Origin of the sequence: Jiella sp. M17.18 (assembly GCF_041027365.1) — a bacterium.
Classification (GTDB): domain Bacteria; phylum Pseudomonadota; class Alphaproteobacteria; order Rhizobiales; family Rhizobiaceae; genus VKMB-3413.
Genome location: NZ_JBFTEH010000003.1, coordinates 229526 through 287196, shown reverse-complemented (window position 1 = coordinate 287196; position 57671 = coordinate 229526). Strand labels below are relative to the sequence as shown.

Sequence of the window (57671 nt, the reverse complement as noted above, 5' to 3'; positions counted from 1 at the left end):
AGTGGTGGGCCTATCCCGACAAGAAGGTGGGCGACTGCGAGGACTTCGCCCTGTTGAAGCGGCGCATGCTGCACGAGATCGGGATCGACCTGTCGGATCTGCTGATGACCGTGGTGCGCAAGCGCGACGGCGAAGGCCATGCCGTGCTGACGCTGCGCACGACGAACGGCGACTTCATCCTCGACAACTTGAACTGGAAGGTGATCCCCTGGAACGAGGCGCCCTACACCTTCCTCAAGCGCCAGGATCCGCGCAATCCCGGCGCTTGGCAGCAGATCAACGACGGCACCGAAGTGCTGGTCGGGGCGGTCGCGAAGTAGCGGCTGCTGCAGCCGTCTCGGCGCCACGCCATGCCGGCGCGATGCCGAGGGCAGCACTCGGGCGAAGACAGCGCGGACATCCGGCGGGTGGAGCTGACGGCTTCCCCGCCGCGTGCGTCGCGGCAACGGCCGGTTGCCGCAGGCGGGCGAAAATCCGCCCTTCCTTAAAACAGTTGATAGACCGAGACAGTTTCGTTCCCATACGATTGAGGGGCATCCTGACTCGGGAAGGCAGACGATGCCCACGGAAGACGACATCCAACTCGCCGAAGAAGTCGAGTCTGCCCTGCGAGCCCTCGGTATCGCCGATGTGCGCACCCGCAAGGACCCGCGTCTCGGGCCGCATGTGATGGCGCTGCGCAGCGGCCAGGAAGAAAGCCTTTCGGACGGCGAGCGCGCCGCCGCCCCCGAGGCCGGCCAGAACGACTGACAGCCATCTGCGCCAGCGCCCGAACCGCCGGCCGCCACAGGGTCCCCCTCCATCGCCGAACCGAGCCTGATCCCGGTCACATCCCCGGCTCGCGCCCTCGCCTGTTTCGTCTCAATGCGCGTCCAGCGGCGGGTCCGTTCTCGGCCACGCATCGCACCGTCGCGCCACAGTCAGACAGATTGACAGCGAACATCTTCGCCGGCGCCGCGGCGCAACGATCCCTCCGCCACTCGGGTTAGGTCCGGGATAGTGGGATCGGCGACGGATCGACGCAGGTCGATCGGGCCGGGGACCGCCTGGCTCGAGGATTTCCGTGACGGACACACATGATTCTATGACCGCCGAAGTCATTGCGGCTGGCGAAAAGCGGGCCGAAGAGACGGTGGGCGGTCCCGCACGTCTGCGCGTCGTGCTCATCCTGGCCGCAATTCTCGCGCTCGACACCGCCGACAAGGCCACCGTGTCCGCCGTCGCCGGCAGCCTCAAGGACGCCTTCGACATCGGCAACGCCCAGATCGGCATCCTGATCGCCGCCGTCTCCTTCATCGGTGCGGTCTTCACCCTGCCCTTCGGCGTCCTCGTCGACCGCATCCGTCGCACGCGCATCCTGGTCGTCGCCATCGCCGTCTGGGGCATCGCCATGCTGGTGAGCGGCCTCGCGAACTCGTTCGCCTTCATGCTGTGCGCCCGGATCTTCCTCGGGGCCGTCACGGCGACGGCGGCGCCCGCCGTCGCCTCGCTGACCGGCGACTTCTTCCCCGCCCGCGAACGCGCCAGCATGTACGGCATCATCCTCGCCGGCGAGATGGCCGGCGCCGGCGTCGGCTTCTTCGTCTCCGGCGAAGTCTCCTCCTTTCTCGACTGGCGCTGGCCGTTCTTCGTCATGGCGCTGCCCGCCTTCGCGCTCGCCTTCGTGATCTGGCGCTACCTGCCGGAGCCGGCGCGCGGCGGCCAGAGCTGGATCATGCCGGGCGAGCGCGAGGTGCGCTCGCAGGAAGACGTCGAAGAGGGCGCCGAGCCGCCCCCGGAAGCGGAGCAGGACACCGCCGAAGCGGGCGCGTCGGCGCATGTGCAGGAGGAGATCATGGATGCCGGCGTGAAGCCGCATCCGGACCTCGTCCTGACGCAGGATCCGAGCAAGCGGAGCCTGTGGTGGGTGCTGCGATACGTCCTGAAGATCCCGACCTATGTGCTGCTCGTCATCGCCTCGGCGCTCGGCTACTACTTCTTCGCCGGGATTCGCGCCTTCGGCTTCATCTATCTAACCGAGCACTGGGACGTCTCGCGCGCGCTCCTCAGCGGCCTGCTCATCGTCATCGGCATCGGCGGACTCGCCGGCGTGACGCTCGGCGGGCGGCTGTCGGAATATTTCCTTTCGCGCAAATACCACGACATCCGGATCACCCTGCCGGGCATCGCGATGGTCCTCGCCGTCTGCTGCTTCGCCCCCGCCATCTGGACGACCAGCCTCATCCTCGGCGTCGCCCTCCTCACCCTCGGCGCGCTGTTTCTCGCGGCGGCGAACCCGTCGATCGACGCGGCCCGCCTCGACATCATCGTCCCCACCCTCTGGGGCCGTGCGGAAGCCGGCCGGATGGCCTTGCGCGCGCTTCTGGAAGGGGCCGCGCCGATGCTCTTCGGCTTTGCGTCGGGCTGGCTCGGCGGCGGCGAGAGCGGGTTGAAATGGACCTTCCTGATCATGCTGATACCGCTGATCATCGCGGCATCGCTCGCGATCCCCGGCCACAGGACTTATCTCCGCGACGTCGCCACGGCCGGCAAGTCGGCCGAGCGGCTGGCCCGGAAGAAGGACAGCTGAGGCACTCGCGTCAGGGCGCGCCGACGATCCGGAGCCGCGGCGCGGCCGCGCCTGTTGCGTCTCGCGGCCGAGCTGCGTCGACGGCCTCCGCCACCGCGTCCGGATCGACATGGTGGACCATGTGGCCGACGCCCGGCAGAAGGACGAGGCGGCTGCCGGCGACCGCCTCGTGCAGGCGCTCCGACTGCTGCGAGGTCGCCACCATCCGGTCGGCCTTTCCCGCGACGATCGTCAGCGGCGGGCGCAACGTCCCGTAGCGATCTTGCGCCCGGCGGGCGGCAGGGATCATCGCCGCCGTCTCCTCCGCCGAAGCCCGCAGCGCCCGAGGCGTCAGCGCCATCTCCCGCGGAAACCCCTCGCGCCAGTGCTCCGGAACCGGGTTAGGCCCGAAGATCCGGCCGAGCAGTGCTCCCCATGTCAGCCGGCCGAGCGGCGGAAGCACGGTGCGCCTGGCGAGGCTGCCGAGCACCGGAGCCGCGGGCGCCGAGGCGAAGAGGACGTCGGCGCGCGGCACCGGAAAGAAGAAGCCTGCGACGAGGGTCAGGCCACTCACCGTCTCGGGATGCCGAAGGCCCCATTCCGCGGCAACCAGCGCGCCCCATGAATGGCCGAGCACATGGGCCGGCTCGGCGCCGAGACGCCGGACGGCCTCGGCAAAGAGGTCGGCCTGAGCCACCGGGGTGAAGGCGCGGCCACGCGGACGGCTGGAGTGCCCGTAGCCGGGCCGGTCGAACACGATCACGCGGCGGCTTGCCGCGAGCTTGTCCACCAGTCCGCTGCTGACGAAATCGGCGATCATGCTGCCATTGCCGTGGAGGAGCACCACCGGCGGCCCGCTGCCGCGCTCGACAAAGTGCAGGCTGACGCCGTCGACGTCGAGGAAGCGCCCGGTGGGCGGATGGTGACGCCGTGCGCGCTCGGCGCTCACGGCGGTTGCTCCGATGCCGACGGCAAGCGTCGCGCCGGCCTTCCAGAGGATGTCCCGTTTGCGCATGTGCCTGACCTCCCTGGCGCCGGCGGGATCGCTCGCCCCTCGAACCGGCGGAACCCGCCGCAAGGGTTGCCGCAGGTACGGGCCCGACCGTCCTGCCCGGACCGGTCTTCCACCACCGCCTTGCCGGGCCGGTCCGCCGCAGCATCTACGTCTTGCGGTGACCGCAACAAGCGTCCGCGTGACGCGGCGGCGCGCGACGAGCTTACGGTTAGATGGTCGGCTCGCGAAAAACGCCGCAGCCCGACTCGACCTGGGCGCCGCCGCGCTTAGCTCACACAACTGTGACCTTCCGACCCGACTTCACGACCCCGATTCTTCACGACCAGCGAGCAGGACCATCCGCGGCGGTGACGGCGAGCCCGAAACAGTCATGAGCTTCGACGCCCCCCATCACGTGCGCCACCCTGGCGATCCGGCCGACCGGGACTTCGGCGAAGCACCGCTGCAGGCCCGCGAGGGCCCGGCCCCCTCGCCCGGCCCGGTGCTGATTTCCGGGGCCAGCGGCTTCCTCGGCTCGGCGCTCGTGCGCAGCTTCACAGGGGCGGGCTTTGCGGTGCGGGCGCTGGTCCGCCGGGAAAGCCCGCGGCAGAACCTCTCCGGCACAGGCGCCGAGGTCGTTGAGGGCGACCTCAACGACGCCGCCTCGCTGCGGGCGGCGGTCTCCGGCATGCGCTACCTCGTCCACGCCGCCGCGGACTACCGCCTGTGGACGCGCGAGCCGGCCGCGCTTCTGCGCACCAATGTCGAGGGCACGCGGGCGATCATGCGTGCGGCTGCCGAAGGCGGCGTCGAGCGGATCGTCTATACCAGCAGCGTCGCGGTCCTGAAGCCGTCGCAAGCCGAGCCTTCCGACGAGACCGCGACGGTGGAGGCGCATGCGGCCGTCGGCATCTACAAGCGCAGCAAGGTGCTCGCGGAAGAGGCCGTGCGCGCGCTTGCCGACGACGGGCTTCCCGTGGTCATCGCCAATCCCTCTACGCCGATCGGCCCGCGCGACATCCGCCCAACGCCGACCGGGCGGATCATCGTCGAGGCGGCCGCCGGCCGCATGCCGGCCTATGTCGACACCGGGCTCAACCTCGTCCATGTCGACGACGTCGCCGAGGGCCATCTCCTGGCGCTGCGCCACGGCAGAATCGGCGAGCGCTACATCCTCGGCGGCGAGAACGTCGCCCTGTCGGACATGCTCGCCGAGATCGCCCGCCAACTCGGCCGCCGTCCCCCGCGGGTGAAGCTGCCGGTCGGCGCCGTCATGCCGCTCGCAGCCGCCGCCGAAGCGATGTCGCGCTTCACGGGGAAGGAGCCCTTCGTCTCCTTCGACGCGCTGCGGATGGCGCGCCAGCGCATGTTCTTCGACGACACCAAGGCGCGCCGCGACCTCGGCTACCGGAGCCGGCCCTGGCAGGAAGCCGTCGGCGACGCCCTCGCCTGGTTTCGCGCAGCGGGGATGATAGCGTGACCGCCCTCGCCCTCCTCTCGCTCGCGATCTGGCTCTATCTCCTCGCGCTGCGCGGCGGCTTCTGGCGCGTCGCGCCGGACCTGCTGCCGGCGGCGGACGAGCGGCCGCAAGGCGCCGCCACTCTGCCGTCGGTGCTCGCCATCGTCCCGGCCCGGAACGAGGCGGAGGTCATCGCCGAAAGCCTGTCCTCGCTCCTGTCGCAGGACTATGCCGGCAGCCTGCACGTGCTGCTCGTCGACGATCACAGCGACGACGGCACGGCCGAGGCCGCGCAGGCGGCGGCGCAGGCCGCGGGACGCGCCGAGCGCCTGACGGTGATCCGCAGCCGGCCGCTGCCGCAGGGTTGGACGGGCAAGCTCTTCGCCATGCAGGAGGGGCTCGACTGGGCGGCCGGCCGCCAAGCGCCCCCCGACTTCGTGCTCTTCGCCGATGCCGACATCCGCTTCCGGAAGGATATCCTCGGCCGTCTCGCGGCGCTGGCGATTCGCCGCAGGACGGTGCTCACCTCGCTGATGGTCAAGCTCAAAACCGTCAGCCTGGCCAAGATTCTGCTTGTGCCGGCCTTCGTTTTCTTCTTCAAGATGCTCTATCCTTTCGCGTGGGTGAGGAACCCTGACAGACGCGTCGCCGCGGCCGCAGGAGGGACCATGCTGGTGCATCGCGAGACGTTGATGGAGGCCGGAGGCCTCGGCGCCATTCGCGGTGCCCTGATCGACGACTGCGCGCTGGGCGCCCTGATGAAGCGGCGCGGCCCGATCTGGCTCGGCCTCACCGACGAAGCCTTCAGCATCCGCGCCTATCCCGCCTTCGCCGACATCCGCCGCATGGTCTCGCGCTCGGCCTATGCCGAATTGCGCTATTCGCCGCTTCGTCTTTGCGTCGCGCTGCTCGGCCTGGCGCTGGTGTTCCTGGTTCCGCCGATCGCGCTCGTCTTCGCCCACGGCTGGGGCCGCCTTGCAGGTCTTGCGGGCTGGATCCTGATGTCCGCCGCCTTCGTTCCGATGCTGCGCTTCTACCGTGTTCCCGCGATCGCCGCCGTGCTTCTGCCGGCGATCGCGGCGCTCTACGCCGAGTTCACGATCAATTCGGCCGTCGAGCACAGCCTCGGGCGCGGCGGCGCATGGAAGGGCCGCTTCCAGGCGCAGGCCGGGAGCGGCGGGAAGCCATGAGCGACAATCGCTGGAGTTCCGGGAAGGGCCATCGCGACGAAAACTTTCCCGTCGCGTCAAGGTTGATCGCGCCGAAATACCGGCCGGCGATCCTCGCCTTCTACCGCTTCGCCCGGTCCGCCGACGACATCGCCGACCATCCGACCCTGGAGGCGGCCGAGAAGCTGCGGCTTCTCGACGAGATGGAGGCGACGCTGTTCGGCCAGGCCGAGATGGCCGACGCCGTGCCGCTGCGCCAGGCGATTTCCCAACACCGGCTGTCGGCGCGCCATCCGACGGACCTTTTGCAGGCGTTCCGGCTGGACGTCGAAAAGTCCCGCTATGCCAGCTGGGACGAGCTGATGGACTACTGTTCCCTCTCGGCCATGCCGGTCGGGCGGCTGGTGCTCGACATCCACCGGGAATCGCCGGGAACCTGGGCTGCCTCCGATGCGCTGTGCGCGGCGCTGCAGGTGATCAACCACCTGCAGGACTGCGGCAAGGACTATCGCGCCCTCGGCCGGGTCTACCTGCCGCAGGACACGCTCGCCGAGCACGGCGCCGACATCGCCGACCTCGGCAAGGACCGCGCGTCGCCGGAACTGCTCGCGACGATCCGGGCGCTCACGCAGAAGGCGGACGCGCTCCTTGCAGCGAGCGAGCCGCTGCCGGGACTGATCCGCGATCGCCGGCTTCGGCTCGAAATCGATGTCATCCGACGCCTGGCAGCGGTGCTGATCGCCCGGCTGCGGCAGTTCGATCCGCTGAGCGAGCCGGTGCATCTCAGCAAGCGGGCGATGATCGGTCTGACGATCGTCGCCGTCACGAAAGGAGCGACACGATGGCTAGAACGGCCGGCAGCGAGGCGCAGCCGGGTCGAGGCACGCCGGTGAGCGCGCTGTTGTCCCGATGGAGCCTCATGCAGGCGCGCGACGACGCCCCCAGCGCGGAGGCGGCGGCATCCGGCAGTTCCTTCTACCTGGCGCTGCGCATCCTGCCGCGCGAGCAGCGCCTCGCCATGTTTGCGATCTACGACTTCTGCCGGGCGGTCGACGACATCGCCGACGGCGATCAGCCGCGGCCGCAGCGGCACGCCGCGCTGGAGGCCTGGCGCAGCGAGATCGATGCGCTCTACGACGGGGCGCCGCCGCCGCATCTGTCGACGCTGGCCGAGGCCGTGCGGCGGTTCGGCCTGGAGCGGGCGGACTTCCACGCGGTGATCGACGGCATGATGATGGACGTCGAGGCGGACTTGCGGGCGCCGGACTGGGCGACGCTCGATCTCTACTGCGACCGGGTGGCGAGCGCGGCCGGCCGGCTCTCCGTCCGCGTCTTCGGGATGCCGCAGGGCGACGGGCTGGAACTCGCCTATCATCTCGGCCGGGCGCTGCAGCTCTCCAACATCCTGCGCGATATCGACGAAGACGCCGGGATGGGGCGGCTCTACCTGCCGCGCGAGGAACTTGCGCGCGCCGGCCTTCTCGACAGGCCGATCGCCGCGATCCTCGCCGATCCGCGTCTTGCTGGCGTCTGCGAGACGGTCGCGGAGCGTGCCCGGGCGCATTTCGCCGAAGCCGAGCGCATCATGGATGCGAGCCCCCGCGCCGCGGTCCGCACGCCGCGCCTGATGGCGGCCGCCTATCAGCCGCTGCTGGAACAGCTCGCCGAGCGCGGCTGGACGGCGCCGCGCAACCGCATCTCGCGCCCGAAGCTGCCTTTGGCCAGAGCCGTATTGTTCTACGGCATCCTCTGATGGACGGCACCGTGCATGTGGTGGGGGCGGGGCTCGCCGGGCTTGCGGCCGCCCATTCGGCGGCGGAAGCCGGCGCCCGCGTCGTGCTGTACGAAGCCTCGCGGCAGGCCGGCGGGCGCTGCCGGTCCTATGACGATCCGCAGCTCGGCACCCGGATCGACAACGGCAACCACCTCATCCTGTCCGGCAACCATGCGACCCTCGACTATATCAGCGAGATCGGCGGCGAGACCGCGCTGACGATCGCGGAGGACTGCGTGTTTCCGTTCGCGGACATCAAGCGGGGCGAGCGATGGGTGCTGCAGCCCAATCCGGGGCGGCTGCCGCACTGGATCTTCGACCCCGAGCGCCGCGTGCCCGGCAGCCGGCCGACCGACTATTTTTCGCCGCTGAAGCTGTTCCTGCCGCAGCGCGACCGGCCGCTCGGCGCGGTCATGCGCACCGACGATCCGCTCTACGAACGGCTCTGGCGGCCGCTCCTGCTCGCCGGCCTCAACACCGAGCCCGCCGAGGCCTCCAGCCGGCTCGCGGCGGCGCTGATCCGCGAGACGGTGGCGGCGGGCGGCAAGGCCTGCCGGCCGATCATCGCGCATGACGGGCTGTCGGCCGCGCTGGTCGATCCGGCGCTGGCCAAGCTCGACCGCTGCCGCGCCGAAATCCGCTTCGGCGCCGCCCTGAAGTCGGTCAGCCGCGACGATGGCGGCATCCGGGCGCTGCAGTTCGCCGGCAGGGAGGTCGCGCTCGACCCGAACGACAGCGTCATCCTGGCGGTGCCGCCGCCGGTTGCGACGGCGCTTCTTCCGGGCACCCTCGCCCCGGACCGCTTCAGCGCCATCGTCAATGCGCATTTCCTGATCGACTCGCCCCGCCGCCTGCCGCCGATCACCGGCATTCTGAACGGCCTCAGCGAGTGGCTGTTTGCCTTCCCCGGCCGGGTGTCGGTGACGATCAGCGCCGCCGACAGGCTGCTGGAGATGCCGCGCGAGGAACTCGCGGCCGAGATCTGGCGCGAGATCTCGCTCGTCGCCTATCTGCCGCCGGCCCTGCCGCGCTGGCAGATCGTCAAGGAGCGCCGCGCCACCTTCCTCGCCACCCCCGAACAGGCGGAAAAGCGCCCCGCCACCGCCACGACCACGCCGAACCTCTTCCTCGCCGGCGACTGGACCCGCACCGGCCTCCCCGCGACGATCGAGGGAGCGATCCGGTCCGGACGCAAGGCCGCCGCCCTGGCGCTGAAGAAGAGCCTCCAGACTCCACAGAAACGAGCCGCCGCATGAGACAAGACCTTCACGACCAGATCGTCAGCGAAGGCACCGTCGTGTCGTCCTTCCCCCTGGACGAGCTCGGCCCGGACGGGACCGTGCCCGGGCCGACCGGCGAGGCAGGCGATCTCGACGCCGGGATCGAACGCGCCGTCGAAGGCCTCCTCGCGCATCAGAAGACCGACGGCCACTTCTGCTTCGAACTCGAAGCCGATGCGACGATCCCCTCGGAATACGTCCTGCTGCTGCATTATCTCGGGGAGGAGGACCGGGAGATCGAGGCGAAGATCGGCAACTATCTCCGCCGCATCCAGGCCGATCACGGCGGCTGGCCGCTGTTCACCGACGGCGCCTTCGACATGAGCGCCAGCGTCAAGGCCTATTTCGCGCTGAAGATGATCGGCGATGACCCGGACGCCGCGCACATGCGCCGGGCGCGCGAGGCGATCCTCGCCCATGGCGGTGCCGCGAGGAGCAACGTCTTCACCCGCATTCTCCTCGCGCTCTACGGCGCGATCCCCTGGCGCGGCGTCCCGGTGATGCCGGTGGAGATCATGCTCCTGCCGCGCTGGTTCCCGATCCACCTCTCCAAGATCTCCTACTGGGCGCGCACCGTCATCGTGCCGCTGCTCGTCCTGCAGACACTCAAGCCGCGAGCGCGCAATCTCCGCGGCATCGGCATCGGCGAGCTGTTCACGACGCCGCCGGAAGAGGTGCGCGACTGGCCGAAGGGGCCGCACCAGGTGGCGCCCTGGTCGCAGATCTTCGGCGGCATCGACAAGGTGCTGCAGCGGATCGAAGGCGGCTTTCCCAAGGGGAGCCGGGAGCGGGCGATCCGCAAGGCGGTCGAGTTCGTCGACAAGCGGCTCAACGGCGAGGACGGCCTCGGCGCGATCTATCCGGCCATGGCGAACGCGGTGATGATGTACGACGTCCTCGGCCTACCGGCGGACGATCCGCGCGTCGTCACCGCGCGCAAGGCGATCGAAGGACTCCTCGTCGTCCGCGAGGACGAAGCCTACTGTCAGCCCTGCGTCTCGCCGGTCTGGGACACCGCATTGTCGAGCCACGCCCTGCTCGAGGCCGGGGGGGCGGCGGAAAGCCGCGCCAAGGCCGGGCTCGACTGGCTGAAGCCGCGCCAGGAACTCGACCACAAGGGCGACTGGGCCGACATCAAGCCGGACGTGCGGCCCGGCGGCTGGGCGTTCCAATACGCCAATCCGGACTATCCCGACCTCGACGACACCGCCGTCGTCGCCATGGCGATGGACCGCGTCGCCGCAAAGGGCGAAGACGGCGGCGCCTATGCCGAGCCGGTCGCCCGCGCCGCCGAATGGGTCGGCGGGCTGCAGAGCAAGAATGGCGGCTGGGCCGCCTTCGACGCCGACAACACCTACGAATACCTCAACAACATCCCGTTCGCGGACCACGGCGCACTGCTCGACCCTCCCACGGCCGACGTCACCGCGCGCTGCATCTCCATGTTCGCCCAGCTCGGCGAGACGCGGGAGACGAGCCCCCGCCTCGCCAGGGCAATCGATCATCTCCTCTCCGGGCAGGAGCAGGACGGCAGCTGGTACGGCCGCTGGGGCATGAACTACATCTACGGCACCTGGTCGGCCCTCTCGGCGCTCAACGCCGCCGGCATCGAGCCCGAGCATCCCGCAATGCGGAAGGCGAGCGGCTGGCTGAAGGCGATCCAGAACGAGGACGGCGGCTGGGGCGAAGGCGGCGAGAGCTATGCGATGGACTATGCCGGCTACCGGCCCGCGCCCTCGACGGCCTCGCAGACCGGCTGGGCGCTGATCGCCCTGATGGCGGCGGGCCAGGTGGACGATCCGGCGGTGGCGCGCGGCATCGCCTACCTCCAGGCGACGCAGGGCGAGGACGGGCTTTGGGAGGAGCGGCGCTACACCGCCGTCGGCTTCCCCCGCGTCTTCTACCTGCGCTACCACGGCTATCCGAAGTTCTTCCCGCTCTGGGCGATGGCCCGCTACCGCAACCTGAAGCGCGGCAACAGCCGCCATGTGAGCTACGGAATGTGAGCCGCGTCCTGTCCGCGGTGTGCAGCCTCAAGAGGTGCGGCATCGGGGAACGGAACTTTGCCGGGGGCTGAGACGTCTCCCCGGCAGACAATCATTGCCGGCAAAGGAGCCCATCGTGGCCAAGAACGACGTCGAACAGGTCTTTGATCTCGTGGAGAAGATCGGCTTCTGCATGTTAGCTACGCATGAGGGCCAGGACATCCGCTCGCGGCCGATGGCGGCCCAGGTCGATCGCGACACCGGAACCGTCTACTTCCTCACCGACGTCGCGAGCCACAAGGACGCCGACATCGCCGCCAATCCGAACGTGAACCTGGCTTTCGCCGATACGAGCGGCCAGACCTACGTCTCGATCTCCGGCACGGCGGAGATCAGCAACGACCGCGCGAAGATCAAGGAGCTCTGGGGAACGCCGGCCAAGGCCTGGTGGGAGAGCCCGGACGATCCCTCGATCCGCGTCCTGAAGATCGATCCGAAGGACGCCCACTATTGGAACAGCCCCGGCACCGCGGTGTCCTACGTTAAGATGCTCGCGGCGGCGGTCTCGAACAGCCGCCCCGACATGGGCGACAACGGCACGGTGAAGCTCTGAGGCATCCGGGCGCCGGCCGCCGCATCCTCGTCGTCAGCGGACTGGCCGCCGAGGCGAGGATTGCGGCCGGCGACGGCATCCTGACATGCGCGGCGCCGCCGGCTGCCCTGGCGGCAAGGCTGCAGGCGATCGATCCGGCGGACCTGCACGGCGTCGTGAGCTTCGGCCTGTGCGGCGGACTGGTCCCGGCCATGCGGGCCGGCGACCTGGTCCTCGCATCGGCGGTGCTGGATCGGGGAGTGACCTATCCCTGCGACCAAGCCGCGGCGGACCGGCTGGGCGTGCGGTGGGCGGGATCTGCGATGGGCGGCGCGCCGCTTCACCGGGGCGCCATGGCCACGGCCGGCGAACCGGTTCTGACAGTCGCGAACAAGCGCCGGCTTTCCGAGGCATTGGGGGCGGTCGCCGTCGACACGGAATCGCATCTCGCCGCCCGCTTCGCCGCCGAGCACGGCCTGCCGTTCGTGGTCCTGCGGGCGGTTTCGGATACCGCCGACCGGCCGCTGCCGCCGCTGGCGATCCGCGCCATCTCACCGGACGGCCGGCTCGACCTGCGCGCGATCGCTGAAGAACTGACCCGGCGGCCGCGCCAGCTTGCGCTGCTGCCGGGACTCGCCCGGGACACCGCCCGGGCGATGGCGACGCTACGCCGCGTTCGCGGCCTGCTCGGCCCGGGCCTTGGCCTTCTTGTCTGACACCTTGGCGGCGTTCGCCTCGTTCTGCGCCCGCATCTCGGACAGCTTCATCTGGACGTTCTGCGCGAAGACGTACTGGGCGGGGCGCTGGTTGGCGAGCGGGATGTCCGGCGCCATCGGCCCTTCCGTCCTCACCCCCTTCATCGCGACGCGCATCGCCTTCCAGGGCCGGCGAACGGCATCCTCGACGGCACTCGCCTCGAAGCCCGAATGGACCATGCAGTCGGCGCACTTCTCGTAATTGCCGGTGCCGTAGCTGTCCCAGTCTGTCTCCTCCATCAGCTCCTTGAAGGTCTTGGCGTAGCCTTCGCCGAGGAGGTAGCAGGGCCGCTGCCAGCCGAACACCGTGCGGGTCGGATTGCCCCAGGGCGTGCAGTGATAGGTCTGGTTGCCGGCGAGGAAGTCGAGGAACAGCGAGGACTGGTTGAACTTCCAGCGCTTGCCGCCCTCGCCGCGGCGGAACACCTCGCGGAAGATCTCCTTGGTCTTCGACCGGTTGAGAAAGTGCTGCTGGTCGGGCGCCCGCTCATAGGCGTAGCCCGGCGACACGGTGATGCCGTCGAGCCCGAGCGCCGTCACCTCGTCGAAGAAGTTCGCGACCTTCTCCGGCTCGGCATTGTTGAAGAAGGTCGCGTTGATGGTGACGCGGAAGCCCTTCTCCTTGGCGAGGCGGATCGCCGCGACGGCCTTGTCGTAGATCCCTTCCCGGCACACCGAGGCGTCGTGCATCTGGCGGTCGCCGTCGAGATGGACCGACCAGGTGAAATACGGACTCGGCTCGTAGTCCGCGATCTTCTTCTCCATCAGGATCGCGTTGGTGCAGACGATCGTCGTCTTCTTGCGCCGGACGAGTTCCCGGACGGTCTCCGGCAGCTCCTTGTGGATCAGGGGCTCGCCGCCGGCGATCACCACCACCGGCGCGCCGCATTCCTCGGCGGCGCCGATCATCTCGTCCTTCGACAGCCGCCTGTTCAGGATCTCGTCGGGATAGTCGATCTTGCCGCAGCCGGCGCAGGCGAGATTGCAGCGGAACAGCGGCTCCAGCATCAGCACCAGCGGGTAGCGCTTGCGGCGGGCGAGATGCTGGCGGACGATATAGGTGCCGACGGCCGCGGCCTGGCGAAGCGGGATGGACAAGGGCAAGTCTCCGTGAGCTGGAGGACGCAACATCACCGGCTCCCCGCACATCGCGATCGCTCGGCTGGCGAGCCCGCATGCACGTGAGAGGCCGGAAAAACTCTTCTATGCAAATGTCAGTCTAGCATGCGGGTTCCCCTTCCGTCGCGGGCGCTTCGTTGCGCGGCGAAACAATCGCGCGGTCTTCGGTTGCAAATGTCGTCCGGCGACCGGCGCGCGATCCACCCCGGACGCGGATCATCGGGCGGCCGCGACCGGATCCGCGCCCCGGTCGAGGAAGCCGCCGGGCGCAGCGCCCATCGCGGCCAGCGCCTGCGCGCAGGCCGGATCGCAGAGCGCCGCCAGCTCCTCGCGGTAGCGATAGCCGGGCGCCGCGCCGTCGAAGCGGTCGGCGGTCGCAGGATGGGTGTAGATCTCGACGCGGCCGTCCGGGCAGTGCCGCAGGAGCCCTTCGAGGCGCGCCGGCGTCATCGCCCCCGACCATGCGAGGCCGAAGACCGCGTCCGGCACGATCAGCCCGGCCTCCGAGGCCTGCCGGCGCAGACGCCGCCCCATCAGCGCCTCGATCCGGCCGCCCTTGCCGGCACCGGGCTCGACCCGCTCCAGCACGCCCTTCAGCTCCACCGGCACGCGCAGCGCGCGCATGCCGAAGTCGCGGCCGATCGCCAGCACGAGCCGGGAGATCAGCGGGTGCAGGTGGAAATGCTTGTGCGCGTTGACGTGGTCGAGCCGCAGGCCGGTCTGCCGGAACGCGTCGAACTGCGCCGCGATCTCGGCTTCGACCTGCCGCCGGACCCTTGCCGACGCGCCCATCTCGAAGCTCATCCGCACCATGTCGTCACGAAACCGGCCATCCGTTCCGACGAGGTCCGGAATCTCCCCCGGCGGCGACACCGGCCGGCCCTCGACCAGCACCAGATGCAGGCCGACGGCGAGACCCGGCAGGCGCCGCGCGCGCTGCAAGGCGTCCGCCACCGCCGCGCCGCCCACCATGAGGCTCGCTGCGGAAAGGATGCCGTCGCTGTGCGCGGTCTCGACGGCCGCGTTCACCTCCGGCGCGAGGCCGAAATCGTCGGCGGTGACGACCAGCTTGCGCACCGTCGCCGTGCGCCTCAGGCCACTTCCTTGCGCTCGCGCAGGAAGCGGAAGAATTCGACGCCCTCGCGCAGGCGGCGCTTCAGCATTTCCGGGCTGCGGGCCATCTCGCCGCAGATCGCCGCGATCTTCGGCGCGCGGAAATAGAAGGCGCGATAGAAGTCCTCGACCGAGTGGAAGATCTCGGAATGGCTGAGTTCGGGATAGTGCAGCGGCGCGATCTGGACGCCGCGCTCGTCGACGAGTTCGGCATTCTCTGCGTCGAGCCAGCCGTTCTTCAGCGCCTGATCATACAGGAAGGTGCCGGGATAGGGCGCGGCGAGCGAGACCTGGATGGTGTGCGGGTTCACCTCCTTGGCGAAGCGGATGGTCTCCTGGATCGTCTCCTTCGTCTCTCCCGGCAGGCCGAGGATGAAGGTGCCGTGGATGGTGATGCCGAGCTCCGCGCAGTCCCTGGAGAAGCGCTTGGCGACGTCGATCAGCATGCCCTTCTTGATGTTGTGCAGGATCTGCTGGTTGCCGGACTCGTAGCCGACGAGGAGCAGGCGCAGCCCGTTGTCGCGCATCACCTTCAGCGTCTCGCGCGGCACGTTGGCCTTGGCATTGCAGGACCAGGTGACGCCGAGCTTGCCGAGCTCGCGGGCGATCTCCTCGGCGCGCTGGGTGTCGTCGGTGAAGGTGTCGTCGTCGAAGAAGAACTCCTTCACCTCGGGGAAGGCCGCCTTCGCCCAGCGGATCTCGTCGATCACGTGGCCGACCGAGCGGGTGCGGTAGCGATGGCCGCCGACCGTCTGCGGCCAGAGGCAGAAGGTGCAGCGCGACTTGCAGCCGCGGCCGGTATAGAACGAGATGTAGGGGTGCTTCAGATAGCCGATGAAGTAGTTCTTGATGTCGAGGTCGCGCTTGTAGACCGGCGTGACGAAGGGCAGCTGGTCCATGTCGTGCAGGACCGGCCGTTCCTGGTTGTGGACGATCTGCCCGTCCTTGTTGCGGTAGGAGATGCCGTCCACGGCCGTGAAGTCGCGGCCCTCCGAGATTTCCTTGATCGCGAAGTCGAACTCGTTGCGCGCGACGAAGTCGATCAGCGGCGAGCCCTCCAGGCTCTCCTGCGGCTGCACCGCCACCTTCGCGCCGACGAGGCCGACCTTCAGATGGGGCTTGGCCGCCTTCATCGCCTCGATGGTCTTCACGTCCGAGGCGAAGGAGGGCGTCGAGGTATGGAGGACCACGAGATCGCTGTCCTTCGCCGCCTCGACGACTTCCCCGATGCCGGTCTTGTGCGGCGGCGCGTCGATCAGCCGGGAGTTCTCGACGAGGGCGGCCGGCTGGGCGAGCCAGGTCGGGTACCAGAAGGACTGGATCTCGCGCTTCGCCTGGTAGCGCGAGCCGGCGCCGCCATCGAACCCGTCGAAGGAGGGGGCCTGCAGGAAAAGCGTCTTCATCGTATGCCTCATTCTTGTTGCAGCGTCAGGCGGCCGTCGGCCGCGACGCTGTAGGCGAGATTGTTCCAGGTGACGCCGCGCCCGAAGAAGCTGGCGACCAGGATTGCGGGGGACAATATTTCCCGGATCGGCAGGAGCCACCCGTTCGTTCTTTCGCCGGCAAAGCGTCTTTCGACCGTGCGGCACAGCATCAGCCGCAGGACGAGCGCCAGAGCAGCCAGAGCGAGGCAGGTCCAGCTGCCGGCCGCGGCGCCGATCAGCGCCAGCGGAAACGGGTGCGTGACGATCGAGCCGGCAGCGCCGGCCGGGTCGAGCAGGCGCACCGTCCGGGCCCAGCGCAGTTCGTGCCGCATCAGCTCGGCGAAGCTCCCTTCGGAAAAGACGTGGCCGATCGCCGCCGGCGGAACGGCGACGGTCAGCCCTCTGGCACGCACGAGATCACCGATCGCGTAGTCGTCGGCGAGCCGGTCGGCGACCGCGGGAAAGCCGCCGATGGCTTCCAGCGTCTCGCGCGTCAGAACAATGGTGGAGCCGAAGCACGGCCGGGCAAGCCCGGTCGCCAGGCCGACGAGCACGCTCGGCAGGAAATGCGCCGAGATCGCCAGCGAGCCGAGCCGGCTCCAGACGCCGGCGGCGGCAATGCCGGTATAGAGGAAGGTGACCGCGCCGACGCCGGGACGGGAAAGTTCGGCGACCGCGGTGGCGAGGTAGTCGGGCCCGACGACCATGTCCGCGTCCGACAGGACCAGGACATGGTGGCGGGCGTGGCGCATCATGTTCGCAAGGTTCGAGACCTTGCGGTTGGCGCCGTGCAGGCGCCGGTCGACCACCAGCGCAATGTCGACCGCGTCCGCCTCGGCCCGCAGCCGTTCGACGACGGCGATCGCCGGATCGGCGGCGTCCTGCACGCCGAAGACGATTTGCACCGGCGCGGCATAGGTCTGGCGGCAGAAGCCGCGCAGCCGGTCGGCGAGGCCGGGATCTGTCCCGTGCAGCGGCTTCAGCAGGGTGACCGGCGGCAGCGGCTCCGGTGCGACGGCACGCGCTGTCGGCCAACGGCGCGCGAGGCCGGTCGCGACCGCCAGATAGAGGCAGCCGACGCCGGCGAGCCCGCCGAAGACGATCTGGACGAGGTCCGCGATCACGCCCCGTGCGCCTCCTGCGGTCGTTCCGCCGGCTCCTGCCCGTCCGGCACCGTTCCTGCGGCCGCCTGCGCGCCCTGCGGATAGCGCCGCTCCAGCTCGGCGCGTGTCAGCACCACCTCCGTCCGGCTGCGCAGCAGGCTGTCGAGGCGGAAGGCGCCGGAATTGCGCCCGATGATCATCAGGCCGATCAGGATGTTCTCGCCGAAGATGTGCAGCCGCTCAGCCCGTGACGGGACCTTGACGTTCTTCACCGCCGTGAACCCGTAGCGGCCGCAGATGCGCAGCGACTGGGCGGCTTCGGCGGGCGTCGCGAAGGCCATGTTGGCGCGCACGGCGACGACGTCGTCGAAGCGGCGCTCGCGCGCGAGAAAGCCGGCGAGTTCCTGCAGCGAGCCGTCAAGGGCCGCCGCCATCTGCCGCGCCCAGGAGAGCTTGGCGCCGCCGGGCGGAAAAACCGGCACCTGCTCGCTCCACAGATGCAGCTCGAGGATCGGCGCGCCTTGCTCGACGACGGTGCCGTCCACGAGTTCGAGCCGGCGCTCGAGCCGCGACGGCTGGATGCGGAAGATGCAGTCCGGCCGGTCGGTGTATTCGATGACGTTGTTGGCCTTCCTGAGGTATCGGTCTAGCCCGAACACCGCCCGGGCGAGCCAGGGATGGCTGTCGCGGGCCTCGGCCTCGGGAACGGTTGCGGCATTCGACATCGAAACCTTCCGATCCATCAGAATTCGGACCAGTCGAGCCCTGTCGCGAGCTGCTCGGGCCCTTCGGCATACTGGTAGTCGCGCGACCAGGGCCGCGTCGCCCATCGGTCGTCCGCCTGCGGCTTGTAGGCGAGCACCTGGCCGACCGAGAGCCAGCCCTTGTCGAAGGCGACGGCCATGCCGGGCATGTAGATCCGCCAGATCCGGTAGCGCTCCGGACCGGCCTCGGCGATCGCCTCCGCCTCATGCGCTTCCAGCCGCCGCACCCAATGCTGCAGCGTGCGGGCATAATGCGGCCTCAGATCCTCCATGTCGACCGGTTCGAGGCCGGCAGACGCCATCTCCGTCAAGACCTTCGAGACATGCGGCAGCTCGCCGCCGGGAAAGACGTAGCGGTCGATGAAGTCGCCGCCGGCCGGCCCCTGCGCCTTGCCGCCGGGATCGGTGACCGTGATGCCGTGGTTGAGCAGCGCGCCGCCGGGCTTCAGCAGACGCGCGATCGTGCCGAAATAGACGGGATAGTTGGCGAGCCCGACATGCTCGATCATGCCGACCGAGGAGATCTTGTCGAAGACGCCCTCGCCCGGCACGTCGCGATAGTCCTGGAGCCGGATCTCGATCTTGTCCGACAGGCCCGCCGCTTCCACGCGCTCCAGGGCCAGCGTCTGCTGCGACGGCGACAGCGTCACCCCGACAACGTTCGCCCCGTAGTGCTTCGCGGCGTGGATCGCGAGCGCCCCCCAGCCGCAGCCGATGTCGAGCAGGCGCTCGCCTTTGCGGAGCCTCAGCTTGCGGCAGATGTGATCGAGCTTCTGCGCCTGCGCCTGGTCGATCGTCTCGTCGCCGGTGCGGAAATAGGCGCAGGAATAGACCATGCGCTCGTCCAGCCAGAGCCGGTAGAAGTCGTTGGAGACGTCGTAGTGGCTGACGATGTCGGCGGCGTCCTTCTTCCGGCTGTGCGGCCGCGGCACCTTCGACACGACGGCGCCGATCCGCTGGACCAGCGGCGAGCGGCCGATGCGGTCGGCGAGTTCCATGCCGACGCCGAGGATGTCCTCGACCTTGCCCTCCACGGTCAGGCGCCCGTCGACATAGGCGTCGCCGAGCCGGCTGATATTGCCGGTCAGCATCAGCCGCAGGAGCCGCCGGTCGGTGAGGTTGATGGTCAGCTTCGGCTCGGGTCCGAAGTCGAAGCTCTCGCCGTCCCAGAAGCCGATGCGCAGCGGCAGCGGCGGATCGCCGAGCCGGCTCTTCAAGAGCGTGAGCAGTCGCTCGCGGCCGGAGAGCCGCACTTTCTCGCCGCCGCTGAATGCTTCGGGTCTCATTCGCTCTCCTTTCCGCTGTCATGCGCGTCGGAATCGTGGTCGTCGTTCTCCGTCATCGGGGTCTCGTTTTCCTCGCCGTAGAGCGTCGCGGCGACGACCCGGATGGTCAGCGCCGCCGGAACGGCGAGGATCACGCCGGGGATCGAGAACAAGAGGCCGCCGGCGAGGAAGCAGAAGATCACCAGCACCGGCGGGATGCGCGCGGCGCGCCCGAGGACGATCGGACCGACGAACTGGTCGATCGAGATCCGCAGTGCGGCGGCATAGATGATGTAGGCGCCGATGGCCCAGAAGCTGGTCGCATGCTGGAGCGCCACGAGCCCGGCGAGGACCGCCGAGGCGCCCGGCCCGACCACCGGGATGAGTTCGAGGAAGCCCGTCAGGATCGACAGGAGCACGGCATGCGGCAGCCCCAGCCCGATGCCGAGGCCGAGATAGGCCGCGACGCTCGCATAGGCGACGACGATGCCGAGCCCCATGAAGTAGCGGCTGAGGACCGGATGGATCTCCGACCAGACATAGGCGACCGTCGGGCGCTGGGCGGGCGGCACCATCTTCAAGAGGCCGCGGCCGACGCTCGGCAGGCCGATCAGGAAATAGGCGAGCAGCACCAGCGTCAGGAAGAAGCCGAAGATGGCGCTGACGCCGATCGTGGCGATCGACATGACGCGGCCGATCTGCGTCGCCCAGTCGCGCACGGCCTGGGCGGCCTGCACGGAAAGCTGGTGGGCGTTCATGTCGAGCCCGAGCAGCTCGATCTTGCCGTTGCCGACGAACCCCGAAATGGCCCGCTCGATCGTGCCCTGGACGTCGGTGAGGAAAGCCTGCCCCTCGGAAATTAGGCCGGGCGCCCCCAGCCAGCCGACGAGGGCCATCAGCCCGACGATCAGAAAGAACACGATCATCGCCGGCGCGGCGCGTGGCCAGCCGGTCCGGGCGGTCATCCAGTCGACGCCCGGGGTCGCGGCATAGGCCACGGCGATCGAGATGACGAACGGCAGCAGGACCAGCTGCACGGCGTAGAGGAACAGGCCGATGATGACGACGACGGCGAGCGCGCCGCCGGGGGGGATGCGTCGGACGTGCTTGAGCGGTGGGTGACCCTTGGCCCTCATTCGCCGAGGCTCGCCCGCTGCTGCGGCAGGCGATAGGTCCGACCCTTCCAGCTGACTTCGCCGGCGAGCCGGCGCCGGACGCTGTCGAGCGCCAGGATCGAGCCGACCGTATAGCCGAGGGGATAGAGCAGCCCGTACCAGAACGGGACGCGGAAGTGCCGGGCGCCGGCGATGTGAAAGCCGAGAACCGCGAGGAAGGCGGCGACAGAGAGGCCGAGCGCGATCTGTGCGTCGAGGCCGACGCCGCCGGCAAGCCTCAGACCGTCGAGGATCGGCAGGCCGATGCTGGCCCAGATGATGACGTTGGCGGCGATCACCGTCGCCACCGTCTGGAGCGGCCCGCCGAGCATGTCGACGAGGTTCTTGCCGACGCCCTCCCAGATGCTGGCGAGGCCGTCATACATGCGCGTCTCGAGCAGCGTGTCGCCGCCCCACATCGCCACGCGGCCGCCGCTCGCCTTCACCCGCCGCGCGAGTTCGACGTCCTCGCAGACCGCCGCGCGCACCCCGGCATGGCCGCCCGCGGCCTCGTAGGCGCTCCGGCGGACGAGGATGAAGAGTCCGGCGGCAGTGGCGTCCGGATTGGCGGGGTCCTGCAGCTTGACGAGGTCCTGGCGGAAGCTGAGGAGGTAGAAGCCCATCGGCATGATCAGCCGCTCGGCGAAGCTGCCCAGCACCTGGCGTGGCGCCAGCGAGAGAAGGTCGAGCTGTTCGCGCTCGGCCGCGGCGAGTGCGCTCGCAAGAAGCTGCGGCTCGATCCGCACGTCCGCGTCGATGAAGCACAGCCAGTCGCTCGCCTTGCCGGCAGCGCTGTAACCGGCCCAGCAGGCATGCGGCTTGCCGAGCCAGTCCGGCGGCAGCGCGGCAGCGCTGACCGGGGTCAGGCGCGGGTCGCGCGCAGCGAACCCTTCCAGAATGGCGGCCGTGGCGTCGGTGGAATGATCGTCGACGGCGATCAGGTCGATGCGCCGGCCGAGGCCCTCCTGCGCGAGGATCCGGGAGACGCAGGGGCCGATATTTTCGGCCTCGTCGCGGGCCGGCACGATCACCGTCACCGACGGCGCCGCCTCCTGCGGAGAACCGCCTTCCGCGTGGAGCTGTCTGAGCGCCTTTGCCTGCCGGATTGCGTGGATGACGAGAAGGGCGATGGTCAGGACCAACAGGAACGAGGCAAGGCTGAGCAAGGCGAATCTCCACGCGGCGCCATCCGGATACGCGAGGACGGCCCCATGGCTGGAGAATTGGCGCCTGGCTCCCATAGTTCCAATCCGCAACCGCGCATTTGATTGGCAGGCTCACCATTCCCCGCCAGGCGCCGAGAAGGAGCGGGCATCGATGAAACACAGAAACCGAAGCTTCGCCGTGATCGGCCTCGGTTCCTTCGGCTCGACCGTCGCGACGGCCTTGGCGGCGAGCGGCGACGACGTCGTCGGGATCGACATCGACGAGAATCAGGTGCGCCGGCATGCCGACGAGCTGACGCATGCGCTGATCCTCGACGGGCGGGACGAGGACGCGCTGCAGGAGGCCGGCCTCGGCGACCACGACGTGGTCCTCGTCGCGATCGGCGAGGATCTCGAGGCGAGCGTCATCTGCACGATGAACCTGAAGCTGATCGGCGCCAAATGCATCTGGGTGAAGGCATTTTCCAAGACCCACCACCGCATCCTGTCGCGGCTCGGGGCCGACCGGGTCATCGAGCCGGAGCGCGACACCGGCCTCCACATCGCCGAGACGCTGCACTCGCCCTTCGTCTCGGACTTCATGTCCCTCGGCAACGGCTTTCATGTCGTCAACATAGTCGTGGACGAGGAGATCGCCGGCAAGCGCATCGCCGATCTCGGCAGGCTGGACTGCGAAAGCCTGCGCATCCTCGGCACGATGCGCGGCGGGCGCTACTTCGACTGTTCGGAGAACATCGAGCTCGAGGAGAACGACCGCATCCTCCTGCTCGGCCGCCGGGGCGATCTGCGCAGCTTCACCGGACAGTTCTGACGTGCCGCCGCTTCTTCTCCTGCGCAAGCGGCGGGCGCCGATCCTGGAACTGTCGCCGCCGGCCGTCCTCGTCCTCAGCTACGCGGCCCTAGTCCTCGTCGGAACGCTGCTTCTTCGCCTGCCGCTCGCCTATCACGGCGGCGCGGAGTGGATGACGGCGCTGTTCACCGCCGCCTCGGCCGTCACCGTCACGGGACTTTCCGTCGCCGACACCGGCACGCACTTCACCCTGTTCGGCCAGATCGTGATCCTGATCCTGATCCAGCTCGGCGGCCTCGGATTCATGACGGTCGCGGCCTTCCTCCTGTCGCTTCTCGGCATGCGCATGCCGGTCCGCCAGCAGATCGTGCTCGGCGAGGACCTGAACCGGACCGATCTCGGCGGACTTCTCGGGCTCGTCGGGATGATCTTCCGGGTGGTGGCGCTGTTCGAACTCGCCGGCGCCGCCTGTCTCGCCGTCAGCTTCGTGCCGCGGGAAGGCTGGGCCGCCGGCCTCTGGAGCAGCCTCTTCCACGCGGTCTCGGCCTTCAACAATGCCGGGTTCTCGCTCTATCCCGACAGCCTCGCGCGCTTTGCCGGCGATCCGGTGGTCAACGTCACCGTCCCGGCGCTGCTGATCATCGGCGGCCTCGGCTTCTCCGTCCTCGCCGATCTGTGGGAGGAGCGGCGGTGGCGGACGCTCACCATCCACTCCAAGCTCATGCTGACGGGAACGGCCGGGCTGATCGTCGCCTCCGTGGCACTCTTCGCGCTGCTCGAATGGACCAACCCGGACACGCTCGGGCAGCTCGCGCCGGGCGCCCGCATCTGGGCATCCTGGTTCCAGGGCGTGACGACGCGCACCGCCGGCTTTTCGACCGTCGACATCGCCAGGCTTCGCGATCCGACCGCCCTGACGATGATCGTCGAGATGCTCATCGGCGCCGGCTCGACCTCGACCGGCGGCGGCGTCAAGGTGACCACCTTCATGGTGCTGGCGCTGGCGACCATCGCCTTTCTCAAGGGCCGCGAGACCATCGTCATCTTCGGCCGCAGCCTCGGGCCGGAGGAGGTGCTGAAGGCACTGGCGCTGGCGATGCTCTTCGTCGCCGTCTTCACCGGGGCGCTGTTCGTCCTGCTCGTCGCCGACAAGATCCCCTTCCTCGACCTCGCCTTCGAGACGGCGTCGGCGCTCGGCACGGTCGGCCTGTCCCGCGGCGCGACCGGCGACTTCCACATGACCGGCCGCATCGTCATCATCCTGGTGATGTTCATCGGCCGCGTCGGTCCGCTGTCGCTCGGCTTCTTCCTCGGCCGGCGCGTCGTCCCGCGCATCGGCTATCCATCCGCCAAGGTCTATCTCGGCTAGACTTCGATCGTTACCGCGGAACCGAAGTCAAAGATCCGCCGTTGTTGGGCATCCAAACAATCGGAGTGACTTCGATGAAGCTTTTGCGCACAGCCATGGCTGCGGCAGCAGTCGCGAGCCTGTCCGTTCCCTTCGTCGCCGGCAGCCTGACCGCCGCCTCGGCCCAGACGTCGACGACGACGATCGTCACCCAGCCGGCCGAGCCCGCGCCGCCCCCGCCGCCCCCGGTCGACGATTCGACCTCGTCGGTCACCGTAACCACCGATCCGGCGAGCCCGCCGCCCGTCACCGACTGCACCACCACGACCAAGACGAAGTCCGACCTTCTGTCGACGGAAAAGACGACCAAGACCACCTGCAACTGACCGCTCGCCCCTCGACGGAACCCGGCCTGACAGACGCCGCTCCGTCGGCGGCGGGATCAGAGCGCCGCTTCGGCCGCGGCGAGGCACCATTCGAGGAGGCTTCGCGCCGTCTCCGGGTCGGAGGCCTCCACATAGCAGCGCAGTTCCGGCGCATTGCCGGATGCCCGATAGTGGATGACCGCGCCGGTCTGAAGCACCGTGCGCACGCCGTCGATCCGGTCGACCTCCACCGGACGACCGACCGGCGCGAAAAACGCCGTCCGGAACGCCGCGTCCTCGGCGAGGCGCGACAGGAAGGGGCCGCTGCGATCCGCCGTCACCTCGGGCAGGCGATGGGCGGCGGTATGGCCGGCATCGAGCCCGGCGACGAGATCCGCCAGCGGCTTGCCCGTTCCCGCCATCTCGGCCAGCACCGACAGGATCGGCAGGATCGAATCCCGCGTCGGCAGGGCGGTCAGGCGGCCCCCGTTCCGATCGATGTCCGAGCCGAGAAGAAAGCCGCCATTCGCCTCGAAGCCGGCAATTCTTCCCTGCCCGGCCTTTGCCGCCTCCTCCATGCCGGCGATGACGAACGGGCTGCCGACCCTGGTGCGCACCACTGTCCGGGCAATGCCCGAGCGTTCGATCGCCGAACTGGAGGTCACCGGCGTGACGATCGTCGAGAGGCCGAGATGGCGGGCGGTCATCAGGCCGATGACGTCGCCGCGAAGGACCGCTCCATCCCGATCCGCGACGAGGGGACGGTCGGCATCGCCGTCGGTGGAGACGAAGGCGTCGCAGCGCCCCTCCCCGGCCCAGCCCTTCAGAAGTTCGAGATCCTCCGACCGGTGCGCTTCGGTGTCGACCGGGATGAAGGCCTCGGCGCGCCCATAGGCGGTCGCCGTCGCGCCGAGATCCTGCAGCACCGCCACCAGCATGTCCCGGGCGACCGAGGAATGCTGATAGACGCCGACGGTGAGGCCGGAGAGGGCGCCGGAGCCGAAGAATTCGGCATAGCGCCGGCAGAAAGGCGTCGCGACGTCGAGCGTTTCGGCCGCTTCGCTCCGCTCGGGCGGCTGGCGCTCCGCCTCCGACAGCGCCTCGAAGGCCGACAGGATGCCGGTCTCGTCCGCCTTGGTGATCTCCCCGTCCGGCCGATAAAACTTCAGGCCGTTGCGATCGTCGGGGATGTGGCTGCCGGTCACCATGATCGCCGGCGCCTGCCGGGCGAAAGACGCAAAGGCGAGCGCCGGCGTCGGCACCGCGCCGCAGTCGAGCGGGCGGAACCCCGCGTCGCGGGCCGCGGCGCTGCAGAGCGCGGCGATGTCGGGGCTGCTGGAGCGCAGGTCGCGGCCGATCAGCACACACCGTTCCGCGTCCTGCGGCATCGCGCGATCGACATAGGCGAGGAACGCTTTGGCGTAGGCGTAGCTCGGCTGCCCGAGGAGATCTGTGACGAGGCCGCGCAGGCCGCTCGTGCCGAACTTCAGCGAGGTCATGATCGAGAGGTCTCCGGTTGGCTTTGGCAGTGTCTGCGGCGAATGTCAGCTGCGCGCGTAGACGTCCTCGATGCGCACGATGTCGTCCTCGCCGGTATAACTGCCGACCTGGACCTCGATGAGCTTCAGGTCGATCTTGCCCGGGTTGTGCAGACGATGGACGCAGCCGATCGGGAGGTATGCGGCCTCGTTCTCGTGGTAGAACTTCACCGTGTCGTCGATCGTCACCTCGGCGGTGCCGTGGACGACCACCCAATGCTCGGCGCGGTGATGGTGGCGCTGCAGGCTGAGCCGGCCGCCCGGCTTGACGCAGATGTGCTTCACCTGCCACCGGTCGCCGATGTCGATGCGCTGGTACCAGCCCCAGGGCCGATAGATCCGCAGATGCTCGCCGGCCTCGCGCCGCCCCTGTCGCTTCAGCTCGGCGACGAGCGTCTTCACGTTCGGCGCCTCGGCCATGGAGGTGACCAGCACCGCGTCATGGGTGGTGACGACGACGACGCCGTCGAGGCCGACGACGGTCGTCAGCGCCTCTTCCGAGCGCAGGAAGCTGTTGGTGGTGTTGAGCGCGACGACATCGCCTTCGAGCACGTTTCCCTCGGCGTCCTTGTCCTTGACCTGATGCAGGGAATCCCAGGAGCCGATGTCCGACCAGCCGAAATCGGCTGCGAGGACGCCGCCCCGCTTGGTCTTCTCCATCACCGCATAGTCGATCGAGATGGTCGGTGAGAGGGAGAAGGCCGCAGCGTCCAGCCGGACGAAGTCGAGGTCGGGTGTGGCCTTGTCGACGGCGGCCCGCGCAGCCTTCAGAACCTGCGGCGCATGCGCTTCCAATTCGCCGAGCATCACCGAGGAGGAGAAGGCGAAATTGCCGCTGTTCCAGACATAGCCTTCGGCGATGTAGCCCTCCGCCGTCGCGCGGTCCGGCTTTTCGACGAAGCGGTCGAGGACATGGGCGCCCGGCCCCAGCGGCTGCTGGCCGGGACGGATATAGCCATAGGCTGTGGACGGATGGTCCGGCCGGATGCCGAGCGTCATGATCCGGCCCTCGGCGGCAAGCGTGGCGGCGGCGCGGATCGCCTCGAGGAAGCCGGCCTCGTCGCCGATGACGTGGTCGGAGGCGAGCACGAGGCAGACGGTGTCCGCCATCCGCTGCTCGGCCATGACCGCACCGACCGCGACCGCCGCTGCACTGTCCCTGCGCTCGGGCTCGAGGACGATGTCGGCCTGGATGCCGAGGCGCGACAGCTGGTCGGCGCAGGTGAAGCGGAACTCGTTGTTGGTGACGACGATCGGGCGGTCGAAGCCGTCGCCGACGACCCGCTTCACCGCCGCCTGGAAGGCCGAGAGGCCGCCGCCCAGAAGCGCGATGAACTGCTTGGGCATGGTGTCGCGCGACACCGGCCATAGCCGCGTGCCGGCCCCGCCGGCCATGATGATCGGAACGATCTGCGGGGAAGACGCCATGAAGCTCGCTCCTTGCTGGTCGTCGCCGGCCGCGGGTCAACAGGCCGACGCAGGTGCCATAGTTCTGCCGCCGAGGCGATCGCGCAAGCGATGCCGCCGGTTTATCTTCATCCGGCGCCGCCCGAAAGCCGTGAAGCCGTCACCGATGCTCCTGCCCCGGGGAGTGTTTCTGATCCTTCGCGTTGGTCTTCGCCGCCGTTCCGAGATCGAGGGCACCGCCGGCGTGCCGTGTGCACCAACTTTATCCTCCCCTGCCGCGCCGCAGCTACCATCGGCTCGTGTTCGAACACGATCTCACCCGGACGAAGGGCAACAGCCCCGCGCCGAGCGTGACCCGAGGCATGAGACGCCGCGAAGGGCGGCGGGGAGACAGAGGCAATGACGAGCGAGACCAGCGCCAATCTGACGCTACCCTTCATCCAGGCGGCGCAGGCGCAGAAGCATGTGACCCACAACGAGGCGATCCGCATGCTGGACACGCTGGTGCATCTCGCCGTGGCCAGCCGATCCCAGGCACAGCCACCGGCAGCGCCGGCAGAGGGAGCACGCTTCATCGTGCCGGCCGGGGCGGCATCGGCATGGGGCGTCGGCGACGGATGCATCGCCGCCTTCGAGGATGGCGCCTTCACCGGATATGCGCCGCAGGCCGGATGGCGCGCCTTTGTCGCCGACGAGGAAAGGCTGCTGGTGTTCGACGGCACGGCCTGGACGACTTCCCTCGACACGGCCGGCCTCGCCGACGGGACGATCCGGAAGCTCGGCGTCAACACCGCAGCGGACGACTTCAACCGCCTGGCGGTGAAGACCTCGGCGGTGCTGATCAGCCATGACGACGTCTCAGGGACCGGCAACGGCAGCGTGCTCGGCACGTTCAACAAGCAGGCGGCGGGCAAGGACGCCGGCTTCAACTTCCAGACCGGCTATTCGACCCGCGCGCTGATGGGGCTCTATGGCGACGACGACTTCCGCCTGAAGGTCTCGCCGGACGGCTCGGCCTTCTTCGACGCGCTGTCCGTCGATCGCGCCAGCGGGCGCGTGACCTTTGCGCAGGCCGGCGCGGTGAAGGACATGGTCACCGGCCTGTTCCGCAAGGCCGATGCCGGCAGCGTCGCCTTCATCCGGACCGGCAGCGCCAGCCTGCAGCTGAAGGCCGGGACGCTGATCGAGGTAGCGGGACTGATCCATTCCTTCACGGCGGCGACGTCCATCACGATGCCGGCGCTCGCGGCCGGAACCGATTATGCGGTCTATGCCTGTTCGGACGGGTCGCTGCGGGCCGACGCGAACTTTTCCGCCCCGTCCGGCTATACCACCGCCAACAGCCGGCAGATCGGCGGTTTCCACTATGCGCCGGGCGGCAACGCGACGGGCTACAACACCGGCGGCGATGCGGTGCCGCAGATCAATCCTTACAGCCTGTGGGACCTGAAGTGGCGGCCGGCCTGCGCCGATCCGCGCGGCATGGCCCTCGTCGCCGGGCGGTTCTGGTGTGACATCTATCTGACCGGCGTCAATGTCGATGCGGACGGGTCGTCGCGCTCCGGCGTCACGATCGCGGATGGGTCGAACCCGCCGAAGGTTCCGGCAATGTTCGGTGGCGACGGGACGACGACTTATGGCAGCTTCACATGGTACGAGGCCGTTGAATTGCTTGGCTCGACCGGAAAGTGCCCGCTCGACTATGCTGATTTCGCTGCTGCGGCGTTCGGAACCAAGGAAGCCGTATCGCGCGGCAATGATCCGGTCACCACGGGGCTCGGCACGACCAATGCCGGCTCGTCGAATGCCGATCAATCCTTCACGTCGAAATGGGGCATCTGCCAATCGTCCGGATGCCTTTGGATATGGGGGAACGAATTTGGCGGGCCAAACGCCGGAGCCGCGTGGGCCGATACCGTCGAAGGGCGTGGCCAAGTCTACAATCAGCCCAATGTCGTGCTCCTGGGGGCGGACTGGACCAACGGCGTGATCGCGGGTTCGCGCGCGTCGGGCTGGGCCACCGCCCCCTCGGACTCGATCTTTAGCGTCGGGGCGCGCGGCCGCTGCGACCATCTTCATCTGCCGTAGGGAGGCACATCATGCCGATCATCAACACGCGGGTGGACCTGGATGCGCTGAAGGGCACGCCGGCCCAAGCCGAAGCGATGCGCGCGCTCGCGGGGACGCTGGTGCAACGCGTCGACGTCGCCGCCTATCCCGCTGGCTACGGCATGCCGGACTATGCCGGTCCGGCGATCGCGCCGCAGTGGCAGGACGTCGAAAGCCTGGCGACGATCCTGCGGATGGGCTTCGCGGATCGGGCGGCGTTCGAGGCGGAGCAGGCCAGCGGGACCGGCGTCGTCGCAGGCAGTTGACGCCGGCGGAGGAATCGGTCGATCTCCTCATCGGCTGCAAAGGCCCGAAGGGCCGGGTCACCCGGAGAATCAGCGATGGACGGTCGCGATCTGACGCGCGATCATCCCCGGTGCCGAGGGACCACGGTCCATCCGCTGGTGGAGTCCCTCGGCGTCCGGGAAGCCGCCCGGTGAACCGACACATTCGGCAGCAACCCCGCCTCTTCGAAGGATCCCGACCATGACCGCTCCGCTTGTCTTCGACGGCCACAATGATTCGCTCCTGCGCCTCTACATGGACGGCACGCAGGAAGCCGTCGACGCGTTCCTCGCCGGCACGGCCCCCGGCCACATCGACCTGAAGAAGGCCGAGGCGGGGGGCCTGCGCGGCGGGCTGTTCGCGATCTTCCCGCCCTCGCCGCGCGACAAGCTCGACCTCGACCGCATGCCGAAGGGCGGGTACCAGTATCCGCTGCCCGTGCCGCTGGAGACCGCCGTCGCGGAGGCCGCGACGATCGGCATGGCGGCGATCCTGTTCCGGCTGGAGCGCGGCTCGGGCGGCCGCTTCAGGGTCTGCCGCTCCGTCGCCGACATCCGCTCGGCCTGGGACGCGGGCGCAATGGCGGCGGTGATGCACATCGAGGGCGCCGAGGCGATCGACGCCGACCTTCGGATGCTCGACGTGCTGCATGCCGCGGGCCTGCGCTCCATCGGCATGGTCTGGAGTCGCAACAACATCTTCGCCCACGGCGTGCCGATGTGCTTCCCCTCCTCGCCGGACATCGGCGACGGCCTGACCGAGGCGGGAACCCGGCTGGTGAAGCGCTGCAACGAGCTCGGCATCCTGCTCGACCTGTCGCATCTGAACGAGAAGGGCTTCTGGGACGTCGCGCGGCTCTCCGCCGCGCCGCTGGTGGCGACGCACTCCAACGTCCACGCGCTCTGCCCTGTCAGCCGCAACCTCACCGACCGCCAGCTCGCCGCGATCGCGGAATCGAAGGGCGTCGTCGGGCTGAACTTCGCCACCGCCTTCCTGCGCGAGGACGGCGCGATGAACGCCGACACGGAGATCGCGGTGATGGTGCGCCATCTCGACGGGCTGGTGGAGCGCCTCGGCGAGGACGGCGTCGCGCTCGGCTCCGACTTCGACGGAGCGGTGGTCCCGAAGCCGATCGGCGATGCCGCCGGCCTGCCGAGACTGTTCGAGGCGCTGGAGCGGCACGGCTACGGTCAGGCGCTGATCCAGAAGATCGCCCACGAGAACTGGCTGAGCGTGCTGGAACGCACCTGGAAGGCGTAAGGGCAGGTCCCCGCTGAGGGACGAGAGGATCCCGGAGCCCTCGCACCGGATTCCGCCGCAACGCCTCCGCTGCTTCTTCTCCCCCGTGGGGAAAAGTCCCGGCAGGGGATGAGGGGCGTCGCGCAGCAAGGACGATGGAGCGCCGGTGGCTCTTCGTCATCCCGCAGCCCTCGGCGCAGGCCCCCTCACCCGGCTGCTTCGCAGCCACCCTCTCCCCATGGGGGAGAGGAAGGGCGGTGCCTCCTTCGCCGCCGCGCCCTGCGCCTCGTCGGCCCGCCTTCCGAACCGACGTCGATGCCGGCGTCAGTCGATCCGCTTGCCCGTCTCGCTGTCGAAGCGGTGGAAGGCGTCCAGCGGCGCCGCCGCGCGCACCTGCGTTCCCGGCTCCAGATGGCTGTAGCCGGGCACCCGCACCGCGATCTCGACCCGCTCCTCGCCGAGCGCGCCGTAGACATAGCTCTCCGCCCCGACCACCTCGACGCCGGTGACGGTCAGGTCGAAGGCGGTTTCTGCCGCCGACGCCGCTTCGCCCTCGCCGAGGAGCCGCACGCTCTCCGGCCGCACGCCGAGCGTGACGCGTCGCGACGAAGGCGAGGCGACGCTCGCAAAGAGCGGCGCGACGCTCTCCGACAGCGGGATCAGGTTCATCGGCGGCGAGCCGATGAAGGTCGCGACGAAGAGGCTCGCCGGCTCCGCATAGACCTCCATGGGCGTGCCGACCTGCTCGATCTGGCCGCCGTTCAGCACGACCAGCGTGTCGGCGAGCGTCATCGCCTCCAGCTGGTCGTGGGTGACGTAGAGGCTGGTGGTCTTCAGCCGCCGCTGCAGCTGGCGGATCTCGGCGCGCATCTGCACGCGCAGCTTGGCGTCGAGGTTCGACAGCGGCTCGTCGAAGAGGAAGGCCGCCGGGTCGCGCACGATGGCCCGGCCCATGGCGACGCGCTGGCGCTGGCCGCCGGAGAGCTCGCGCGGCTTGCGGTCGAGCAGCGTCTCGACCTCCAGGATGCGCGCCGCCTCGGCGATCCGCCGCTGCCGCTCGGCCTTGTCCATCTTGCGGTTCTTCAGGCCGTATTCGAGGTTCTGGCGCACCGACATATGCGGGTAGAGCGCGTAGTTCTGGAACACCATCGCGATGTCGCGTTCGGCGGGCTCCAGCGCATTGACGACGCGCTCGCCGATGGTGACCGTGCCCGACGAGATCGTCTCGAGGCCCGCGACCATCCTGAGGAGGGTCGACTTGCCGCAGCCCGACGGGCCGACGAGGACGACGAAATGGCCGTCGGGGATCGACAGCGAGACGCCCTTCACCGCTTCGACGCGGCCCGGATAGACCTTCCTGACGTCGGTCAGTTCGATGCCGGCCATGATGTCACTTCTCCGTTTCGACGAGGCCGCGCACGAACAGCTTCTGCATGGCGATGACGACGATCACCGGCGGCAAGAGCGCCAGGATCGCCACCGCCATGATCAGGTTCCACAGGGGTTCCTGGTCGGCGGCCTGCGCCACCCGGCGGATGCCCATCACCACCGTGTAGTAGTTCGGATCGGTGGTCACCAGCAGCGGCCACAGATACTGGTTCCAGCCGTAGATGAAGAGGATCACGAACAGCGCCTCGGTCGAGGTGCGCGACAGCGGGATCGCGATGTCCTTGAGAAACTTGAACGGGCCGGCGCCGTCGATGCGGGCGGCCTCGGCGAGTTCGTCCGGGATCGTCAGGAAGAACTGGCGGTAGAGGAAGGTCGCCGTCGCCGAGGCGATCAGCGGGACGGTGAGGCCGGCATAGGAGTTCAGCATGTGGAGGTCGGCGATCACCTGATAGGTCGGCACGATGCGCACCTCGACCGGCAGCATCAGCGTCAGGAAGATGATCCAGAACGCCGCCATGCGGAACGGAAACCGGAAATAGACGATGGCGAAGGCGGACAGCAGCGAGATGATGATCTTGCCGATGGCGATGCCGAGCGCCATCACCAGGCTGTTGAGGAGCATCGGCCCGACCGGCGGCAGGCCGTTCTGCTGCGCGCCGGCCGACAGCACCATGCGATAGTTGTCGATGAGGCTGGAGCCCGGCAGGAGCGGGATGACGCCGGTGACGAAGCGGTCGGCCGGGTGCGTCGAGGCGACGAAGGCGACCCAGACGGGGAACAGCACGATGGCGAGGCCGAGGATCAGGACGACATGCGTCATGACGGTGAGCCAGGGACGGTTTTCGACCATTCTGACGACGATCCTCAGTAGTGGACGCGCCGCTCGACGAAGCGGAACTGGATGACGGTGAGCACCACGACGATGGCCGTCAGGATCACCGACTGGGCGGCGGAGGAGCCGAAGTTCTGGCTGAGGAAGCCGTCGGCGAAGGTCTTGTAGACCAGCGTCGTCGTCGCCTGGCCGGGCCCACCCTGCGTCGTCGCGTCGATGACGGCGAAGGTCTCGAAGAAGGCGTAGACGATGTCGATGACGATCAGGAAGAACATGGTCGGCGAGAGCAGCGGCAGGACGATGGTGAAGAAGCGCTTCACCGGGCTCGCGCCGTCGATCGCCGCCGCTTCGTGCAGCGAGCGCGGAATCGACTGCAGGCCCGCGAGGAAGAAGATGAAGTTGTAGGGGATCTGCCGCCAGGCCGAGGCGATGACGACGAGGATCATCGCGTCGGTGCCGTCGAGGAGGTTGTTCCAGGGAATGCCGGCGACGCGCAGCCAGTATGCGAGGATCCCGATCGAGGGATCGAACATGAACCACCACAGGACGCCCGCGACGGCCGGCGCGATCGCATAGGGCCAGACCAGCATGGCGGTATAGACGCCGCCCGAGCGGATCAGCCGGTCGACGGCCGCGGCGAAGGCCAGCGAGACGACGAGCGTCAGGGCGGTCACGCCGAGCGAGAAGACGACGGTCGTCTCGATCGATGCGAGGTAGTTCGCGGAGGTGAACAGGCTCGCATAGTTGCCGAGGCCGACGAAGTGCTCGCCGAACCCGAAGGCGTCGGCGCGATAGAAGGACTGCCGCACCGCCTGGGCCGCCGGCCAGACGAAGAAGATGAAGGTGATCGCCAACTGCGGCAGGAGGAGCAGGCCGGGGAACCACCAGCCGCGAAAGACGACGCGCTTTTCCGCCATCGAGACCGTTCGTCAGGAGGGAAAGGAAACGGTCCCGCGCGAAGGCGCGCGGGACCGGATGAATCGAAGCCGGGGCGGCTTACTGCTGCTGCGCCTGGAACTCGCGCAGCATCTTGTTGCCGGTCTCCTGGGCGTCCTTGGCCGCCTGTTCGGCCGACTTCTTGCCGCCGAGCGCGGCTTCCAGCTGCTCCTCGAACATCTGGCGGATCTGCACGAAATTGCCGAAGCGCAGGCCCTTCGTGTAGTCCTTCGGCGCGTTCAGGTTGATCTCCTTGATGGCGATCTCCGCGCCCGGGTTCTTCTCGTAATAGCCCTGCTTCTTCGACAGCTCGTAGGCCGCCTTGGTGATCGGCAGGTAGCCGGTGAACTGGTGCCACTCGGCCTGGATCTCGGGCTTCGAGAGGAAGGAGAAGAACTTGGCGATGCCCTTGTAGTGGTCGTCCGGCTTGCCGCGCAGCACCCACAGCGAGGCGCCGCCGATAATCGAGTTCTGCGGCGCGCCCTGAACGTCCTTGTAGTAGGGCATCATGCCGAAGCCGACGTCGAACTTCGACGTCTGGAGGATCGCGGCGCGGCCGGCGGAGGATTCCAGCTCCATGGCGCAGTCGCCGGAGGTGAAGCTCGGCCCGGCATCGGAGGCGCGGCCGCGATACTGGTAGACGCCGGACTTCTGCCACTTCACGAGATTCGCCCAGTGGCGCGGGATCAGGCCCTTGTCGGCAAAGACGAACTTGGCGTCCACGCCGGCCATGCCGTTCTGCTCGGTGGCGAGCGGCGTGTTGTTCCAGGCCGAAAGGTTCTCGACATTGATCCAGGACGGCCAGGTGGTGGTGAGGCCGCACTTGGCGGCGCCGGACGTGACGATCTTCTGCGCGTCGTCGGCGAGCTCGCTCCAGGTCTTCGGCGGCTGCGACGGATCGAGGCCGGCCTTCTTGAAGGCGTCCTTGTTGTAGTAGAGGATCGGCGTCGAGGAGTTGAACGGGAACGACAGGAGTTCGCCGCCGCCGGTCTGGTAGTAGCCGGTCACGGTCGGCAGGTAGTCGCTGGGATCGAACTTCTCGCCCTCGTCCTTCATCAGCTGCTGGACCGGATAGATGGCCTGCTTGGCGGCCATGAAGGTGCCGGTGCCGACCTCGAAGACCTGCAGGATGTCCGGCTGCTGGCCGGCGCGGAAGGCGGCGATCGCCGCGGTCATCGATTCGGAATAGGTGCCCTTGTTGATCGGGACGACCTTGTAGTCGCTCTGCGACTTGTTGAACTTGTCGACGATCTCTTCCAGCTTCTTGCCGTTGGCGCCGCCCATCGAGTGCCACCAGGTGATCTGGGTCTGCGCCTGCGCGGCGGTCGAGAATGCTGCGGCGACAGCGAATGCTGCAGCCAAGCCGAGTTTCGTATGGATCATCAATTTCCTCACCGTTGGAGCGACCCTCTGGCCCTGTTGCCGAGCTGTCCAAGCCGCCTGCTTAAGTCTGCTCCAAAACGGGCAGGTAACACAATCATGAAGGTTCGGTGACAGCCTAAAAAAGCGGCGGACAGCGCAACGCTTGCGCATCCGCCCCCGGAAAAGCACAATCCCGCGGGCGTGCTTCCGGGCAAATCCGACACGCGGAGAGTGACCTCCCACACATGCTATCTCCCCTCCTCGACCTTGCCGGCTTCATCGCGCTCCTCCTCTGGGGGACGCACATGGTGAAGACCGGGATCCAGCGGACCTTCGGCGCCGGCCTGCGCACGGCGCTGGCGCATGCGCTGCGGGACCGGGTGCGGGCGTTCCTGGTGGGTCTCGGCGTCACCGCGGTCCTGCAGAGCAGCACGGCGACCGGCCTGATGACCGCGAGCCTGGCAGCCGGGGAGGTTGTGGCGCTCGTTCCCGCGCTCGCGGTGATGCTCGGCGCCAATGTCGGCACGACCCTCATCGTGCAGGCCTTCTCCTTCGACGCTTCGGCGGCCTCGCCGGCGCTGATCCTCATCGGCGTGATGATGTTCCGGCGCGAATCGAGCCCCGGGGTCCATGATCTCGGCCGGGTCTTCATAGGGCTCGGGCTGATGCTCCTCGCGCTCCACCAGCTGCTCGAACTGATGAAGGGTTTCGAACACGCCCCGTCCCTGCAGCTCCTGCTCGGAGCGGTGTCGACCAAGCCCCTGCTCGACGTCTTCCTGGCGGCGGGCCTCACCTGGGCGGCGCATTCCAGCGTCGCCGTGGTGCTCCTGGTGATGTCGCTCGCGGCGAACGGCGTCGTGCCGCCGGAAGCGGCCTTCGCGCTCGTCCTCGGCGCCAATCTCGGCACGGCGGTCAATCCTGTTTTGGAAGGTCCGTCCGGCGACGATCCGGCGGCCCGGCGGCTGCCGCTCGGCAATCTCGTCACCCGCGGCGTCGGCATCGCCCTGGCGCTCGTCGCCCTCGATCCGCTGAGCCGCCTCGTCCTGCAGCTCGACCCGGATCCCGCCCGTGCGGTGGCGAACTTCCACATGCTGTTCAACGTCGCCGTCGCAGCCCTCTTCCTGCCGCTCCTGACGCCCTATGCGGCGATCCTGCGCCGTCTCCTGCCGCACCGGATCGATCCGGCCGATCCGTCGACGCCGCTCTATCTCGATCCGGCTGCGAAGGAGTCGCCGATCGTCGCGCTCGGCGGCGCCGCCCGCGAGGCCCTGCGGCTCGCCGACGTCCTCGAGGCGATGCTGATCGACGTGCGCGACGCGTTGCTCAAGGGAGACCGCGGCATCATCTCGGAAGCCAAGCGGCGCGACGACGTGCTCGACAGGCTGAACACCGCCATCAAGACCTATCTGACGTCGATCGACCCCGACGATCTCGGGCCGGCCGACCACCGCCGGCTGAACGAGATCCTGACCTTCACCATGCATCTCGAATATGCCGGCGATGTCGTGGATCGCAATCTGCTGGCGCATGCCTCCAAGCGGCTGAAGCGCGGGCTCTCCTTCTCGAAGGGGGAGGAGGCGCGGCTGGGCGCGCTGATCGACCGGCTGATCGTCAACCTCAGGACCGCCGCCTCGCTGTTCATGACGGACGATCCGCGCGCCGCACGGCTTCTCGCCGACGAGAAGGTCGCCTTCCGCGAGGCCGAGACGTCAGCGACGCTCTCGCATTTCGAGCGGCTGCGATCCGGCCGCACGGAAGCCGCACGCACCAGCGCGCTGACGCTGGAACTGCTGCGCGACTTCAAGCTGGTCAACTCGCACATCGTGGCCGCCGCGGCCTATCCCGTGCTGGAGCGAACCGGCGAATTGCTGCAGAGCCGGATCGCGCTCTGACCCGCGCGCGGAAGCCGCGATCGCCGCAAAGGCGCCTGCCTCCGCCGACGCCTCGGGGAGCGCCGCGTCGATCGCGGGGAACATCAGCGCCGCCAAGGGATTAGCCGATGAATGCCCGAACGAAGGAGTGACGCCATGTCGAACATCGACCCAGGCATCATCGATCCCGGCAAGGGCGGGCCGCCGCCGAGGGACATCGTCCCGGAGATCGATCCGGACGACACCGACGACCTCACCGAGCCGGACGACATCAAGGAGCCGGGGACGGGCGGGCCGGCGATCGAGCCGGACCCGGAGGAGCGGCGAAAGGACCTGCCGAACATCCACGAGGCGTAAGCCCGCCTCGTGGCCCGCAGGTCGATGCCGGCCTGTCCGACGACCGACCTCTCCGGCGCCTCAGGCGCCGGGGCGCGATTGCGTCGCCTGCGCGATCAGCTCGCGGATCGGCGGCCATCGAACGGCGCTTGGCCAGTCCAACAGCAGCGCCAGCAGATGCTCCAGGCCGTACCAGGCGCGATCGTCGTGCTGGAGATGATGGGTCAGGAGGCCGAGCGGCTCCGGCTCGCCATCCGACGCCGGCAGCAAGCGACGCTCCAGCTCGGCCGCAAGGCGCGCATCGAGCGCATCCAGCGACAGGCCGCGCATCGCGCTCCAGTTCATGATGTCGAGATGGGTGTTGAGCTTCGCCGGGCTGCCTGCGGCAGCCGGTCCGTAGACGGAGAGCACCGGGAGGCCGAGACCCGACAGGAGACCCTTCGCGTCGCCGCCGATTCGGTTCCAGGGCGGGACGAAGACCGGCAGGAAGCGCTCGCCGAACAGGCTCGCCAGACGGTCCCGGCCGGCCGCGATCTCGTCGGCCATGGCCGACGCGGGCCGATGATCCCCGTATTCGGCCCGCTTCTCCCCTTCCGGCGCGTGGTTGGCGTGGCGCCAGCCGTGCAGCAGCACCGCGATGTCCGGCGCCCCCGCCAGCGCCTCGGCAAGGCTCGGCTCCGCCCCTTCCGGAACGACAGCCAGCGCCAGCGGCAGACCGGTCTCTGCCTGCAACGACAGGAGCCGTGACAGGGGGCGCGTCGGCCAGCGGGCGTCGTCGTCGCGCCACCAGACCCGCACGGAGCGCCCCGAATCCGCCATCGCGGCCAGACGCTCGCGGGAGCGGGAAAAGGCGTTCACGCGGCCTTCGCCCGCGCCGCGCTTCGCAGGAGCGCCGCAACGTGGTCGATCCCCGGTTCCGGCGAAAAGGTCTGTCGGACGCGGCGCTCGCCGGCATCGCCGAGCCGCCGCGCCAGCGCCGGGTCGTCCATCAGCCGGGCGATCGCCGCGGCGAGCGCCTTCGGGTCGCGCTCCTCGACCAGGAGACCGGTCGTCCCGTCCTCGACGAGTTCCGGAATCGCCGAGACGCGGGTCGAGACCACCGGCAGGCGGTGCGCCTGCGCCTCCATCAGGACGTTCGGCAGGCCGTCGCGATCGCCGCTGCGGGCGATCCGCGCCGGCAGGACGAAGAGGTCGCTTTCGGCGAGCAGGCCGAAGATCCCGCGGCGGTCGAGCGTGCCGTGCCAGGTGATGCGGTCGGATATGCCGGCCTTCTCCGCCTGCAGCTTCAGCTGGCCGGTGAGCGGCCCGCCGCCGACATGGTCGAAGCGCCAGTCGCGGTCCTTCAGCCGGGCGAGCGCGCGGACGAGATCGGCAAACCCCTTCTTCTCGACCGTCCGGCCGACCGAGACGATGCGGAAGGGGCTGGCCGCCTCCACCGGCCGTTCGCGCGGCCGCACTTCGGAAAGGTCGAGCCCGTGATAGACCAGCTCGACCTTGCGCGGCTCGTCGCTGAGGGAGCGCAGATAGTCGAGGTTGGACCGCGTGCAGGTGACGCCGAAGGCGGCATCCGCCAGCTTCTCCTCCAGCTCCCATTCCGGGCTCGTCCAGATGTCCTTGGCATGCGCGGAGAACGACCAGGAGAGGCCGAGGATGGTCGCGGCGTAGCGGGCGACCGAGGCCGGGGTGTGCAGATAGTGCGTGTGCAGCCAGGAAATGTCGGCAGGGAGCTCGTGCGCGAGCACGCAGGCCTGGCCGAAGCGGCGGTGCCGGTTGGCCGTCGGGTCGCGCTTCAGATCCGCTTCGAACAGCGCCCGCGCTTTGGCATAGCCCGGCTGGCGCTCGGCGAAGGCGCGTCCGGCGGCGACGCGCTTCGGATCGTCCTTCAGATATTCCGGCAGGTAGAGCACGTCGGCGGTGATCTTGCGGTGCACGGGGTGCACCTTGCCCTCGGTCGGATGGCGCAGCGAGACGATCAGCTGGTCGATGCCGCGATCCTCCAGCCCCGCGATCTCCTGCGCGATGAAGGTCTCCGAGAGCCGCGGATAGCCCTTGACGAGGATGGCGATGCGTCCGGTCACGCGGGTTTCGGCCTCTTCTCTGTCGTCTGCCGCAGGTCTGCGGCCGATCGTCTCTCCCCGGACGTGCACCCCATGTAGGCGCGCCCCCGCCCCTCCCGCAAGGGCCGGGGCGGGGACACTCCGGCACCTGTCATCATTCCGATGGGCGATCTCTGCGACAAGCCATTTGACAGGCGCGGCCGGGCAAAGCTTACTCTCCCGGCCGAAGACGAGGATGCCGGAATGCTTCGACGGTTGGGTGGGGAGAGAATGCGGGCGCGGTGCTGCCGCGTGGCCTTCGCTTTGCTCTTTTCCATGTCCGCCGGCAGCGCGATCGCGGCACCGGCCGCGCCCGCGGCTGCGGCAGCTCCGGCGGCACCGGCCGCCGCGCCCGAGCCGGCGAGCCTTGCGCCGGCCGTCGCGAAGGGCGACCTGCCGCCGCTCGCCGAGCGTCTGCCCCCGGCTCCCCGCGTCATGGCGGCCGACAGCGCCTGCCCCGCCGCCCAACTCGGCGGCACGCTGCGCATGCTCGCCGGCAACGCCAAGGATACCCGGCTCCTGCCGGTCTACGGCTACGCCCGCCTCGTCGGCTATGACGAGCACTACAACATCGTGCCGGACATCGCCGAGAGCTACACCGTGGAGGAAGGGCGGATCTTCACCTTCCACCTGCGGCCGGGCATGAAATGGTCGGACGGCAAGCCGTTCACCTCGGAGGACTTCCGCTATTTCTGGGAGGACATGGCGAAGAACAAGATGATCGCCAAGTTCGGCGTGCCGGCGGAACTTCTGGTCGACGGCGAGGAGCCGCAGGTCTCCTTCCCCGACAAGTACACCGTGCGATACGCCTGGTCGAAGCCGAACCCGAACTTCCTCGCCTCGCTCGCCGCCGCCAATCCCTTCGACATCTATCGCCCCGCCCATTACCTCAAGAAGTATCACGCCAAGTACCAGGACCCGGCCAAGCTGAAGGCGATGGTGGAGAAGTCCGGACAGCGCAACTGGGCGGCGCTGCACTTCAAGAAGGACCGGGCCCAGCGCAACGACAATCCGGATCTGCCGACGCTCGAGCCCTGGATGCTGACGACCGAGATGCCGTCCGAACGGCTGATCTTCAAGCGCAACCCCTACTTCTTCCGGGTCGACCGCGAGGGGCGGCAGCTTCCCTATATCGACGAGGTCGCGCTGACGATCTCCAACCCGGCGCTGATCCCGGCCAAGGTCGCCAACGGCGAATCCGACCTGCAGGCCGCCTACCTGTCCTTCCAGAACTACCCGTTCCTGAAGCGCGGCGAGAAGCGCTCGCACTATCAACTGCGCCGCTGGCGGTCCGGCCGCGGTTCGCATGTCGCGCTCTATCCGAACCTCAACGTGAAGGACCCGGTCTGGCGCAAGGTGATCCGCCAGGCGGACTTCCGCCGCGCGCTGTCGCTCGCGATCAACCGCGGCGACATCAACAAGGCGATCTTCTACGGCCTCGCCGATCCCGGCAACAACACCGTCCTGCCAGGCTCGCCGCTGTTCGAGCCGAAGCTGCGCACGCTCTGGGCGAGCTATGATCCGGACGAGGCCAACCGGCTGCTCGACAAGCTCGGCTACAAGCGCGGCCCGAGCGGCCTGCGCCTCCTGCCGGACGGGCGCGAGATGCGGATCGTGGTCGAGACCGCCGGCGAGGAGCGCGAGCAGGCGGACGTCCTGCAGCTCGTGCGCGACGACTGGCGCAAGATCGGCATCGAACTCCTGATCCGGGAGTCCCAGCGCGAGATCTTCCGGAACCGCATCAAGGCCGGCTCGACGCTGATCTCGGTCTGGACCGGCCTCGACAACGGCCTGCCGAACGCCGAGACGGATCCTGCGGCTCTGGCGCCGTCGACCGCGGAACAGCTGCAGTGGCCGGGCTTCGGCATGTGGGTCGAGACCGGCGGCACCGGAGGCGAAAAGCCCTCCGACAGCGATCCCGAGCTCGCCGCCGTCCGGCGGCTGATCGCCTTGCGCAAACAGTGGCGGCAGACCGTCGACCCGGCCAAGCAGGCGGAAATCTGGAAGGAAATGCTCGAAATCTCCGCCAACCAGGTCTTCACCATCGGCATCGTCTCCGATGTCGATCAGCTGGTCGTCGTCGCCGACCGTCTCCAGGGCGTGCCGAAGCGGGGCGTCTACAATTACGACCCCGGAGCCTTCTTCGGCATCTATCACCCCGACACGTTCTGGTTCGACTGCCCGTCCGTGAACACCGCGGAACGCCGCCCGTGATCCGCTATCTCGCGAGCCGCCTCGTCACCATGATCTTCACGCTGCTGGTGATCAGCGTCCTGATCTTCATCATCATCCAGCTGCCGCCGGGCGACTATCTCACCAGCTACATCGCCGAGATCCAGGCCGAAGGCCAGAAGGTCACCGCCGACCAGATCGCCTTCCTGCGCGAGCAGTACGGCTTGGACAAGCCGATGTGGCAGCAGTATCTCGTCTGGGTCACCGGTCTGCTGCACGGCAATCTCGGCTATTCCTTCGAGTACAACCAGCCGGTCGCGGACGTCGTCGGCGAGCGCATGCCGCTGACGCTGCTGCTCAACGCGGCGACCGTCGCCTTCGTCTACCTCGTCTCCTTCCCGATCGGCATCTATTCGGCGACGCACCAGTATTCCTGGAGCGACTACGGCCTCTCCTTCCTCGGCTTCCTCGGCCTTGCGACGCCGAACTTCCTCCTGGCGCTGATCCTGCTCTACCTCGCCAATGTCTGGTTCGGCACCTCGATCGGCGGGCTGATGGCGCCGGAATACATCGACGCGCCCTGGTCGATGGGCAAGCTCGCCTCGGTCGGCTCGCACCTGTGGGTGCCGGTGCTGGTGATCGGCACGGCCGGCACCGCGGGCATGATCCGGCGGCTGCGGGCCAATCTCCTCGACGAGCTGAACCGGCAATATGTCGTCACCGCCCGGGCCAAGGGTCTCTCCGAGCGGCGGCTGCTGTTCAAATACCCGCTGCGTATGGCGCTGAACCCGTTCATCGCCGATCTCGGCTCGATCCTGCCGCAGATCGTCTCGGGGTCGGTGATCATCTCGGCGGTGATGAGCCTGCCGACCACGGGCCCGATGCTGCTCTCCTCGCTGCGCAGCCAGGACATGTATCTCGCCGGCTCGTTCCTGATGTTCCTTGCGGTGCTGACGGTGGTCGGCATGTTCGTCTCCGACCTCCTGCTGGCGGTCCTCGACCCCCGTATCCGTCTCGGCCTGCGCCCCGCCCGATGAGTCTCACCGAACACTTCGTTTCCACCGAACCCTTCGACCCGGAAGCGACGGTCGCCGCCGGCTCGGTCGTCTCCGAGACCTATGCCAAGGCTTCGCAGGCGAAGCTGATCTGGTGGCGCTTCATCCGGCACCGGATCGCCCTCGTCTCGCTGATCTTTCTCCTCGTCAGCTACGCCTCGATCTTGATCGTCGAGTTCCTCGCGCCCTACGATCTGCACACGCGCCACACCGATTTCATCTTCGCGCCGCCGCAGGCCGTCCATCTGTTCCACGACGGCGCCTTCGTCAGCCCCTTCGTCTATCCGCTGGACTACAAGCTCGACCTCGACACGCTGCGCCGCACCTACACCGAGGACAGGAGCCGGCCGCTGCCGCTCGGCTTCTTCTGCAAGGGCGACGCCTATTCCTTCTGGGGCCTGTTCGCCGCCGACACCCATCTCGTCTGCCCGCCGCAGGGGGGCACGCTGTTCCTGCTCGGCACCGACCGGCTCGGCCGCGACATGCTGTCCCGCATCCTGTACGGCGCCCGGATATCGCTGACCGTCGGCCTCGTCGGCGTCACCTTGAGCTTCATCCTCGGCATCACCATCGGCGGGCTCGCCGGCTATTTCGGCGGCTGGGTCGACGCTGCGGTGCAGCGGATCACCGAAATCCTCCGCTCGATCCCGGAGCTTCCGCTGTGGCTGGCGCTGTCGGCGGCGCTGCCGCTCACCTGGAGCCCGCTGCTGGTCTATTTCGGGATCACGCTGATCCTGGCGCTGCTCGACTGGCCGGGCCTCGCCCGCGCCGTGCGCTCAAAGCTCTTCGCGCTGCGCGAGGAGGATTTCGTCGTCGCGGCGGAGATGCTGGGCGCCAGCCCGCGTCGGATCATCTTCCGGCACCTGCTGCCGAATTTCATGAGCCACCTGATCGCCTCGGCCTCGCTGTCGATCCCGACGATGATCCTCGCCGAGACCGCGCTATCGTTCCTCGGCCTCGGCCTCAGGCCGCCGATCACCTCCTGGGGCGTGCTCCTGTCGGAGGCGCAGAACATCGAGGCGGTGGCGCTCTATCCCTGGCTGCTCCTGCCGATGCTGCCGGTGGTGCTGACGGTGCTCGCCTTCTCCTTCGTTGGCGACGGGCTGCGCGACGCGATCGACCCGCACCAGCATTGAGCAAGGCCGGGCCTGCCGGGAGCGCCCGGTCGGCGCACCTACGGGCCGGCGCCGGGTGTGCGCCAGCGGGTCGTGGTCACTCCGCCGCGTCGAGCATCGCCGCGTCCGTCAGGACGGCCGGCGTGAACAGTTCCACCGGATGCGCGACGCCCTCCAGGGCATGGCGGCCGACCGAGACCCAGCGGCCCGGCATCAGCGCCGCGACCTCGCCGGTCGCCAGAACGTTCGGCTCCAGCGTCTTGGTCAGCTTCTCGATCCGCTCGACCTCGGTCACGGTCGAGCCGATGACGGTGAAGGCGAGCCGCTCCGGCACGCCGATATTGCCGAAGACGACCTCGCCGATGTTGAGGCCGATGCCGAAGTCGATCGGCTCCAGCCCGTTCTCCAGGCGCTCGGCATTGGCGACGTCGCGCATGCGGAAGGATTCGGCGACCGCCTCCAGCATCTTCTGCGACAGCGCGGCGGTGTCGGTGTCCTCGTCGATCGGGAAGATCACCAGCACCGCGTCGCCGATGAAGGCGAGCACCTCGCCGCCGGCGAGGATCGCCGGCCGCGCCGCGCTCTCGAAATAGACGTTGAGGAGTTCGAGGAACTTCTCGCTCGGCAGGCTGCCGGTCAGCCGGGTGGAATTGCGCAGGTCCGAATACCAGACCAGCGCCCGCGTCGTGGCGCCGTCGCCGAGCCGGATGTTGCCCTTCAGGACGCTGCGCCCCGCCTGCCGCCCGAGATAGGTCTCGACGATGTTCGTCGTGATCTGCGCCTGGATGATGGTCTTGCAGACCAGGGCGAAGGTCAGCTGCACCTCCTGCAGGACCGAAATGTCCTCGTCGGTGAAGCCCGTCGGCCGGTCCGTCGCCCAGATGACGAAGATGCCGGTGATCCGGCTGTCGATGAACATGCCGGGCTGGGAGAATTCGGTCTTGAAGGCGACGTAGTCCGTATAGCCCTGCTCGGAGAGTTCCTCGAAGATGGTGAAGTCCAGGAGCTTGCCCTTGCCGGACAGCCGCCGCCGAAGGACGGGCAGGTCGGTCTCCAGCATGTAGCGCAGCGGGCTCCTCTGCCACGCCTCGCTGTTGGTGTCCTGGTGATGGAAATGCTCGAGCTCGGCGACGCCGTTGTCGCGCTGCCACTTCACCATCTCGGCGCGGAACAGCGGATGCAGCGTCGGCCAGTTGAGCCGCGCCCGCGCGATCGGGATGCCGATTCCGGTCAGCCGCGAGCAGAGCTTCTCGAAGATCTTCTCGACGCTCGGCTTGCCGAGCGCTTCGCGCAAGAGCCAGTCGCCGACCTGCTGCGCCAGTCCCGCCATGTCATGCCCCTTTAAGCCGGTTGGTCGCCCTCCCCGATCGAAATCGTGAGACCGGTGCGCGCGACGCTCGCCCCCGCAAACGCGCCCCTGGCGGTCGCCTCCAGGGCTTCCAGCCGGTCGTCGGTCTGTGTGACGTCGTGGTGAAATATGATCAGCCGGGCGACTTGGCCAGCACGGCAGAGGCGAACACCCTGTTGCCAGGTGGAATGCCCGAAGCCGATATAGCGCCCGAAGGTCTCGTCCGTATACATGCTGTCGTAGATCATCGCATCCGCCCCGGCGATCAGGTCGAGAATGCCCGGGTCGAGCGTTCCCGGCACGTGCTCGGTGTCGGTGATGTAGCAGAGCGAGTGCCCGTCATAGTCGATGCGGTAGCCGACGGCGCCGTTCGGATGGGTCAGCCGGACCGTCTTCACGACGATGCCGTCGCCGAGGTCGAGGATGTCGGGCGGGCGGAAGTCGCGGTAGTCGATCTTCGCGGCGAACTGCTTGGGCGTCACCGGGAAATAGGGCGGGCACATGAAGCCCTCGACCATGCTGCGCGTCGTGGTCGCGTCTTCGAAATGACCGGCGAAGATGCGGGCAGAGACGTGATCCTTGTAGAGCGGGATCACGAAGGGCAGGCCCATGATATGGTCGAAATGGCAGTGGGTCAGGAGGATGTCGATCTCCTGGACATGGGTCTCGTAGAGATGGCGCCCGCAGCCGACGATCCCGGTGCCGGCGTCGAGGATCAGCGTGCGCTCGCCGCACCGCACCTCGACGCAGCTGGTATCGCTGCCGAAGACGCAGTTCGGCTGGGCCGGTGCCGAAATGCTGCCCCGCGCACCCCAGATCGTCGCCTCGAAGCGGCTCATCGGCTCCCGCCCTGTCCGCCGGCGGCCAGGTTGCGCGCCCGCGCGAGTTCGTCATTGGTGTGCGACAGACGCACCGCGAGGCCCCGCATCACCTCCGTCGCCACTTCCGGAAACTGCCTGACCAGCTGCAGGAACGCCTCCTTGCGGATCCGCAGCGCGGAGAGGCGGGTGCGGGCGGTCACGGTGGCGGTGCGCGGCACGTCGCAGAGGATGGCGATCTCGCCGACGACGTCGCCGCCCTTCAGATGCGCGACGACATAGTCTCCGGCTTCGGTGGCGATCGAGACGTCCGCCTCCCCTTCGACGAGGACATAGGCCGAGTCGCCCGGCTCGCCCTGCCGGCACAGGATCTGGTCCTGCCGATAGGAGACCGATTCCGAGGTGTAGGCGATGAGCTTCAGCCGGGCCGGCTCGATGCCGGAAAAGAGCGGCACGGATCGTAGGAGATCCATCTCGGATTTCAGCAGCATTACACCATACCTCCCGCCGCTCCTGCCGTTCCTTCGCTCACGCCGCTTGTCCGGTCATGCCGGCTCCCGGACGCGATCCGCCGCCTGCGCGGTCGGGTCGACCAAGCGGCCGTCCCGGAACTCGATGGTTCGCTCGAACAGGTCGCAATGCTCGACATTGCTCAGCACCCAGACGACGATCTGCCGAGGAACGTCCAGCTTGTCGCGCGCTTCGATGACATTTTCGATAATGCGCCGCTGGCTCGGTCCGTCGAGCGCCGAGAGCGGCCGGTTCATGACCAGGAGATCGGGGCGCTTGAGCAGCGCCCGGGCGACGCCGAGCTTCTGCTGCTGGCCCGCCGACAGGCGCTTGGCACCGCTGCCGATATCGAAGCCGAGGCCGATCTCGAAGACCACTTCCGACAGCCCCGTCTCCCGCAGCGTCTCGATCAGCACCGTGTTGATGCGCGCCGCCGCTTCGGCGAAGCGGGTGACGATGCGGCCGAACAGGATGTTGTCCTGGACGCTGGCCGCCGGATTGATCGCATCGGGTCGGTAGACCGCGATGACGTCGCCGAGATCGCCGCCGACGCCGTCGAGGAAGCGCTGCCGGGCCCGAAGGACGCCGGCGCGGACGGCGTCGGTCAGAAGTCCCAGCCGGTGGCGCGGCTCGACATAGCCGAAGGCGAGGCTGTGGAAGGCTCGGCGGTCCTTGGCCGCCACCTCCTTGCCGCCGGCGACGCGCCGCAGCGCCGCGCGGTAGAACTCGACCTCGTCAGGGCTCATCAGGTCCATGTTCTCGAGCAGCGGATTGTCCGGCGAAAGGTCGCCGAAGATCTCGATCAGCGTCTCGGCGATCTGCCGTCCCATCTCGAACAGCGTTGCGTCGAGCCCGGTGTCGCGCAGGAGCGCCACCATTTGCGGCCGGCCGGCCAGCGGCGTCCCGTCCTCCAGCTCCGGCCGGGCGATGCCGAAGACGAGATTTTCCGCGACCGTCGCATAGTGGGAATAGCCGACGGGGTCGAAGCTTTCGAAATACTCCTCGTCGCCCCCGTCCTCGAGCCGCTCGCGAAAGCGCGCCCGCGCCCGCAGGATGCGGTCCGCGACCGCGTCGAACATCGCGTCCGGGACGCGGTCCCGCAGCCCGAGCCGGGCGACGTCGATCCGCATGTCGACGATGTCGAGGACCTCGGAGAGGCGCTTCGTTATAGCCTGCGGTCCGTCGACCCCCGCCGCCTCGTAGTCGATCCAGTCGTCGCGGATGTCGAGGTCGATATTGCCCGACAGCCGCGCCTCCTGGAGCCGCACCTGCTCGTCCCGGCCGATGCGCGTCTCGCGCCGCAGCGGCACGTGCCGCAGGCCATAGACGAGAGCGTCGCGGATCGTCATCTGCGCGAAATAGAGGCCCGAGACCGCATAGGCGGTGCGCCGTCCGACGAAGGCCTCGGGCAGGGTGTCGAGCGGCTGACCGTCGACGGTGATCCGGCCGCCGGAGGTCTCCATCATGCGCACCAGCGCCTCGGCGAGATATTCGCCGCCGCCGCCGACGGGACCGACCAGCGCCACCGTCTCCCCGGGCGTCAGCCTGAGGCTCGTCGGCTGCAGGAGTTCGCCGCCCGCCTCGTCGGTGATCTTGAGGCCCGCAACGGCGATCTCGCGGCCGATCTGCGGCGGCCGCTCGTAGGTGACCTTCTGAACCTCGGAATCGACGAGGTTCGGCATCGTGAACTGCTCGCGGATCTGAGCGTATTTCGACTGCACGTCGACGCGCCCCTGATCCCAGGCGATCAGATCCTTCAGCGGCGAGGGCAGGTCCTTGTAGGCGGCGATCACCGCGACCAGCTGCCCGATGTCCAGCCGGCCGATGATGACGAAATAGCCGCCGACGAGGTAGAAGATGAAGGGAGTGATCTGGGCGAGCAGGTTGTTCAGGAAGTTGACGAAGAACTTCCACTGGAAGAAGGCGTAGCGGATCCAGAGGATCTTGCCGAGCCGGTCGCCGAGTTCCGCCCGCTCCCAGTTCGAGGTGTCGTTGGTGCGGATCGAGGCGATGCTCTCGACCACCTCGCCGATGCGGCCGGACAGGATGCGGGCCGTCAGCTGGCGCGAGCGCGCCAGCACGACGAGCCGGCGGCGCAGGCGCGGGATGAGGAGCAACTGGACGACGACGATGGCGACCGCCACGCCGCCCAGCCAGTAGCTCTGCAGGACGATGAACACCAGCGCCGTGCCGGCCTGGCTGAGCAGCAGCGCCGGATCGGCGAAGGCGCTGCCGCCGAAGCCGCCGACCGGCTCCGTCTCGTCCTTGATCATCGAGGCGATCTCGGGCCCGCGGATCTGCTTGAAGCGCCCCGTCGGAAAGCGCAGCACCCGGTCGACCAGCTGGTAGCGCAGCCGGCGCAGGAGCCGCTCGCCGAGTTGGCCCTTGTAGTTCGACAGGTAGAACTTGAAGAGCCCGTTGACGATCACGAAGAACAGGAAGGTCAGGCTGAGGCCGACCAGCATGCCGACCCGGCCGACCTGGAAGCCGTCGAAGATCTGCCACGAGCCGCCGCCGAGGAACCCCGGCAGCGACAGGTGCCAGGCGAACAGCATGTCGGTCTGGCCCGGCTTCCAGTGCCCCTGGATCGGGCCGTTGACGATCCGCTTCGGCAGGTCGAGCGTCAGATAGTAGAGCGGCAGCGAGACCAGGAGGACGCCGAACAGCCAGAGCTGCTGGCGCCGGGTGTAGCGCCAGACATAGCGAAAGATCGACGCGTCGAGTTCGTCGGGTGCGGCCATCTCAGGCCCCGTCTCCTCGCAGGACGATTGCCTCCGGCTCGAGAGATCCCCGGCCGGGCTCGAAATCGAGGCTCGCGGCGCGCACGAAATGGCCCGGCGCCGCCTCGAGCAGCTGCGGCCTTTCGGTGCCCGCCGTCACGGTGAACGGGGCCGGCCAGTCGCGGCGGCCGATCTTGCCGGCGCGCGGCAGGTGGTCGAAGTCGAGCGGGCGCGACGGATCGGCATGGGGAACGGCACGCATCAGAAGCTGAGTATAGGGGTGCAGCGGCGCGCGAAACAACTCCCGCCGCGGCGCCGCCTCCACGATCGCCCCGTCGCACATCACCACGATCCGGTCGGCGAAGTGGTTCACCACCGCCAGATTGTGCGAGATGAACAGATAGGTGAGCCCCGCGATCGCCTGCAGGTCCTTCAGAAGGTTGAGGATCTGCGCCTGCACGGAGACGTCCAGCGCGGCCACCGGCTCGTCGCAGATGAGGATCTCCGGCTCCAGCGCCAGGGCGCGGGCGATGCCGATGCGCTGGCGCTGGCCGCCGGAGAAGGAGTGGGGATAGCGCGACGCATAGCTCGGCTCGAGCCCGACGGCCTTCAGGAGCCGCTCCACCCGCCCGCGCCGCTCCCCGCCGTCGCCGAGGCCATGCACCTCCAGCGGCTCGGCGAGGATGGCGCCGACGGTCATGCGCGGGTCGAGCGAGGAGAACGGGTCCTGGAAGACGTATTGCATACGCCGACGTACGGAAAACAGTTCGGCCCGGTCGGCGGCGACGATGTCGACCGGCCCGCCGGGGCCGTCCAGGACGATCCTGCCGGAATCCACGTCCACCGCCCGCATGATGGCGCGCGCCAGCGTGGTCTTCCCGGAGCCGGATTCGCCGACCAGCCCGACGCTTTCGCCGCGGCGGATGGTCAGCGACACGTCGTCGAGGGCGTGGATGCGCCGCAGCGGAGCGCGGCCGAACAGGCGCCGGTCGCCGCGCAGCGAGAAGCTCTTGCGAAGGTTCTCGACCGTCAGCAGCGGCTCGCCCGGCACGCCGCAGGACGTCCGTCCCATCAGCGCGGTGGGATCGATCTTGATCTCGCGGATCGGCGTCAGCCGGCGCTGCACGCCGGTGTCGAAGTCCGGCACTGCCTTCATCAGCGAGACGAGATAGGGATGCTGCGGCCGGGTGAAGATCGCCTCGGTCGGACCGGACTCGACGATGCGGCCGTGATGCATGACCACCACGTCCTCGGCAAGGTTCGCCACGACGCCGAGATCGTGGGTGATCAGCAGCACCGCCATCTTCAGCTCGGCCTGGAGATCGCGCATGAGCTTCAGCACCTGCGCCTGGAGCGTGACGTCGAGCGCCGTCGTCGGCTCGTCGGCGATCAGGAGGGCGGGGCGGCAGATCAGCGCCATGGCAATCATCGCGCGCTGGCGCAGGCCGCCGGAGAGCTCGAACGGATACATTCTCAGCGCCCGGTCCGGCTCCGGGAACTGGACGAGACGCAGCGTCTCCTTCACCGTCTCGGCCATCTCGGCCCGCCCCGCACGACGGTGGACGGCCAGCACCTCGCCGATCTGGTCGCCGAGCGTGTGAAGCGGCGAGAAGGCGGTCATCGGCTCTTGGAAGACCATGGAGATCGAGCGGCCGCGGACGGCCCGGAACTGCGGCGAGACGCGCGGCAGGGCGGCGAGATCCAGACGGCCGAGTTCGGGATCGTCGAACAGGATCCGCCCCTCGGTGACAAAAGCGTTGTTCGGCAGGAGGCCGAGGATCGCCTGCGACGTCACGGACTTGCCGGAACCGGATTCGCCGACCAGCGCGACCGTGCGGCCGGGCGCCACGGCCATGGAGACGCGGTTCACCGCCTTGACCGTGCCCGCCATGGAGCGGAACTCCACCGACAGGCCCTCGATCGACAACAGGGATCGGCGGTTCTCCGCCAAGGCCGAGGGGAGCGGTGCCCGTCGCTCCAGAACCGGCGCTTCGCTAGCCACTGACGCTCTTGCCTCCAAGCATGACCTCGCCTCGTCCTCGGAATAGCAGCCGGACGAAAACAAAGCGATGGCTAAAGATGATCGGGCGGGGCAGCCGTGACGATCGCGGCAAGTCTCCCCGGCTCTTTCGGTCTCGCCGCCCCGGTCTTTGCGGCAGCCATACCGGCGCCGGCAGATGTGACCTTTGCAGGTCGGAGCGATTTCAACGCGGCTCGGTTTCGCTGCTTGCCGAGCCCGGCACCTTTCCGCGGATCAACGCCTTGATCAGTTCGGCCGTATGCGCCGCTCCATCGAGATCGATCCGCCGCCGCTCGCCCCCGGTCCGCGCCAGCGTCGCCGCGATCGCCCGCACGAGCGTGTCCGGCGCGAGTTCGGCGCTCCGCAGCACCGTCAGCAGGCCGAGCTCCTGCAGGCGCCGCGCCCGAAACAGCTGCTCGGTCTCCTCCCCGGCATCGTAGGGCACGACCACCGCCGGCGCCTCGGCCCGCAGGAGGTTCATGACGGTGTTGTATCCGGCCTGCGAGATCGACAGCGCACAGCCGTCCAGCCGCGCCTGGAAGTCGCGGGCGAAGCGCTCGACCACGATGCCGTCCCCGGCCCGCGCCGCCAATGCCTCGAACTCGGCGTCGGGAAAGCGCGGCCCGGTGAAGAACCGCCACGTCTGGTCCTTCAGCGGCGACAGCGGCCGCGCCGCCATCGCCACGTCGAGCAGCGGTCCTGCCGCGGCGCCCCCGCCCGCAGAGACGATGACGTCGCCGGTTCGGGGCGCATCGCTGCGCTCGGCGGGTTCGGTCACATAGCCGGTATAGGCGATGCGGTCGGCGAGCGCGTCGGCATGCGGGTAGGTCTCGCCGAAGGTGAAGAGCGCCGGGTCGGAATGGACGAGGATCGCGTCGAGATAGCGCCTGCCGATCTCGATGCCCTTCATCGCCCGCTCCGGGTGCTTCGTCTCGACCAGGATGTCACGCACCGAGGTAGCGCATCTGACCCGCGGCTTGTCCTCGGCGGCCAGCGCGAGCAGCGGCTCCAGCTCGAAGCCGAAGCGCCAGCGGCCGAACGGATACATTTCGAGGAGCACGAGGTCGGGCCGCGTCCGCCGGTAGAGGTCGAGAAGCGCGTCGCGGCGCATCGCCTTCCAGGTCTCGGTCACCGGCTCGCCGCCTGCGTCGTAGAGCGTCTTGAAGTCGGCCCCGCGGATCGAGACCTCCGGCAGCTGCACCACCTCGGCGCGCGCGAACGGGATCTCCGGCACCGGATGGCCGCCGAGCGCGACCACCACCTCGATGCCGCGATCCGCCAGAGCGTTGGTGATCAGTTCGCCGCGCCTCAGATGCCCGACCCCGAGGAGATGCTGGACGTGGAACAGGACGCGCATCAGACCGCCTTCCGCAAGTTCTTCTGCCGCCGGCTCTCGGCCGCGGCGTGGAGCGCCCGGTCGAGATCGGCGGCCGCGACGGGAAGGTCGTGACGTTCGCACGTCCGCCGCCGGGCCGCCGCGCCCATCGTCCGGCGCAGATTCGAGTCATCGATAAGCCGGCTAATCGCGTTTGCCAGGGCCGCGACGTCCCCCTCCGGCACCAGCCGACCGGTGAGCCCCTCGGCAACGACGTTCGCGACGCCGCCGCTGGCGCCGGCAACTACCGGCAGGCCGGCCGCCTGCGCCTCCAGGAACGCCATGCCGAAGGCCTCCTTGATCGCCGGCCAGACATAGAGGTCGGCAGCGGCATAGAGCTGCGGCATCTCGACGGGCGCCGCGGCGCCGAACCAGGAGACCGTCTCCGCAATCGGCGCGAAGGCCGTCCGCACCGCCGCTTCGGCGGGGCCGTCGCCGACGACGATCAGGCGGAACGGCGCCTCCACGCGGGCGAGCGCCGCCGCGAGCGTCTGGTAGGACAAGAGCTTCTGGTCCGCCCGCATCATGCCGACGGTGAGCAACCACGGCCGGTCGAGTGGCAGGCTCAGCCGGCCGGCCAGCCAGACGCGCGCCGCGTCCCGCTGGGCCGGAGCATCGGCGAAAGGCCGGGCATCGAGAAACGGCGCCAGTTCCTGATAGCGCGCGCCGGGTCTCAGCCATGGCGCGACGCCCGGGCGATCGGCCGGATTCAGCCCCAGCACCAGATCGGCCACCTCGAGCGCGGCGATCGCGGCGTCATAACCGCGGCGCCAGCGCCCGCCCCGCTGCTTGCCGGCGACCGAGGCCTCGGCGACGACGTAAGGAATGTCCCAGGCGGCGGTAACGCGCGGGCCGAGCCAGTCCGGCGCCTTGTGATAGAGGTGATAGGTGAGCCAGAGGTCGAAGGGCGGCCGATCGCCGCCGGCAGCGTGGCGCACGAGCCGCTCGGCCAGCCGGATTCCCATGGCCTCCAGCCGCTGCTGACGCCTCTGGTCGCCCTTGTCCCAGCTGCGGAACCGCGAGACCAGCGTCACCTCGTGCCCGGCGAGCCGCAGAGCCTGGATCAGCCCGCGCGCCACGGTGCGATCGCCGGAGGGCCGGGGATCGTCCGGCGGTTTCATCGGCGCGTAGAACGCGATCCTCATCCGTGCCCGGCGCCGGTGGCCGGGCGCACGCCGCCAAGCCGGCGGAGCCCCGTTCCGCGCGCGGCATCCTGTTCCCGCCGGTGCGCGGCGATGGCCTCGTCCGTCAGCCGGCAGATCGCGTCGAGGCCGCCGAGGATGCCCTCCACCGCGACCGAGCGCGGCCGCGCCTGCCGCGGCAGGGCCCGGATCGCCTCGGCCATCGCGCCCGCATCGGCGGACATGTCGGGATCCAGCATGCGCGACAGCCCCAGCACCTCGGCCTGGCGGGCGCGGATCTCCTGCTCCAGCCGCGGCTGCTGGCGCGGCACGATCACCGCCGGCTTGTCGAAGGACAGGATCTCGCAGAACGTGTTGTAGCCGCCCATGGCGACGACCCCGACCGAGTGCTCGAACAGCGGCTCGATCGACGCCGCGAAGGTGATCGCATCCACTTCGGGCAGTTGCGCGACGCGGCGCTGGAAGTCCGACTGGTGGGCGGAATCCATGAACGGCCCGAGCACGATCTTGGCGCGCACGCCGAGATCGGCGCCGCTCTCATAGGCCCTGAGGACCCAGTCGACCAGCATGGCGCCGTCGCCGCCGCCGCCCGTCGTCACCAGCACGAAAGGCGCCTCGCCAGGCGCCACCGCCTCGGCCGGCAGCGCGCCGGACGGATCGTCGGCCCGCTGCAGATAGCCCGTGAACACCGCCTTCTCGCGCACCGCACGGGAGACGCCGACGCCGTCCAGCGGATCGCAGATCTCCGGCAGGCCATAGATCCAGATGTCGTCGTAGAGGTCTTCGATCGCGGAGAAGGCCTCCTTGCGCCGCCATTCCTCGGCGAGGCGGGAGGGTTCGTCCATGATGTCGCGCAGGCCCAGCACCAGCCGCGCCCCGGTGGTCTTGAGATAGTGCAGGCTGGCGCCGACCTCGCCGCGCATGCCGAGCGGCTCCTTGTCGACCAGGAAGACGTCGGGATCGAAGATCTCGGCGGTCTTCTTGATGATCGCCGAGCGGATCTCGGTCAGATCCTCGATCGACAGGCCGGGATTGGACGGCGCATAGGTGTCGGCTCCCAGCTTCACGACGCCCGGCACGCGGATGAAGTCCACCTGCGGCGGGAACGAGAACGATCCCACCACCGGCGAGCCCGCGACGATCAGGACGGAGATTTCGGGACGGTGCGCGACGAGGGCCTGGGCGATCACGCGACAACGGCGTAAATGCCCCAGGCCGAACGTGTCGTGACTGTAGATCAGCACGCGCGGAGGCCTGGCCTGCATGCTCACTCCTGGCGCACGGACCGTTTTCGATACGGCAGACACTGGCCTCTTTCCCTTCAGCGCGCAAGATCGTGATGCAATGCCCGCGGCCCAACAAGCGTCACGGCCCGCCCTATGTGGTGCAGGCGCCGGGGCCTGAAAGCGCCGCAGCGCACACGCTGTGTTTCCATGGTCGGCGCAGGATTTAGTCCGGGCTTCGCGACCAGTGCGGCGCGTCGCACCATTGTGGCGCCCGGCCGGTTCCTGCTCACCCGGCCGGCCGTGTGAGGCTCAGGGGAGCTTCTGGTCGAGCAGGATCACCTCGGAATAGAGGTGATCGACATCCCGCGCTCCCACGCCCGCGGCCGGCCGATGCCAGCGCGGCAGCGGGATCGCCTCGATTGCACCGGCATCGTCTCCTGGCGAAATCCAGCGAGAATCGACCGCCAGCACGCCCCGCTCCCCGCTCACGATCGCTTCGGCGATCCCCTGCGCATGCGCCGAAAGAAAGCCGGGATCGGCGGCGTGCAGAATCTCGTGATAGGCAATGGAATCGCCCTTCAGCTTGCGCTGCCAGACGATCCAGACGCCTGCCTCTCCGACCAGCGCATGGTGGACGTCGAAGTCCCGATGCAGGTCGAAGCTGCGCCGGTCCGGCTCGGAAAGCCGCGCCCTGATCACGTCCGGGTCACGCTCGACCGGGATCGCTGCCGCACCCTGCGGCCGATAGAGGCTGCGCGTCTCGTCCAGGATCGAGAAGCCGAGCGCCCGGATCTTGCGGCCGGTGGCGCGGCGCGCGGTCATCGTCTGGTAGGTCACGCCCGGCTGCGCCATGCCCGCCTGAAGCAGCGCATCGCCGGTGCCGTCGCCGCGGTAGTCGGAGAGAAGATACCAGGAGGAGAGGTCGCAGAAGCGCTTCGGCGCGCCGGCGACCATCCGGTCGCTGTAGACCGTGCCCATGAAGCCGACGATACGGCCGCGATCCTCGACGAGCCAGCCACGCTCGACGCCCTCGGGCCGCCAGGGATAGTCGAGGAGGCGGCGCCAGCGCTCGGGCGGAATCTTTGCGTTCATGCGCTCGTGCAGCAGCGCGACGGCGGCGTCGATGTCGCGCTCCTCGGCCGGCCGGACGAGACCGCTCATGCGGACGGCCGGTCGGTTGCAAGACCTGCCCCGCCCTTCGCGGCCGCGCCGAACAGTTCGCCGGCGCTGCGCCAGCGCACGGCGGGATGCCGCGCGAGCAGCCCGAGCATCGCCCGCAGGAATGTCCAGGTCTCGGCGTCGTGGTCGAGATGATGGGTGAGGATGCCGAAGGGCTCGTCGGGGTCCGTCCGGGCGAGCCGGCGATCGGCCAGCCGCTCGCTCGCCAGCTTGACCAGCTTCTCGCCGCCGGCAAAGCGGGCGCCGCCCTTCCAGGTCAACAGGTCGAGATGGGCGTTGATCTCCGCGAGGCCATCCGGACGGGGCGCGGCCGGGTCGCGCGGACCGAAGACCGAGACGCCGCGATACCCCTCGCCCGGCAGCGCCGAGACGATCTCGGCCGTGATGCGGTTCCAGGGCGGCACCATCACCGGCAGGAAGCGGTCGCCGAAGGCGTCCGCCAGCCGGGATCGCCCGTCCGAGAGTTCGGCGAGGACGGTCTCCACCGGCCGGTCGCCGCCGCATTCGACCGCGCGGCCGCCGGGCGCGGCGTGGTTGCGATGGGCGAAGCCGTGCTGGAGGATGGTGAGAGAAGGGTCGGCGAGCGCGGTCGGAAGGCTGGCGCCGAGCCCTTCGGGGACGACCGCGGCGGCAAGCGGCAGATCGTATTCCGCCGCCGCCCGCACGAGCCGCTCCAGCGCCGGGGAGGACCGCGTCGCGTCGTCGTCGCGCCACCAGACGTCGATGCGCCGGCCGGCTTGCGTCCAACGGTCCAGTTCGCGCGAAAGGTCGTCGAGATCCGCCATACCCTGCGGCTTAGCCGTCTCCGCCCGCCGCGGCAATGGCTGGCGGCCGGCGGCGACCTCGAGGACCGCCTCCGCGAAGCGCCGGCGGGCCGCCAACGCGGCATTCGGCAGCGGCGTGACCTGACGCGCCGGCGGACTATTTGACGGCCGGCAGGATTTTCGGAGGGACCCCATGCTCACGCTTCACCACGCCCGCATCATCATTGCCGAGGCCCTCAAGGCCGGCGCCGCAAAAGGGCTGAAACCGCTCACCGTCGCCGTCCTCGACGCCGGCGGCGCGCTGATCGCGCTGGAGCGCTCCGACGGCTCCTCGCGCATGCGTCCGGACATCGCCATCGGCAAGGCGAACGGGGCGATCGCGCTCGGCATGGGCTCGCGCGCGATCTTCAAGCGGTCCGAGGAGCAGCCGGCCTTCATCCAGGCGATGAACGCGCTGGCGGGCGGCGTGCTCGTGCCGGTGCCGGGCGGCGTCCTCGTCCGCGGCGAGGGCGGTGCGATCATCGGCGCCGTCGGCATCACCGGCGACACCTCCGACAACGACGAGGCGGCGGCGATCGCGGGCATCGAGGCCGCCGGGCTCACGGCGGACGGCGGCTGACGCGCACCAGCAACCCGGCGGCCCGCGGCATCCGCAGGTTC

General features: G+C 68.9%; 50 protein-coding genes (1 of these 50 cut by a window edge). 23 read left to right on the top strand and 27 right to left on the bottom strand.

What is annotated here, in order from left to right; translation table 11 throughout:
- The 3 genes from AB5S17_RS07725 to AB5S17_RS07715 all read left to right on the top strand — a co-directional run.
- A protein-coding gene (locus tag AB5S17_RS07725) for a transglutaminase-like cysteine peptidase (RefSeq protein ID WP_369237878.1) crosses the window boundary here: on the top strand, positions 1–320 show its 3' portion. It extends 208 nt beyond the left edge of the window; 320 of the gene's 528 nt are visible here — the last part of the coding sequence; its start codon lies off the left edge, out of view; its stop codon occupies positions 318–320.
- Positions 321–558: 238 nt separating this feature from the next.
- Complete coding sequence (locus AB5S17_RS07720; protein WP_369237876.1) at positions 559–750, top strand: hypothetical protein; 192 nt, start codon at positions 559–561, stop codon at positions 748–750.
- A 334-nt stretch (positions 751–1084) separates the two neighbouring features.
- Positions 1085–2569 carry an MFS transporter gene (locus AB5S17_RS07715; RefSeq protein WP_369237874.1) on the top strand — a complete coding sequence of 495 codons (1485 nt, stop codon included), beginning with the start codon at positions 1085–1087 and terminating at the stop codon, positions 2567–2569.
- A 10-nt stretch (positions 2570–2579) separates the two neighbouring features.
- Here AB5S17_RS07715 and AB5S17_RS07710 read toward each other — a convergent pair whose 3' ends face one another.
- Entirely contained in the window at positions 2580–3563 is a 984-nt protein-coding gene (locus AB5S17_RS07710) for an alpha/beta fold hydrolase (RefSeq protein WP_369237872.1), read from the bottom strand.
- A 481-nt stretch (positions 3564–4044) separates the two neighbouring features.
- Between AB5S17_RS07710 and hpnA the strand changes: the two genes are divergently transcribed.
- The 8 genes from hpnA (at position 4045) to AB5S17_RS07670 (ending at position 12517) form a co-directional block, all read left to right on the top strand.
- Positions 4045–5022, top strand: a complete 978-nt coding sequence (gene hpnA, locus AB5S17_RS07705) for a hopanoid-associated sugar epimerase (protein WP_369238332.1) — start codon at positions 4045–4047, stop codon at positions 5020–5022.
- Positions 5019–6191 (top strand): glycosyltransferase, encoded by a 1173-nt coding sequence (locus tag AB5S17_RS07700; RefSeq protein WP_369237870.1) that lies wholly within the window; start codon positions 5019–5021, stop codon positions 6189–6191. Before hpnA ends, AB5S17_RS07700 begins: the two co-directional genes overlap by 4 nt.
- Positions 6188–7063: a squalene synthase HpnC gene (gene hpnC / locus AB5S17_RS07695; RefSeq protein WP_369237868.1), complete on the top strand. Its 876-nt coding sequence runs from the start codon at positions 6188–6190 to the stop codon at positions 7061–7063. Before AB5S17_RS07700 ends, hpnC begins: the two co-directional genes overlap by 4 nt.
- Positions 7064–7089: 26 nt before the next feature.
- Positions 7090–7923: a presqualene diphosphate synthase HpnD gene (gene hpnD, locus AB5S17_RS07690; protein ID WP_369238330.1), complete on the top strand. Its 834-nt coding sequence runs from the start codon at positions 7090–7092 to the stop codon at positions 7921–7923.
- Entirely contained in the window at positions 7923–9200 is a 1278-nt protein-coding gene (hpnE, locus tag AB5S17_RS07685; RefSeq protein ID WP_369237866.1) for a hydroxysqualene dehydroxylase HpnE, read from the top strand. Before hpnD ends, hpnE begins: the two co-directional genes overlap by 1 nt.
- Positions 9197–11230, top strand: a complete 2034-nt coding sequence (gene shc, locus AB5S17_RS07680; protein ID WP_369237864.1) for a squalene--hopene cyclase — start codon at positions 9197–9199, stop codon at positions 11228–11230. Before hpnE ends, shc begins: the two co-directional genes overlap by 4 nt.
- A 112-nt stretch (positions 11231–11342) precedes the next feature.
- Positions 11343–11822, top strand: a complete 480-nt coding sequence (locus AB5S17_RS07675) for a pyridoxamine 5'-phosphate oxidase family protein (protein WP_369238328.1) — start codon at positions 11343–11345, stop codon at positions 11820–11822.
- A complete protein-coding gene (locus AB5S17_RS07670; protein WP_369238326.1) occupies positions 11819–12517 on the top strand; it encodes a phosphorylase in 699 nt (232 codons plus the stop codon). The genes AB5S17_RS07675 and AB5S17_RS07670 overlap by 4 nt, the downstream gene beginning before the upstream one ends.
- Here the strand turns inward: AB5S17_RS07670 and hpnH are convergent.
- The 8 genes from hpnH to AB5S17_RS07630 form a co-directional block, all read right to left on the bottom strand.
- Positions 12467–13654: an adenosyl-hopene transferase HpnH gene (hpnH, locus tag AB5S17_RS07665; protein WP_369237862.1), complete on the bottom strand. Its 1188-nt coding sequence runs from the start codon at positions 13652–13654 to the stop codon at positions 12467–12469. The two genes, AB5S17_RS07670 and hpnH, sit on opposite strands and share 51 nt — an antisense overlap.
- Positions 13655–13891: 237 nt before the next feature.
- Entirely contained in the window at positions 13892–14752 is an 861-nt protein-coding gene (gene hpnK, locus AB5S17_RS07660) for a hopanoid biosynthesis-associated protein HpnK (RefSeq protein WP_369237860.1), read from the bottom strand.
- 14 nt (positions 14753–14766) lie between these two features.
- Positions 14767–16191 carry a hopanoid biosynthesis associated radical SAM protein HpnJ gene (gene hpnJ, locus AB5S17_RS07655; RefSeq protein WP_369237858.1) on the bottom strand — a complete coding sequence of 475 codons (1425 nt, stop codon included), beginning with the start codon at positions 16189–16191 and terminating at the stop codon, positions 14767–14769.
- A gap of 8 nt (positions 16192–16199) precedes the next feature.
- Positions 16200–17336, bottom strand: a complete 1137-nt coding sequence (gene hpnI, locus AB5S17_RS07650) for a bacteriohopanetetrol glucosamine biosynthesis glycosyltransferase HpnI (RefSeq protein ID WP_369237856.1) — start codon at positions 17334–17336, stop codon at positions 16200–16202.
- A complete protein-coding gene (locus tag AB5S17_RS07645; RefSeq protein ID WP_369237854.1) occupies positions 17333–18040 on the bottom strand; it encodes a hypothetical protein in 708 nt (235 codons plus the stop codon). Before AB5S17_RS07645 ends, hpnI begins: the two co-directional genes overlap by 4 nt.
- Before the next feature lie 17 nt (positions 18041–18057).
- Entirely contained in the window at positions 18058–19365 is a 1308-nt protein-coding gene (locus tag AB5S17_RS07640; protein WP_369237852.1) for a class I SAM-dependent methyltransferase, read from the bottom strand.
- Positions 19362–20480, bottom strand: coding sequence for an AI-2E family transporter (locus AB5S17_RS07635; protein WP_369237850.1), 1119 nt, complete (start codon positions 20478–20480; stop codon positions 19362–19364). Before AB5S17_RS07635 ends, AB5S17_RS07640 begins: the two co-directional genes overlap by 4 nt.
- Positions 20477–21664 (bottom strand): glycosyltransferase family 2 protein, encoded by a 1188-nt coding sequence (locus AB5S17_RS07630; RefSeq protein ID WP_369237848.1) that lies wholly within the window; start codon positions 21662–21664, stop codon positions 20477–20479. Before AB5S17_RS07630 ends, AB5S17_RS07635 begins: the two co-directional genes overlap by 4 nt.
- Before the next feature lie 151 nt (positions 21665–21815).
- Here AB5S17_RS07630 and AB5S17_RS07625 point away from each other — a divergent pair, with 151 nt between their 5' ends.
- The 3 genes from AB5S17_RS07625 to AB5S17_RS07615 all read left to right on the top strand — a co-directional run bounded on the left by AB5S17_RS07625 (position 21816) and on the right by AB5S17_RS07615 (position 24188).
- Positions 21816–22475 carry a TrkA family potassium uptake protein gene (locus AB5S17_RS07625; RefSeq protein ID WP_369237846.1) on the top strand — a complete coding sequence of 220 codons (660 nt, stop codon included), beginning with the start codon at positions 21816–21818 and terminating at the stop codon, positions 22473–22475.
- 1 nt (position 22476) lies between these two features.
- Positions 22477–23823, top strand: coding sequence for a TrkH family potassium uptake protein (locus tag AB5S17_RS07620; RefSeq protein WP_369237844.1), 1347 nt, complete (start codon positions 22477–22479; stop codon positions 23821–23823).
- 74 nt (positions 23824–23897) lie between these two features.
- On the top strand, positions 23898–24188 hold the full coding sequence (locus tag AB5S17_RS07615; RefSeq protein ID WP_369237842.1) for a hypothetical protein: 291 nt from the start codon (positions 23898–23900) through the stop codon (positions 24186–24188).
- A gap of 56 nt (positions 24189–24244) precedes the next feature.
- Here the strand turns inward: AB5S17_RS07615 and AB5S17_RS07610 are convergent, their stop codons facing one another.
- Together AB5S17_RS07610 and AB5S17_RS07605 are read right to left on the bottom strand one after the other, a co-directional pair.
- Positions 24245–25666 carry a phosphomannomutase gene (locus tag AB5S17_RS07610; protein ID WP_369237840.1) on the bottom strand — a complete coding sequence of 474 codons (1422 nt, stop codon included), beginning with the start codon at positions 25664–25666 and terminating at the stop codon, positions 24245–24247.
- Between the two features lie 45 nt (positions 25667–25711).
- On the bottom strand, positions 25712–27133 hold the full coding sequence (locus AB5S17_RS07605; RefSeq protein WP_369237838.1) for a mannose-1-phosphate guanylyltransferase/mannose-6-phosphate isomerase: 1422 nt from the start codon (positions 27131–27133) through the stop codon (positions 25712–25714).
- A gap of 378 nt (positions 27134–27511) precedes the next feature.
- Here AB5S17_RS07605 and AB5S17_RS07600 point away from each other — a divergent pair, with 378 nt between their 5' ends.
- The 3 genes from AB5S17_RS07600 to AB5S17_RS07590 all read left to right on the top strand — a co-directional run bounded on the left by AB5S17_RS07600 (position 27512) and on the right by AB5S17_RS07590 (position 30766).
- A complete protein-coding gene (locus tag AB5S17_RS07600; protein WP_369237836.1) occupies positions 27512–29200 on the top strand; it encodes a DUF2793 domain-containing protein in 1689 nt (562 codons plus the stop codon).
- Between the two features lie 11 nt (positions 29201–29211).
- The gene (locus AB5S17_RS07595; protein ID WP_369237834.1) at positions 29212–29487 is read left to right on the top strand and encodes a hypothetical protein; all 276 of its coding nucleotides are present in this window, start codon (positions 29212–29214) and stop codon (positions 29485–29487) included.
- A 220-nt stretch (positions 29488–29707) separates the two neighbouring features.
- A complete protein-coding gene (locus tag AB5S17_RS07590) occupies positions 29708–30766 on the top strand; it encodes a dipeptidase (protein WP_369237832.1) in 1059 nt (352 codons plus the stop codon).
- Between the two features lie 303 nt (positions 30767–31069).
- Here the strand turns inward: AB5S17_RS07590 and AB5S17_RS07585 are convergent, their stop codons facing one another.
- The 4 genes from AB5S17_RS07585 to ugpB all read right to left on the bottom strand — a co-directional run bounded on the left by AB5S17_RS07585 (position 31070) and on the right by ugpB (position 35285).
- Positions 31070–32131: a sn-glycerol-3-phosphate import ATP-binding protein UgpC gene (locus AB5S17_RS07585; RefSeq protein ID WP_369237830.1), complete on the bottom strand. Its 1062-nt coding sequence runs from the start codon at positions 32129–32131 to the stop codon at positions 31070–31072.
- Between the two features lie 4 nt (positions 32132–32135).
- Positions 32136–32984: a sn-glycerol-3-phosphate ABC transporter permease UgpE gene (gene ugpE / locus AB5S17_RS07580; protein ID WP_369237828.1), complete on the bottom strand. Its 849-nt coding sequence runs from the start codon at positions 32982–32984 to the stop codon at positions 32136–32138.
- A gap of 14 nt (positions 32985–32998) precedes the next feature.
- Positions 32999–33883: a sn-glycerol-3-phosphate ABC transporter permease UgpA gene (ugpA, locus tag AB5S17_RS07575; RefSeq protein WP_369237826.1), complete on the bottom strand. Its 885-nt coding sequence runs from the start codon at positions 33881–33883 to the stop codon at positions 32999–33001.
- A 79-nt stretch (positions 33884–33962) separates the two neighbouring features.
- Positions 33963–35285, bottom strand: coding sequence for a sn-glycerol-3-phosphate ABC transporter substrate-binding protein UgpB (ugpB, locus tag AB5S17_RS07570; RefSeq protein ID WP_369237824.1), 1323 nt, complete (start codon positions 35283–35285; stop codon positions 33963–33965).
- A gap of 224 nt (positions 35286–35509) precedes the next feature.
- Here ugpB and AB5S17_RS07565 point away from each other — a divergent pair, with 224 nt between their 5' ends.
- Entirely contained in the window at positions 35510–37156 is a 1647-nt protein-coding gene (locus tag AB5S17_RS07565; protein ID WP_369237822.1) for a Na/Pi cotransporter family protein, read from the top strand.
- 135 nt (positions 37157–37291) lie between these two features.
- Complete coding sequence (locus AB5S17_RS07560) at positions 37292–37492, top strand: hypothetical protein (protein WP_369237820.1); 201 nt, start codon at positions 37292–37294, stop codon at positions 37490–37492.
- 60 nt (positions 37493–37552) lie between these two features.
- On the opposite strand, the gene AB5S17_RS07555 is transcribed toward AB5S17_RS07560, so the two are convergent.
- Together AB5S17_RS07555 and AB5S17_RS07550 are read right to left on the bottom strand one after the other, a co-directional pair.
- A complete protein-coding gene (locus AB5S17_RS07555) occupies positions 37553–38329 on the bottom strand; it encodes a polysaccharide deacetylase family protein (protein ID WP_369237818.1) in 777 nt (258 codons plus the stop codon).
- Complete coding sequence (locus tag AB5S17_RS07550) at positions 38326–39549, bottom strand: glycosyltransferase family 4 protein (RefSeq protein WP_369237816.1); 1224 nt, start codon at positions 39547–39549, stop codon at positions 38326–38328. The genes AB5S17_RS07555 and AB5S17_RS07550 overlap by 4 nt, the downstream gene beginning before the upstream one ends.
- Before the next feature lie 270 nt (positions 39550–39819).
- On the opposite strand from AB5S17_RS07550, the gene AB5S17_RS07545 reads away from it, so the two are divergent.
- Genes AB5S17_RS07545 through AB5S17_RS07535 form a run of 3 tightly spaced genes read left to right on the top strand, consistent with a single transcriptional unit; the run spans position 39820 to position 43930 of the window.
- Positions 39820–41781, top strand: a complete 1962-nt coding sequence (locus AB5S17_RS07545) for an ABC transporter substrate-binding protein (protein WP_369237814.1) — start codon at positions 39820–39822, stop codon at positions 41779–41781.
- The gene (locus AB5S17_RS07540; protein WP_369237812.1) at positions 41778–42776 is read left to right on the top strand and encodes an ABC transporter permease; all 999 of its coding nucleotides are present in this window, start codon (positions 41778–41780) and stop codon (positions 42774–42776) included. The genes AB5S17_RS07545 and AB5S17_RS07540 overlap by 4 nt, the downstream gene beginning before the upstream one ends.
- Positions 42773–43930: an ABC transporter permease gene (locus AB5S17_RS07535; protein ID WP_369237810.1), complete on the top strand. Its 1158-nt coding sequence runs from the start codon at positions 42773–42775 to the stop codon at positions 43928–43930. Before AB5S17_RS07540 ends, AB5S17_RS07535 begins: the two co-directional genes overlap by 4 nt.
- A 76-nt stretch (positions 43931–44006) precedes the next feature.
- Here the strand turns inward: AB5S17_RS07535 and AB5S17_RS07530 are convergent, their stop codons facing one another.
- The 10 genes from AB5S17_RS07530 to AB5S17_RS07485 form a co-directional block, all read right to left on the bottom strand.
- Positions 44007–45239, bottom strand: coding sequence for an adenylate/guanylate cyclase domain-containing protein (locus tag AB5S17_RS07530; RefSeq protein WP_369237808.1), 1233 nt, complete (start codon positions 45237–45239; stop codon positions 44007–44009).
- 11 nt (positions 45240–45250) lie between these two features.
- On the bottom strand, positions 45251–46096 hold the full coding sequence (locus AB5S17_RS07525) for an MBL fold metallo-hydrolase (protein WP_369237806.1): 846 nt from the start codon (positions 46094–46096) through the stop codon (positions 45251–45253).
- The gene (locus tag AB5S17_RS07520; RefSeq protein ID WP_369237804.1) at positions 46093–46566 is read right to left on the bottom strand and encodes a cyclic nucleotide-binding domain-containing protein; all 474 of its coding nucleotides are present in this window, start codon (positions 46564–46566) and stop codon (positions 46093–46095) included. Before AB5S17_RS07520 ends, AB5S17_RS07525 begins: the two co-directional genes overlap by 4 nt.
- A 54-nt stretch (positions 46567–46620) precedes the next feature.
- Positions 46621–49326: an ATP-binding cassette domain-containing protein gene (locus tag AB5S17_RS07515; RefSeq protein ID WP_369237802.1), complete on the bottom strand. Its 2706-nt coding sequence runs from the start codon at positions 49324–49326 to the stop codon at positions 46621–46623.
- A 1-nt stretch (position 49327) separates the two neighbouring features.
- Positions 49328–51307: a dipeptide ABC transporter ATP-binding protein gene (locus AB5S17_RS07510; RefSeq protein WP_369237800.1), complete on the bottom strand. Its 1980-nt coding sequence runs from the start codon at positions 51305–51307 to the stop codon at positions 49328–49330.
- Between the two features lie 202 nt (positions 51308–51509).
- Positions 51510–52682, bottom strand: a complete 1173-nt coding sequence (locus tag AB5S17_RS07505; protein ID WP_369237798.1) for a glycosyltransferase family protein — start codon at positions 52680–52682, stop codon at positions 51510–51512.
- Positions 52682–53845, bottom strand: coding sequence for a glycosyltransferase family 4 protein (locus AB5S17_RS07500; protein ID WP_369237796.1), 1164 nt, complete (start codon positions 53843–53845; stop codon positions 52682–52684). The genes AB5S17_RS07505 and AB5S17_RS07500 overlap by 1 nt, the downstream gene beginning before the upstream one ends.
- The gene (locus tag AB5S17_RS07495; RefSeq protein ID WP_369237794.1) at positions 53842–55032 is read right to left on the bottom strand and encodes a glycosyltransferase family protein; all 1191 of its coding nucleotides are present in this window, start codon (positions 55030–55032) and stop codon (positions 53842–53844) included. Before AB5S17_RS07495 ends, AB5S17_RS07500 begins: the two co-directional genes overlap by 4 nt.
- 345 nt (positions 55033–55377) lie before the next feature.
- Positions 55378–56229, bottom strand: a complete 852-nt coding sequence (locus AB5S17_RS07490; protein ID WP_369237792.1) for an N-acetyltransferase family protein — start codon at positions 56227–56229, stop codon at positions 55378–55380.
- Entirely contained in the window at positions 56226–57032 is an 807-nt protein-coding gene (locus AB5S17_RS07485; RefSeq protein ID WP_369237790.1) for a polysaccharide deacetylase family protein, read from the bottom strand. The genes AB5S17_RS07490 and AB5S17_RS07485 overlap by 4 nt, the downstream gene beginning before the upstream one ends.
- Positions 57033–57204: 172 nt before the next feature.
- On the opposite strand from AB5S17_RS07485, the gene AB5S17_RS07480 reads away from it, so the two are divergent.
- Positions 57205–57630 carry a heme-binding protein gene (locus AB5S17_RS07480; RefSeq protein WP_369237788.1) on the top strand — a complete coding sequence of 142 codons (426 nt, stop codon included), beginning with the start codon at positions 57205–57207 and terminating at the stop codon, positions 57628–57630.
- Positions 57631–57671 lie beyond the last annotated feature (41 nt).

Excerpts from the sequence above, each read along its gene's own strand:
- AB5S17_RS07720 (WP_369237876.1), top strand. The coding sequence starts at position 559 with ATGCCCACGGAAGACGACATCCAACTCGCCGAAGAAGTCGAGTCTGCC.
- AB5S17_RS07715 (WP_369237874.1), top strand. The coding sequence starts at position 1,085 with ATGACCGCCGAAGTCATTGCGGCTGGCGAAAAGCGGGCCGAAGAGACG.
- AB5S17_RS07710 (WP_369237872.1), bottom strand. The coding sequence starts at position 3,563 with ATGCGCAAACGGGACATCCTCTGGAAGGCCGGCGCGACGCTTGCCGTC.
- hpnC (WP_369237868.1), top strand. The coding sequence starts at position 6,188 with ATGAGCGACAATCGCTGGAGTTCCGGGAAGGGCCATCGCGACGAAAAC.
- hpnD (WP_369238330.1), top strand. The coding sequence starts at position 7,090 with ATGCAGGCGCGCGACGACGCCCCCAGCGCGGAGGCGGCGGCATCCGGC.
- hpnE (WP_369237866.1), top strand. The coding sequence starts at position 7,923 with ATGGACGGCACCGTGCATGTGGTGGGGGCGGGGCTCGCCGGGCTTGCG.
- shc (WP_369237864.1), top strand. The coding sequence starts at position 9,197 with ATGAGACAAGACCTTCACGACCAGATCGTCAGCGAAGGCACCGTCGTG.
- hpnJ (WP_369237858.1), bottom strand. The coding sequence starts at position 16,191 with ATGAAGACGCTTTTCCTGCAGGCCCCCTCCTTCGACGGGTTCGATGGC.
- AB5S17_RS07645 (WP_369237854.1), bottom strand. The coding sequence starts at position 18,040 with ATGTCGAATGCCGCAACCGTTCCCGAGGCCGAGGCCCGCGACAGCCAT.
- AB5S17_RS07640 (WP_369237852.1), bottom strand. The coding sequence starts at position 19,365 with ATGAGACCCGAAGCATTCAGCGGCGGCGAGAAAGTGCGGCTCTCCGGC.
- AB5S17_RS07635 (WP_369237850.1), bottom strand. The coding sequence starts at position 20,480 with ATGAGGGCCAAGGGTCACCCACCGCTCAAGCACGTCCGACGCATCCCC.
- AB5S17_RS07625 (WP_369237846.1), top strand. The coding sequence starts at position 21,816 with ATGAAACACAGAAACCGAAGCTTCGCCGTGATCGGCCTCGGTTCCTTC.
- AB5S17_RS07615 (WP_369237842.1), top strand. The coding sequence starts at position 23,898 with ATGAAGCTTTTGCGCACAGCCATGGCTGCGGCAGCAGTCGCGAGCCTG.
- AB5S17_RS07610 (WP_369237840.1), bottom strand. The coding sequence starts at position 25,666 with ATGACCTCGCTGAAGTTCGGCACGAGCGGCCTGCGCGGCCTCGTCACA.
- AB5S17_RS07605 (WP_369237838.1), bottom strand. The coding sequence starts at position 27,133 with ATGGCGTCTTCCCCGCAGATCGTTCCGATCATCATGGCCGGCGGGGCC.
- AB5S17_RS07600 (WP_369237836.1), top strand. The coding sequence starts at position 27,512 with ATGACGAGCGAGACCAGCGCCAATCTGACGCTACCCTTCATCCAGGCG.
- AB5S17_RS07595 (WP_369237834.1), top strand. The coding sequence starts at position 29,212 with ATGCCGATCATCAACACGCGGGTGGACCTGGATGCGCTGAAGGGCACG.
- AB5S17_RS07590 (WP_369237832.1), top strand. The coding sequence starts at position 29,708 with ATGACCGCTCCGCTTGTCTTCGACGGCCACAATGATTCGCTCCTGCGC.
- AB5S17_RS07585 (WP_369237830.1), bottom strand. The coding sequence starts at position 32,131 with ATGGCCGGCATCGAACTGACCGACGTCAGGAAGGTCTATCCGGGCCGC.
- ugpE (WP_369237828.1), bottom strand. The coding sequence starts at position 32,984 with ATGGTCGAAAACCGTCCCTGGCTCACCGTCATGACGCATGTCGTCCTG.
- ugpA (WP_369237826.1), bottom strand. The coding sequence starts at position 33,883 with ATGGCGGAAAAGCGCGTCGTCTTTCGCGGCTGGTGGTTCCCCGGCCTG.
- ugpB (WP_369237824.1), bottom strand. The coding sequence starts at position 35,285 with ATGATCCATACGAAACTCGGCTTGGCTGCAGCATTCGCTGTCGCCGCA.
- AB5S17_RS07565 (WP_369237822.1), top strand. The coding sequence starts at position 35,510 with ATGCTATCTCCCCTCCTCGACCTTGCCGGCTTCATCGCGCTCCTCCTC.
- AB5S17_RS07560 (WP_369237820.1), top strand. The coding sequence starts at position 37,292 with ATGTCGAACATCGACCCAGGCATCATCGATCCCGGCAAGGGCGGGCCG.
- AB5S17_RS07535 (WP_369237810.1), top strand. The coding sequence starts at position 42,773 with ATGAGTCTCACCGAACACTTCGTTTCCACCGAACCCTTCGACCCGGAA.
- AB5S17_RS07530 (WP_369237808.1), bottom strand. The coding sequence starts at position 45,239 with ATGGCGGGACTGGCGCAGCAGGTCGGCGACTGGCTCTTGCGCGAAGCG.
- AB5S17_RS07525 (WP_369237806.1), bottom strand. The coding sequence starts at position 46,096 with ATGAGCCGCTTCGAGGCGACGATCTGGGGTGCGCGGGGCAGCATTTCG.
- AB5S17_RS07520 (WP_369237804.1), bottom strand. The coding sequence starts at position 46,566 with ATGCTGCTGAAATCCGAGATGGATCTCCTACGATCCGTGCCGCTCTTT.
- AB5S17_RS07515 (WP_369237802.1), bottom strand. The coding sequence starts at position 49,326 with ATGGCCGCACCCGACGAACTCGACGCGTCGATCTTTCGCTATGTCTGG.
- AB5S17_RS07505 (WP_369237798.1), bottom strand. The coding sequence starts at position 52,682 with ATGCGCGTCCTGTTCCACGTCCAGCATCTCCTCGGGGTCGGGCATCTG.
- AB5S17_RS07500 (WP_369237796.1), bottom strand. The coding sequence starts at position 53,845 with ATGAGGATCGCGTTCTACGCGCCGATGAAACCGCCGGACGATCCCCGG.
- AB5S17_RS07490 (WP_369237792.1), bottom strand. The coding sequence starts at position 56,229 with ATGAGCGGTCTCGTCCGGCCGGCCGAGGAGCGCGACATCGACGCCGCC.
- AB5S17_RS07485 (WP_369237790.1), bottom strand. The coding sequence starts at position 57,032 with ATGGCGGATCTCGACGACCTTTCGCGCGAACTGGACCGTTGGACGCAA.
- AB5S17_RS07480 (WP_369237788.1), top strand. The coding sequence starts at position 57,205 with ATGCTCACGCTTCACCACGCCCGCATCATCATTGCCGAGGCCCTCAAG.